We start from the raw sequence: 41,414 nt of genomic DNA on the forward strand, positions 1-41,414 counted from the left end.
CTTCTTTTCATATAAACAATTAAATTAGGGGAGTTATTCCCAACCTGGAAATAGCTCCCCAACATTCTAATTAAAGAAATAGATCCTTCTCTCACATTCCATCAACTCCTATTCCTGCTTGTGACATAGATATTAATTTACATTTTGCTATGACTAACGTTCCTTTTCGTATTGCATCTACTTCATTCGGCGGAATTATACCCCCGTAGGTACCGTAATCACCAGTAATAATATGAGGACGGTATATTTCCCTCATGAAATCACGCCAATAACTGATATCTTTAAATAGTACAGTGAATTCTACTTCACAACCTTTGCTACCTGCACTTTGAGAACGCGGGTATCCATGCATGACATTATGTAATTTTAAGCCATCTAGTGATTTTGGTAATTTTGTTTGTTCAATCTTTTCGATATTAGGTACATGCCCAAATGCATAGTAATGTACGTCGCGTATATATGCTATGTCAGAGGAACCATAACCGATTGTTGTAAATTCAATTGTTTGTGGCCCTGCACCTACAAAGATTTCTCTTGCTTCCCAGTCATAAGGTCCTCTTGCTCTAAATCTCTCAATACCATTTACCCGAACAATAAAGTACTTATCTGGTAACATGCCATCAGAACCAATAGGAACCTGTGACAAAAACGAAAAGTTATATGTCCCTGGCCATGAGAAATCAATGGTATATCGTATTGTGTCTTTTAACTCTGCAGCCTTTCCTAAGAGATGGTATGAACCACCTCTTCTATGCAATGTTTTTAATATACTCATACATTTCGCACCGCCATTCCCATTAGATCATCAGCAACTACGTTTTGTAGCAGCTTTCTCATTTTTACAAAGTCGTCTGCAGATTGTAGTTTTTCAACAGAGACTTTAAATGTAGCATTTTGAATTGATACGCCATTATCTGTTTTCTTCTCAACGTGAGTTTGTCCAGCAAATGGATGTGCAGTTTTACCGATTAGATCAGCAGAACGTGCGCCCATTTGTCCAATTTGATTAGATACATCGGTTACTAGTTTCATTGGTTTAGGTGGAACGACAGCTTTATTTAATAGTTCAGAAGCTTTGTCTACTGCAGGAATCATTTTTTCCATCCCTACACCAAGACCTTCTGTAATATAGCCCCCGTATTCCATCATTAACCGGGATGGGCTTCGGATCCCAAAGAACTTTAATACGGCTTTAGGTATTCCCGAAACAACTCCTTTAGCTTTTTTTATAAGCCAATCTGCCATACCGGACATACCTTCACCAATACCAGCAATAATATCTTTTCCCCAGCTAACTGCATCTTTTGCTACATTTTTTACTATAGAACCAACTTTACTGAATACATCTTTTACAGTATCTACAACCCCTGTAAATGCACCAGTGATTGCTTTCTTTATAGTTTTAAAGTTACTAACAATAAATTCTTTTATACCGCCCACAACATCAGTTATCGTGTTATATAATTTGTTGAAATTAGTAATTACAAACCCAACAAATTCACGAACTGCATTAATGATTGTAAACTTTATAAAATTCCAAGCCGATTGAATCACATTTTTAATTGTGTTCATAACGCTAGAAATTGTATCTTTAATAGATTCCCAAGAAGATTTCACAAAATCTTTTAAGAACTTTAATACTGTAGTAAAGGTTGATTTAATTGCGTCCCAGGCTTTCTTTACAATTTCCTTAATCGTATTAAAAACACTGGATATTGTATTTTTCATTTTTTCGAATTCGGTTTTTACGTACTGCTTTATTATTGCTAAAGCCATAGAGAAAATTCTTTTAACAGCATTCCATCCAGTAGTGAAAATTTTCTTCCAGGTATTAACTGCCTTTTGGGCACTATTTTTAATGAATTTCCATGTGCCATCTACAATTTTTTTCAATCCATCTAATGCAAATTTGAAGATGAATTTAATAGCATTCCAACCGAATTCGATTATATTTTTCAACAAGTTAAAATACCATTTAACTATTTTTACATAGCCATCCCAAGCTTTTGAAAATATTTTACCTATGAATGACATTGCAGAACTGAATACCTTTTTCGTACCTTCCCAGAATCCAGAGAAGAACTTACCTAAACCATTCCATGCCTTTTTCGCACCTTTTACAGTTGCGTTCCAAGCCTTAGAGCAGACATCACCAATCCATTTAACAGCTTTTTTGGTGTATTTAACTATGTCATCCCAGTTTTTATAAATAAGATATACTAATCCTACAATTGCTAGTATGGCAATCGTCCAAGGATTCATCAGTAAGGTCATCATGGATCTGCCCAACAGCGCTAGAGCTTTCCCAATTCCACCAAACATACCGATAAGTTTAGGGCCGACTTTAAGAATACCTGTAAATAATAATGGTACTTTAGTAAGTATTGGTACTAGGAACCTTAATGAACCAACAAATGCACCAACTCCACTTGTCATAAAGCCCATCATGGCCACTAATGGACCTAAGACAGCAACCATACCTAAAATTGCTACAACACCAATTTGAATTGGCTTAGGCATAGAACTAAATGCTTTTGCAGCAACTTCTACTGCTTTAATAATTGGAGGGAGTGCCACTTCTGCAATATCTAAAATAGCTTGTCCTAATGGTTCTAAAGATGCCATTGTAGTACGCATTAACTTTTGCCAACGAACACCAAAAGCTTCTTGCTGCGTCTTCTGCATTTTTCCCATTGTGCCCTCGACATCGCCTAACGCACCATTTGCATTATTAAGACCTAAGACAGCTTGAGCACCCATGTCTTCCCATTTTGTACCGAATACAGCAACACCAAGTTGGTTTGCTTTTACTTTATCGTCCATCTTACCTAAATCACCTAAGACGGCATTAAACACATCTGCAGAAGTTCCTTTACCTTTGTTGAAGTTATCCCAGACCTTTTGTGTTTGGGGTGACATTTCAGCAAAGGCATCAGATACACCTTTAGAACCATCCTGTACCCGAATACCGAACTCTTTTACAAGGTCGTTAATGTAATCGAGATTATAACTGCCATCACGAGTCCCGTTTGCCATAATGGTAAACATCTCGTTAGCAGAGAAACCGGCTTGTTTGTACAATGGCGCATATTCGGCCACATTATCAAACATTTCATTTGAATAGTTCAAACCTTCTTGTCCACCAGCAGCAAATAAATCGAATGCTTCCTTTGAAGAAATACCAAACTGATTCATTAACTGCCCTGCACCACGAGTTACCTCGTTAATATCAGAATCAAACGTTTTACCTAGTGTCATAGCGCTTTTTGTAGCTTCTTCTAATTCTTCGTGAGGAACGTCTTTCATATTCTGATACACTTTTATAAGAGACTGATCCACTTCTTCAATACTTTGGCCAAATCCATCTTTCCAAGTTTCTTTTGCGATTTTACCAAGGTTTTCAGCACCTTTTTCAGTAAGACCTAAAGAAGATTGGATGTTTCTTTGAGAAGTATCAAAATCAGAAGCTACTTTTACAGCTGCAGCACCAATACCAGCTAAAGGTAAGGAAACGCCCGTTGTCATGTTTGTACCAACATCTTTCATTTTGTTACCTACATGACTAATGGATTCCCCTGCCTTTTGGAATTTATCATGCATTCCATTTGCAGTCTTTTGTACTCGATCTTCAAACTGTTGTAAATCTTTATAAGCGCCTTCTGCTTTAATACCAATCGTTCCGAACAGTTGGAACATTTCAGCTAACATTTACGCACCCCCTTCTGGGGCCGATAACCATTTTATTCTTCATCGTCGTCTTCCTGGAATTGAGCCATAATCTGCTCAACATGCGCTTCACACTCTTCTTTCGTCCATACTTCACCCATTTCATAAGATGACTCTTTATTGTCCTGGGTGTCAGTTAGTCCAAAAGCTTGAAGATAATCATTAAAAGTAGTACCTTCTTCTAGTTGACGAGTTTGAAAGCCAATGAACGCCATCTTCTTCCACTCATTTAGTTCTTCTTGCTGCTCTTCTCGTGCAATTAAAGAAAATAGGTCCATTAAACGCGAATACGGTATAGATAAGACATATTCATCTGTCCATCCATACCGCTTTTGGATCTTGTCGAAAGCACGTAACATGTTTTGTTCGGCTTCTTCTAAATATTCATCTGAATTTTCATTTACGCTTGAATCGGAGCTACTGCTGGAATTACTGCTGATTGGCTCCATTTCTCGCTCTGAACTTTCACGAGTCCCTTGACCTGGTTGAAAAAAGTCATTAAGTCTTCACTTTCTAATAGGCCCTGTATAACAGCAACCATTGCTTCCGGAGGGAACTGTCTAAATTCTTCTGCTTTCACTTTTAATAAACTAGCAAAGAACTCTGTAAAATCATCTTCGCAAGCAGGGATCATCGTTAGAACACGGAAAGCAAATTCTAATCCTTTTTGTTGTTGCTTCTCTTTAAGTGCAGATAATTGCGCTTGTTTTTCTTCTTCTGGAAGAGATTCAGCAGCTTTAGTTAGTTCATCCATTTCTTGCTTATCCTTACCGAAACCAGCAAAGTTAGCCATTGCACTGCGTCCAACCTTTGAGATAATTTTTGCAAATCGCCAAACGTCCGTTACATTTAATCGGCGCATTGCTACCTTTTCGCCTAGGATTGTAATTTCTGTACCGGTATTCATCATTTTTTCTAAAATAGAAGCCATTTTGTTCTCTCCTTTTAGCATTTAGCTCGTTTTATGTAATAGAAAACCGACTACCATTTATGCGGTAGCCGGTGCTTTTTGTACTGTTGTTTTCTTTTTCTTTGGTAAATAAATTTCGTATGGTGGTGTAGTTGGTGCAGATTCACTGTAATGACCAATAAATTTACATTTCAAACCAACCGTTCCTTTACCGTCTTTAAGATCTACTTCAATAGAGGAAACTACCATTGCATTACGAATTACAAAAATAACTGGTAGCTCACTACCCGAAATCATGCCAATGAGTGCAATATCATGATAATTTGAATCTGGAATATCATTTGAAGGTTTCATAATATCGTATTCTTCTTCAGTTGTACTATCTACCGTCATACCAGGTAAAGCTAACTGCAGGTTTTCTTTTGTGAACTCTACTAATGTAAGTTCTACATGTGGTTCATCTTTTAATAACCACTTACCACGCACCATTTTACCTAGCACACCATCAATATCTGCATCATAATACTCACGATCAAAACCCACTTTAGTTCCGCCTGTAGTCGCTCCTACAAGTTCACCTAATTCTTTTACACTTTTAAATCCTTTGTACATGACACCAGGACCGATAACAAAATTATCTGTAGTCCCTTCACGGACACCATTAATTAATTTCCAGCTCATTTGTCCTACCCCCTAATACAAGTCCGTTCGCATGGTTCGGACAAGAAATTTTGCATTTATATGAATGATAGATGGGTCTTCATCCGGTACCGGCAGTTTCCCTGCACGATGTATAGAAAGTATCCCATCATCTTTTAAACCCACTTCTCTATCTAGTAACTTCTCAATACGTGTAGCAATTAACTTTGCCTTATCATAATCCCCATTATCACAATACACATCGAAATTTAGAATCATACGATCTATAATTTCAACATCATCCGGATTATCTGCTTCAATTCTCATCACTACATAAGGCATTTCCATATCATCTTGTGCAGTTTGGAATGAAAGAGCAGGCCCTTTGTCCTCGCCTTCACCATACTCTGATAGATTATCTTTTATTATTTCATCGTTCTCTACAAGCATTCTAATAGCTGCAATAGCGTTAGACATGTATTACCCTCCCATCATTCTTTTAAGTTCTCTACGTTCTTTTTCAAACGCTTTTAATAGGAATGGACGGGCTTCCATATGACTTGTACCAGTTTCAAGCCATATTGCTTTTTTCAAATCGCTCCCTACTGCACCCAATACCTCTGATTGTGACCGTTTAACATTGTATTTAATCGAATTTAACAAGTCACCGGTACGAACAGCAGGAGCTTCACCTGGTTTAGAAGCAGTATATTTACGACTCGTATGAGGTATTTTGTATTGCTTACCGCTACGGCTACCTGTGAGATTCTTCTTAACTTGATTTTGTAAATGAATAGATGCTGCTGTGACTTTTTCAACACACATAGCGTTAATATGCGTCTTTACTTGCTCCATATTACTTGAGTACTCAATTTCTACTGAATTCGCCATATAGAATCATACCTTTTCGCAATAAATTTCAATGTGATGATTCATAAATGCAGGATTACGCGGCTCTCCTTTTACTTCAAATGTATAATCAACACCCACATCTTCATTTTTGAAATGAATAAGATCATTTGGTTTAATTATGTAAGAAGCAGGTGCATATATCTTAAAGGTTGTATCAAAATTTTGTTTATCACGCTTAAATCTCTCATTATCAGTAGCAGAATTAGTAGTTACACGGCAAATCATCTTCTCGTAAACGTCCACTGGTACTTCCGCATAGTTACCAGCGGATTGTTTCTTTTTCATTTTTCGTTTTACTACTACCTCATGAATATATAAATCATCCATATCACCATCATCGAAGTACGTATTCATGTAGCCATCACCGGCTTAACTCTTGCTCTAAAGCTTTTTAAACCATTGAGTATCTTATTGTTTGTTGCTGGTTCATCCAGCGTTTCTGGGCTAATCTGGTAAGAATAATCGCCAATACTCTCCGATGTTTTCATACCTTTTCGTTGTAAGTTAGCACGAACTACTGCAGAAACAACCAAATCAATAATACATTTCTTTATAAGTACCTGCAGATCAGCATAATCTTGTATCTTATATTCGAATTCATACAATTGATTTTCGGATAAACCATAAACAATACGGCCATTTACAGTAATAGAATCGGTCATATCTTGTTTCGAACTAACATGAGTGACTTTTGCTATAGATTCAGCAGGAAAAGAAAGCCAAGCTAGTTTGCTTGTTTGAATGACTTCTTTCATTGGATTCTCCGGCTTAACTCTTAAATACTTTCTAACAATAACTGTATAGTAATCTATTAGTTCTTGAATTACTGTATCAGGCATCTTCTGCACATTTACGCGGTCTTTAATGTCCTGCAAGGTAATATCCATTATGTTTCTTTCTCCTTCTTATCGACTTCTTTTACAAGTTCAAAATGTCCAGTACTTACAAGGTAATCAGCTTTTTCATTTGCAACTGTTTCTTCTTGGCCATTCTTAAACTTTTGTCCATAAGCGGTGTAAGTGCCACCGTATCGCAGCGTAACTACTTTCATAATTAACACCCCTTTCACGAATGTAAACTATTGTATGAAAGTTTACATTCGTATTATTGGTTTTATTGGTTATATCTCGTTTTTTATTAAAAATAAGAAAATATTAAAAAAGTATACATTCAAAACCCTAACAACAAAGAGTTTGTCTCCATAAAAAATACGCCTGGATATTAGGCTCCAAACGTATCCGGAATATTTGTTAGAATTGCTACTGCATCCATTTCTTGAATTACAGCATCATCATCAAAGTGGATTACATAGAATCGTTTATCTTCCATTACTGCAGATTTACCTTCCGTTGTTTTACGAATGCGAGTTTCATATGTGTTAACAGCAATAAAGTTACGTGGATCCGCAAGAATAATAATGTCATCTGATAAAGAAGGAACCGTAACAATCCCATAACCCATTGGTTTATTTACTTGATCGCCAGCGCCTAATAACGCTGCGTCTCCCGCTCCGGTTGGACGGTTTGTTAAATATTCAATCCATTTTTCTCTACGATTTGGTGACATAATCCAACGTAGATTACTATTTTTATATTTATTTGGCATTACACCAGATAAAGCAAAGATCGAACCTTTACCAAATCCATTAGCTTTTGCTTCTTCCCCTGTACCAGTTACTAGTTTAGCGTGGTCAATAATATGCGATTCTTTTGATTTTAGAATCTTCTTCAACCAGCCATCGTTAATTGATAAAAACGGATCAGATGATTCAACATCACCATTCCAGTGTAAATCCTCTAGATCAATACCTGTTTGAGTTGACATAAGTGTCATTACAGTATCTTCAAAGCCTTCCCCTTCAATATTTTCACGCAGCGTTTCTTCTGTAATTTCCCAAGGTAGACGGAGTGCTTTTGTATTGTATGGAATAGTTGATGTAGTAACACCTGCACGGTAATCCTCATCTTTATTCTCTGTTTTCTTACGTAGAATGCGGCCGCCAATACCAACTTTATCAAGTACACCTTGTTTTGCTTTACGCATTTCTTTTCGATGTAATTGAGAGAATGGTGTTGCGTCGAATGCCATTCTAAAGAATTCTTTACTTTGCTCCGGATTTAATAAACCAGAAGAAACTGATCCTGTAGTAATTGTCTTTTCAATTTTAGATAGACGCTTTAATAATTGCTGATTGTTGTATGTTGTTCCCATATTAATATTTCCTCCTTATATTACAGGTTAACGCCTGTCCATATAGATTTTTTAATTGGTTGTTGCCCTGGAATGTATTCTTCGTCTGGATCTAAACTTTTACGAATAGAGGCAGCTTTTTCGATATTTTCAAGACGTTCAGCAAATGGCTCTAATGCTTTTTGGATAACTGCTGCAGTTTTCTCTTCCTCTGTTAGCTCTTCTGGTGTTGGTGTTTCTTCTCCATTCACTTGCTTTTCAATCTTATCTAACTTAGTAGTTAGTGGCTCTACCGCTTGTTTAACAATTTCTGCAATATCTTCTGCTTTCATTTCGTCTTCCTCCTGTGGTGAAGCAGCTTCTTTTATTTCACTAATTAAAGCTAATGCTTCATCTAATTTTTCATGATTCTTTTGGGATAATACTTTCCCAGCTTTTTTAATACTTTCTAATACAATGTTTTCTGCTTGTATACTATCTTCTGATTTTGCGATGGTATAACCGCCTTTAATAGAAGAAAGTATATCCTTCATATCATCAAGAGCAGCTGCCATACGGTCGATATCGGGATTACTTTCCCAAATCTCCCAATAGAACACATCTTCAAACAAATTAAATACAGCTCGTAAATCACGTTTTTGTTTTTCATCAATAAAGCGGTCTTTTACTTCGCCTTTTGTGATTTTGTGAGTTTCACCTTTTACGAAATCTAACATTTTTCGAATAATGCCTTTATCTTCATGAGTAAAATCATCAATCTTGGCAATTTCTACACGTTCACCAAATCCACCCATAGAAAAACCAGTGACTTCACCTTTTTTAATTTCTTCCCAAGTGTCTGCATCATCAACACGAACCGTCATAAGCCACGTTCCTGCTTGTACTTCCTGTTCGCCTACTGTCATATCACTTTTAGCAATCCAGTTTTCAACAACTGTCCCTTTACCAGCGATTTCATCATGCTGTTTGTCGATGTGCTGGTAATTTTCCATAAAGGTATAAGCGGCTTTTTCTATTTCTTCTGCAGTCATTGTATCCCCGTGTGAATCTTCTACATCCGGTTCATACACAACACCTGTAACAAGCTGCTTCTCTTCCTCTGTTTTAAGGATCGGAACTTGCTTTGATATATTTGGTTGTTTAGCAGATTCGCTTTTCATAATGGCGAATTGACGACCATTAGCGCCCTTTGTAACTAATGAAATATAGCTGATATTGGCGTTTTTTAGTTCGTATCCCATCGTTTTACCTCCTTCCCTATAAATATTGGGGCTCCACTGTCAAAACGCATAATAGCCAATTTAAAGCCGCATACGTTTTGACGATGAAACCCCAATCAAATAGGTATATTTTATTACTCTTCTGAAATCATAGTGCAGCGGCAATGTGGATGAGCTGGCGGACACATCTTTCCATTACTAAATAGATCATCAATATCTACCGTTTCCCCATGTAAACCACCACATTCTTTACAAACACGCTCATCATTTCCTGTAAGCCATGTTTTCTTATTTCTATTTGCGCCCTTATAAGCAATTAAATTGCCGTAATTCATTGCATATGTTGTTTCTGTTCGTGCAATCATCATTGCTCTGTAGTTACTTGCTTCTGACATCACATCTGCAATAGAAACACTTAATGCATCGACACCCATTCCTTCACTAAGATTCTTTAGCATTGTTTCTCTTAATCTATCTTTAGTGGTTTCATGTATTCCCTTTGCTAATTCAAAAGCGTAAGTAGCTACCCATTTTGCAGCAACGTCACCAATTGGATCTAATACCATCCAGGTTAAACCGTTAGAAGCTATAGTACTCTGTACAAACTCTGTTACATCATCCTGTAGTGTGTCCGTGACTTCGTCGACAAACATTTGTCGTTCCTCATCCCAATCAACACTATCCAGAAATTCATCAACTTCTGCTTCTGCAATTACAAGATCAATCTCTTCATCTGCTTTATTAATACGAATTACGGGAAGCAGGTTTAAGAGCCGTTTTCCCTGCTCGGAAAAAAATCCGCTACCTTCTTTTGCATAGCTTTTTCTATTTCTTCATGCTTTTCCCTAAATGCACTAATAGCGATTAAGTTATCTTGCTCATTATCTGCAGCTTTTGCAATTGGTTCAGACGGAGAAGATTCGGTTTTACCATCATAGAATTTATCCCCTTCTGGTACAGGTTCATAACCTACCACTTTACGGGACTCATTCAGTTTTAATATTCCACCCTCATAACTGTCTTTTGCATATTTCAAATCTGCTTCACGATCATCTGTATCAATTTCATTTAATTTAAAATACCAATCTAAACCGCCTAGTATTTCAGCAAATACACGGAACAATTGATTGTTTAATCGATGTTCCAATATTTCTTGTCCAGGTTCAATAATAGAACGCTTATACATCTCATTCATTTCTTTAGCAGTTGTTTGTCCTAATGAACCTGTCATAGCCCAACCGATACGATAAGGTGGTACACGATGGGCCACGCATATCTCCATTGCGCTATCCTGCTTATACAAACGGAAACTACCTTCTTTTACATCAGGGCTGACTTTTTCCAATCTAGCTTTTGCTCCTGGTGGAACAGGAACTACAGCCAACTTATGATGTTCGCCCTTAGTTTCTGCAGAGAAAAACGCTTTTAATTCATTTTCTGTTCCCTCATCTATCTCATCGATTCCCTCAATAAATAGCAGAGCATCCGGAATTGTCTTTCCTGTAAAGAAGTTAATATTGTAATCTCTTACTGCTTGAGATCCAACTATCGAGCCAATAGAACTAACATAATTAGGTATCCCATAATAAGAAGAACGAGAACCGAATTTACGAATAACAATTACTTCTCCGGCTTTTTCTGTTCCGCTTTCTGCAATATCTTCTGCATTTAATTCCCTACCATCATCAAGACGAAACTCATCAGGATAACCGAACTTTTTAAACCATCGTTCTTTGTTACTTACGATTTGAGCAAAGCGAACTTTATCTTTATGAGCACGAACTGTATGAGCTGGAATGTGGTATAGTTCTGACGGTTCCCCTTTGTTATTACGAACAACTTCAATAATGCCCCAGCCAACTGTTTCATAATCATCCCATACGGCCCTTATGATCTCGGAGCTTGTCATTTCCGGATTACAATTTCTCATAAATTCTTTTAACCTTTTATATTGCTCCTGGCTCGCGGCTTCTTTTACTTCTTCAAAAGGGGCAAAGTCAAAACCAACACCAGCAATATCATCGACTTTTGCGCTAATACAAGCAGAATGAATAGGATTACTTTCCTTTATATCCAGTAGCACTGCCATATCATAAGGAGGTTTAATTAATCCTTTATCACTATATGTTTGAGCGAATGGATCAACTGCCATTTGTTTGCTGTTGTCTTCCTTGTTGTTCGGATCATCAGCCGCTTTATTAATACCAAATACTTTTACATTCTTAATTGTTTTCTTATCACTCATATTGTTTGTATGTCCTCCTTTCTTCTATTAATAAAGAGCAAAAGAAATAGCCGAACAATAAATGTCCGACTACACTCTTTTAACCTTCCCACCCATAACTACTCTCGGTTTATAGAAGGCTAGAACTATAGCATCTGCTCTATCGGGTGATTGCAATCCGCGTTTCTTCATTTCTTCTTTTCGCTCTAATGCAATCTTACCTCTACTTGTTATTCTGTATTTACGGCTAGAAAATTGAGAAATCATTTTTTCATCATTTGGAATCTCCATTGTAGGTTCTTCACCCTGTATAAATGCTTTCATATTCTCTTCAAGTAAATCTCTTACAACGGCCCAGCCTTCTGTACCTGCATTATCATAATGCTCATCATCAAGCGGCTTCCCGTTATTCACAACCGGATATACTTTGAATGGTAATCGTTCAGATTTAATAACTTCTTTCAATCTGTCCGTAACACCACCACCAACACCACTATCATCGACTTTTATATCCACTCTTTTTAACTGCTTGTACTTTGCCATGTATTCCTTAGCTAATTTCAATACATGACCAGCAGTTTCCATAGTATCTTGTTTATAGTGGTTTAATAATTTAAAGACTTTATTTCCTATCCTTGGAGCAATTACAGTTTCATCATCACCAAATCGCGCAACGTCAACACCTAAGTCAAGTGTTTCACCAGTCGGCTCTACTTTACAAGATGCTGCTTGCTCTACAATTTCTAACGGGATAAATGCATCTGCTTCTGCTTTAGGAAATTCACCAAGTACACGTACACGCCAAACATCTGAACCCTCACCATATTTCTTTTTCAATACTTCTATATTGTCTTTACTGGTTCGAGGGCTATCTAAGCTAGAGACTTTATGTATTTTATATAAATCTCTGTCACGATTATGAGAATCATAAAATACACCGCTTGTTCTTGTTGGGTTTCCGCATAAAAACAATTTATTTTCTGCGCCAGATAAAGTACCAAGTATAGCTTCCATAATAGGATCTGCTATACCAGAAGCTTCATCACATACAAATAACATATAATCTTCGTGGAAACCCTGCATATTCTCCGGCTTCGTTGCTGTTCTAGCAGTAGCAAACCAGCGTTCTTCACTACCAATCATGTATACTCGTGTTTTAGTCCATTTAAGAAGATTCTTAACTGCACTTCCTTCTAACCATTTGGCTATTTCAGCCCAAAGTACAGTAAATAACTGTTCCTTTGTAGGAGCTGTACAAATAACTTTTGGATTCGGCCTACAGCAGAGGAACCAGATAACAACAACTGACTCAAGACCTGTTTTACCTACACCTTGGCCAGAACGCACTGAAACCTTTGGACTTTGTGCCAAATCCATAAGAACTTTTCTCTGCCATTCATCCGGATAAAAACCCAGCATATCCTCAGCAAACGCAACCGGATCATCCCAATAAACATCGATAATCTCCATAAATTCACTAAAAGCCGTATTACTCATTAGCTTCAGCTTCCTTTTGTTTTCGTCTGCGCTCTGCTATCTTCATAAGAGACTCTTTCCAGTCTTCTGTATTCTGATTAGTATCACCATCAACTTTAATTGCAGCGATCTCTTTCTTGAGTTTCTCAATTCGTAGTTTTTGTTCTTCTGTATTAGCTAATCTATCGTATTTTTCAATTAGATTTACTAGCGTTGACATTGCTTTCGATTGAGCATTTAAGAAACTAGCTTGCTTATCCCAAGCAAATTGAATTTCCCACTCTTCCTCATAACCGCTTTCCGTAAGTTTATTTTTCCGCAGTTCTTTGGTCATGTCTTCGTTGTCTTTAACAAACATAATACGTTGAGCATGAATGATTTGAGTGTACTGCAGCATAATACTATCCCAAATGATTGTTAAGGAATCGTTGTTAACTGCTTCTTTTAATTCTTCTTTTAAATCATATATTTCTTGCGGTAAGTACTTTCTATATAAACCATGAGTAGCAGCATTACCATTACGAAGTGGAGCAGCGCCACCAGAATTACCAACAGCATTTTTATTACCCTTTTTGGCTCCACCACGATTGTTTACAGCATTCTTATTACCCTTGGGTGCTCCTGGTTTCTTTTTGGAGTACTCCGTATCTTTCTTTGGAGTACTCCGTTCATTTTTATGGAGTACTCCATTTAATTTGTCTATCCATCCATCTTTGGATTTCCATCCGCCAACCGTTTTTTCACTTACAGTTTTTTCGGATGTAGACAACAATTCGGCAATTTTACGATTCGTAATATCACCATTATGTTCTTTAAATATTTCATACGCTTTGTTACGGTCTGGACTTCGTTGTCTGGCCATAATTACATAACACCTGCCCCCTTATCCAATTGTTTGTACTTCCTTCTCTAAACACTCAATGCATATATGAGCGTTATCCGTATTTGCTTCACGGAGATATGTTTTATCAAAATGAGTAATAGTTAATGGCATTTTTAATGTCCACATGCACGGCTCATTACAAACAGAGCATGTAGGAACGTTTATAGTTTCTTCCTCCATTTACACCACCTCACGCTAATTGCTTTACAAAATAAAAAAGCAGCGTAATCGCTACTTTAAATTTTTCGTATTTTTTTCTTCTTCATTTATGTATCTATATAAAGTTGCCCTTGAAACATTGAACATCTTACAGACATCAACTTTAGGTAACCCTTGTTCAACCATTTTTAGCATACCCTCTATCTGTTCCGGAGTATGAGCACGTTTGCGACCACCTTGTTTTCCTCGTTCTTTTGCAGCAGCTACACCACTAACAACGCGTTCATTAATAACCTCGCGTTCCATTTCAGCCATTGCACCAAATATATGAAATAAAAACCTTCCCATTGTTGTAGATGTATCAATACCATCTTTAATAGAAACAAAGTGAATTTCCTTATCATTAAATTCTTGCAATAAATTAACTAACTGGTGCATGGTTCTTCCTAAACGATCTAACTTGTAAACAACCAATGTATCACCTTTACGAAGTTTGCCAAGTAATAATTGAAGCTCTTTTCTGTCCTTTTTCGCTCCACTTTCTTTTTCTGTAACTATTTCTTCACAACCATAACGGTTTAATTCATCCAATTGCATATCTAAATTTTGTTTTTTAGTAGAAACCCTAGCATATCCGAATATCATGCACCATCATCCCTTGTTATTTGATATAAAAAGTGTATCAAATTCCTGTATCAAAATCAATTATTAATTGAGACATAGTTTTGAGACATTTGTTATACCATTTTTATAGGTTTTAAGGCCCATACATGAAGTGTCTCATAATGTTTTGTTTTTGAGACACTAGTTTTCGGACAAAATAAGTTGCAATCCACTCGTCATCCCTTTAATTAGTTCAGATTCCTTTTCGTTAGATTGGGCTAATAATTTACCGATTACCTTCTGATCTGAATATGCTAGTAAAAAAGTAGATATATAAGCTAGTGCATTTACGTATTCTGTAGCATCTTTACTTTCGTTATTTGCATGAGCAGTATAATGTACATTTGGCACTATCATCACCTCTTACAATATTTGGTTTGTGTTGAGTTTGTTTCGTTTTTACATGCACACTTGAACCACTCTTCAAACCGCTCTCTATTTATCACCCAGGTTCCGCCAATCTTTTTAGATTCAATAGCACCTGCTGCACATAGATTCTTTATATGACCAGGAGAAAGGCCGCTAATAAGATGAGCATCATTAACGCCAATAACATTATCTAGTAATGCATATGGTTTCAAATTAACATCTTCCCATTTAACACCATACATCCCTATACCAAATTCATTCATTGTTGCTTTATCTGCTATTCTCTCTAAACGATCCAATACAATAGCATTAATTAACTCCCATGTAACTGCACCAGATAAAACTCGTGTCTTTAATTCTGTTGTTAAATCATTTAATAATTCTAATTCCATATGTATCACCTCATATTAAATGCAACACGTTTGCGCTTATCTTTCCTTAACTAAAAATATGCGGGTAAGGATTTGCACCTTACATAATATAGGATAGGCGTGTACTGACGCCTCGTTTTACTTCCTGCTGATTCTATGGGGACTCATTCCATCTACCGTATCCCTTAGCATTAGGGGCAACACACGTCATCCGTGCCCGACTTAAGTTCGGGGAGAGTCTCTCGCTATCTCGATCAACCTATCCGTTACGCAGTCTCACCGGAACGGTTCTCCTATATCTTATTAATGTCTACCTATTCCATCACCGCATTATGTTTATTGTGTAATTTCTATACAACAACAAAAATAGCATCCAATACGGATACTACTCTTTTTTATTCCTCTCCTAGCCACCGCACTCTTACATTTTTAAAATATGACTACGCGCCTAACGTCAGTGACTAGGAGAGAAGCAAAAGTTCTCCCAGGAATTTTTAAATTTTATATCGGGACATTTTTCCGTACCCCTTTAAATTGACACCCTAAAGGTAGGCAGGTATCAACTTAAAGGAGAACAGAAGCTCTCCTCCGTTTAGACCATTTAAATTAATGAAGTTTTGAAGACTATTACATTTGCGTATTGAAATCAAGAACTACATACAAAGCGAGGTACGCAACTCCTTACTCGTATGTTTAGTAAAATCCTCTTGCAGATAAGGAAGAGCAACGCTATATGTTCACTCATCACCTAACTACAAGAGCTGGTTTCGGCCTCTCATATATAGGGGGCATTCTGACGACAAATTTCGACATTTTTTTCAAAGAGAATTTATTATGGGAATGTATTATTAAAAAAGGGTGGCTGTTACAAATGTGGAGAAATATAGAAAATCACTGAAAATGATTGCACTTTGAGTTAACATAGTATTAAGGTAACTTTCCTAAGTAAGTATTTAAGGGGTGAATAATTTGAGTTTCAAATATAAGAGACCGTTAATTTTTATAGTCCTACTGTATATTCTATTGCTAGCTTTTAACTATGCAAATCATAATCAATTTAATTGGTTTGAAAACCTTATAAAAACACTATTTATAGTAGTGTTTTTTGAAATCATGATGTGGTTATTTTCTTCAAAAAAAACAACCTCTAGAAAATAAGAGGTTGTTTTTTATCACTTACCAAGTTTTACCAGTCCAACCTTCTTCTTCATATAAACATTTACCATAATACCATGCAAGTTGACCAGCTAAACTAACTAAATTACCTTTGACGCCTAATTTTATCATTTTTCTAGCTGCTAATTCATATTCTTTGTTAGTAATATTAGCAATAATAGAACCTAAAAAACCTACTGATAGAACTTCTACATAATTTGCTATAAGTTTTCTTTCTATACATCTATCTACAGCTTCTGTTTCTTGTTTGAATGGATCTTCATAGCCAGGCGGTGTATTTACACGTTGGATTTCTTGTCTCAATTGTTCTAATTCTTCAGTTTTACCATATTTGTTTTCTATCATATCAATATCAATATCTACTATTCTTCCGTATTTATCTTTAACTGCAGCCTCTTCCATAACAAACTTCAATTGAGCAGCTACTTCTTGTACTAATTTTTCTTCTTCACTATTAATCTCTTGAGCTTTGGAGATTCCAGCGAAAGAAGTTGTAAACAAAGCGAGTACAAGAGCCATCGATACAATATTTCTTAATACAGTCTTCATTTTTAATCCCATCCCTTTTCCTTATTTATGCTTTTTTACCGGTATTTTCTAGCACAGCTCTATCTTAATACATAAAGCTATAAAAATATATACCCTTCAGAAAGCGGAAAAATAGTGAAATCCAACGATTATTACCTTTGAAACCGCGGTTTCAAGATATTTACAATTTAATAATTTGAATATTCTGCATTTTATTTTTCAATTTAATTACGGATACAAATATAATATTAGATGGTAGATTAAATGTCTTTAAGAGCACAATTTTTTTGGCCCCTATCTTATACAAAATAGACTTCCACTCATTCTCTCACCAATCTTTTTATCCGCTCGTTTTAAATATTCTTGAACAGTAGTTCTTTGCAATTTTAAAAAGTTGGAAATTTTATCCTGTGTAAATCCATACCCTCTAGACATTATATATATTTCCTTTTCTCTTTCTGTTAGAGTTGATAGTGCATCTTCTAGCTGTATACGATCCCATTCAGAAATAACACTCTCTTTCACTTCTGTATCCCATTCATACACGGGTATTACGGTACTACGTACATACCTTTGCATTAATAAAGGATCACATGGCTTCTCGCGCTCATATGCAGCCCTACGTTCAATCCCTCTTGTTTTACCTGGCTGTTTAGCAGTACGCATCCATTCCAGAGCATAATTTATATCACTAATCATTTCATTAATAATACTTATATCTTTTTCTGTTGCGCCCACCTTAGATTCTTCTAATGTCTTTCTTGTTTTGGTATACTGCTCCATTAAATCTTTCATACCAGGTTCCTCCTTTTATATAAAAAGAGGACGCTGAATTATATATAGGATGAATTGCTATCCTATGCATAATCAACGCCCTCTAAATGTGGACTATTACTTTCGTTATTTTTCATTTATTCTCTTATTACGGTATGTGAAATTTTCACCTTAGGTTCCTCTTTTTTAATTGTTCACTTATATAACTTGGATCTCGTATCTCAAGTTCTTTTGCTATCTGTACTTTTGTCATTCCACTTTCTAGCATTATTAATGTTTTCGCACATAATACATCCCATTCTGCTTTCGTTCTCCTTTTAGGTTTATCCCCTACATAAGTTCCCCCTAAGGCCGTACCTAATTTATTTATCTGTTTACCTATATCACAATTATGTAAACAATGGCTGGATTTATATTGGTGCTCACATCCATTACAATGTTGGTCCTGTAAATTTATTATCTTTATACGTATGGCTCTTTTATTAATATCTTTCGTTTGTCCCATTAGCTACAAACCGGCCAATCTAATTTATCTACATGTACCAGGTAATCTACGAGAGCACGATCAGTTCTTTCTACTACATACGCATGTTTTTCAAATTCTTCCCTTGGAATGGATTTACGGCCACCATCATATAGCATAGCTTCATAGTATTCTGCCACTAATGAAACTGGAACGAAATAGATAATATGATCTGTTCTAAATTCTATTAAAAAGAAACAAATGGATCCATGCGCTTGTGTGTCATTTAAATAATCAATTTGGTGTCTACTTATATTATCTAATGGGAATCTTTTTGTTTCTTTAGTAGACTTCGCTTCGAAGTAAACCGCTCTTCCTTTATATACGCCATCGTAATCCACAGTAGATTTACTTCCCCATGCACTTTTGGTTATTTCACCTTTTTTATTCGTTTTTATAACTTTCACCGGTGTTGGACGTTTATTGAAGATACCTACATTCGCTGATTTGTACATGCGACAAGTAATGTTTAATAATTGTTCAAATGCCATCCCTCTATTTCCGTAACCCATGCTGCTTCCTCTCTTTCTCTCAAATAAGGACTTTGTTTAGCTCGCTAATCCGACCACAACACATGGCGTATCGTCTGACCAAACTGTTTCATTCTCCTTATAAATTTCCTCTAACGTTCTATAAACAGGGAACCCAATGCATTCCCACTCAATTTTTTCAGTTGGCTCCATTTCCTCAACTACAACATCATGAATATCTCCGTACTTCATAACATGCAATAAATAATACCCGACCGCTTCAAATCGATTCTTTGCTCTAATGACTTTAATATGTTCACCGAATGCAAACATGACTTTGTAAAAGTTCATTTGCGCTACCTGTATTTTTTCAATACATTCTACAATTCCGTCATAATAACTCTCTTCAACCAGAAGAGTTTTACCGATACCATCAATGTCCGCTTTCTCCCAAAGTGATTTATCTCCTTTTATGTCTTGCAACTTCATTTCTCATTCTCCTGTACTAATAAAATATCGTTTTGGTTTACTTTTCTTCTCCGTGTAAAAATCTCATACAAGTATTAATTGTGTGATGAAATACAATTAGATACGGAACTTCTATCTTTTTTTTATTTTTCACTAATTTTAAATTCATTAATTGCCCCATTAGCCATTCAGCTTTTTGTTCTCCTTTTTGATGAATCCCAACATGGATATTTTCTTTAATTCCATTTCTTTCACCGAATTGATATGCCGCTTCCAAACCAGGATCTCCACTATATTCCACTAGTCCAGTCATATAAGCTAGTTGCTCACGTCTAGTTTTCATTTATTCTCTCTCTCTTCCAAATAAGAATTTTGTTACATTTTTTCTAATGCTTCATCAATCACTTGTTTAATTTTCTTTTTACTTACTCCATTGTTAACGTCGTATTCAAAATTAAATCCACATTTACAAGTACGTTTGACTATATTGTCATCAACTTCTAATGTACCTTGACCATTACCAACAAATTGATTACCACAATTCGGACAGTCGTTAATAAGTGGCGATATTCTCAAAAAATCCATTGCGTTCATTTTTTATCTTCCTCCTTCTACCAAATAACTATTTTGTTAAGATTGCTTACCGATTTCTTTATCTAACCGTTGTTCAAAGATTTTTCGTTCTTCTGGTGATAAAGTTTCAAAGAACCATTTATCTGAAGCTAATACAGTAGTTGTTGTTCCATCGTCTTTTCTTACAGTCCTTAATACCCAGAACCCTTTCGGACGTTTATTGGACTGTTGATCCCAAAGTGTTTTGTTAACTTCCATTAGACCAGGACTAATTTTCCCATTAAGTTCAACATGCACAAAGGATGCACTGAAAGCACAAACGTTATCGCCATCTCTTTCCAAAACTTTGATGTCCATATGTTGATATTTATATTTATTACTACTCATAAGTGTTTTCTCTTTAATCACTTCAATCGCTCCCTTGTTTTCTATTCGAATAACGCTTTTATTCAGTTTTCTAATGCTGCACAAAGTACTTTGTAGCGAGTTCTTCCTTCTCTTTTTACTTTCTTCGTACCTTTGTAATTCTCACATGGTGGAATCATATGCACTCCACCATAATAGCCACTCTTATAAATACATTGGCACTCATGCAATACAGGATTTTCTATTCCTTTAGGAACTGATAGATACTTATTACGCTCACGTTGTGTATCTTTCCGTTTAATTGGGCAATCCTCTACTAACACATGCACATCTTCTGTACCATCTGTTCCAAATGCACAGCAACTCGAAATAATCTCTTTTTTCATCAACAGTGATAAATCATAATTAGATTCAATAAACTTCATGCATAATTTTCTATTCGCATCGTTTCCTAAGCGATCGTAAATCAGTAACATTTCTTTTTTTGTGAAGTTTTTCCCTAATAACTGATTAAAGCTTTTCAGGATTTTTCTAGACTTATAATCACTCAAACTTTTACTAATTGGTCTTGATAACCATGCGAACATCTTGCATAGAAAATCCAAATGATTTTCTACGTCCTCTAATCTGAAAGAAAGGTTGCTTCTAGGATCAAATATTAATTCGTTACTACTATTTACAAAAGCCTTTGGGAAGCATCCCTGTGTCTTTTTCACTAAGCTTTGTACCTCTTCATTCATTTCTCGTTCCCCATTTCTTAATAAAATTCACATTTGATAATATTTTTGTTTAGCACCGTGCACTATAGCAGCACGATACAAAAAGTTCCTAACAATATATAAAGCTTCATGTTCATCTTTTGCATTTATATCTACATTTAGCGTCCCTTCCATTGGCGGTAGTTCATAAGTAACAACAAATGTATACATATCAATATCCGCTCGCTTGGCGTTCAAAGTTTTCCTTATTCTTCTCCTTGTAGGCCTGTACAACATCTTCAAATTTATAACCGTATAAATAGCAAAGACGGAAGAAAATACCGAACGCTTTATGTAAATGGGTTAATGCTACACTTAAATTTCTAAATTCACACCATGCACGTTTAGCTGATAATATATCCTGCATATACCATTCAAAAAGCCTGTTTACATTCAACACGTTTTTCTTCATGATGTATTGTTTCGAAAATCCAGATACGAGTTTTCTTTTTAATGTATGACGATCTAATTCAATTACGATGTTCATTAGAAAGTGGAATCCATCAACTAACTCTTCCAATAGACCATCCTTTGGCGTTCCAAATCCTGTGCTCCACATTTTAAAGGCCCTTGTTTCGTTCCAGGCTTCACCAATTTCGACTATTAACCCGCGGAACAGCATATCTAACTTATCGTTACCCTTATATCCGATTCGCTTATCTAGTTCTTTCTGCATTTCGAACAACTCTGTAATATCAAAAGTCTGCTGCGTTTCTTCTGGAGTAATTACATATAGGTTTGTTGTGTGTCTCATAATGCATAAGCTCCTTTACGATAGTCTTTAATAATTTCACCTTTTTCATTGAAGTAAACAATTTCCCAATGTGGATTAAATCTAAATTTATGAGGGTTATCATCTAATACAATAAACAAATCATTTTTACAATTCCCGACGATCATCCCTGGTTTTCCCTGCACTTCGACACGCATTCCGCGTTTTGCGAATGGGATTCTTCTAAAGTTACACATCTTCCGGAATGGCTCTTCTTTACCAAATAAGGTTGCTATATCAACTACACCTTTATATTCACAAGTGATAAATGGCTCAAACTGTTCGAACGGCATATTAATAAAACCTTGCTTTTTAATTTGTTTGTAAAAATGATATTTCGCCATCTTTTCATTTTCTTTTACTACAATGTGATTACAACGCCAGTGAGGGAAGACTGTTGAAATATGATATTTATATGTAGATTTCATCGTTCTTCCCCCGGTTGCAATAAGAATCGTGCGGATTCATTACAATTTGTACATGTAACTTGGATTTCTTTTTCATTCGCTTGAACCATAACACCTTGGATTCCATTCTCCTTTGTAGCAATAATAGGAAGCACTGCAGCATTCCCCATTTCTTGCTTCGCTCTATCTAGTTCCGCTGCTATATTCATGACACAATTACATAAGATTTCAAATTTCATGATTCCATTCTCCTTTAACCGTTTTATGATCGTTATAACGAGTAAGACCGCCAATTCTAGCTCGTCCAATTCCCACAACTGGCGGTCCTTTGTCCTATAACACTCTAAAGCTATTAACTTTCCAATCAATTTTTCTCTACGCAATATCTTGTTTCACCTTTTAAATTGCCAATATTCCAAAAACGTTAAATGCACTTTTTAGTGGTTCAGCCTGCAGCATCTTCTGCAAAGAATAGTACTTCTAGTTCTTGCGGTTCAATATCTAACCTTTTACCAGAGTTAATAATGAACACTGAAACTACGCCTGTATCCTGATTTTGGTGCAATACTGTAAAAGCATTCCGATCATCAGTAACAAAGTCACCAGAATGAAACTCATTTTCTTTTCTACCTTTCTTAGCAAAGACTCTGCGACGCTCTTCCCAATATTGTTCATCTTCTGTTGCTAGACGGCAGTGATCTGCGTATTGCCAACCTTTATCACCAGCAGTCATTACACTACGATTCCCCCAAATACCTAGAATCTTAATACGTCCTGATTTTTGCTCTACATCCATACACTTTACTTCCGCAAACATTTTGCAATCGTTATTTTCATACACTACCCAGTCACCTACCTCGAATGGCGTTTTGATAAACTGCGTTACTGGTACCATTACTGCTACAATTTTCATCTTTAACCCTCCAAATATTTAGTTACATATTGCGGTTTAAATCCGCTATCAAAATAAATTCGTAATGGCTGCGGTTCCTGCGATTCCCTCGCAGCTTTGCAAATCTCTTCTGCTTCGTCCCAAAAGAAACTTTTTTCTTGCGCCCGTCTATACCGCCATAACGCTGTTACATAGTCGATATACATATCGAAGTGATTATCCTGCTTTACAGAGCGTGGCAGTTCGTCTGCGCTCCATACATCACACGGAATAATCGCAAGCACATCTGCAAATCCTACGCGTCCTGGCAAGTGCTTCGCATGAGCATTTCTTATATCAAACGGTTGCGCCTGTTCCCTAAAATCTATAATTTTTTTGTTTGTGATTGCTGCATTTGAATTTGTGAGATCATCCAGCAAGAATGTCAGTTGTTCCGTCATCGTGAACACCTTCTTCTAACTGCAGTGTGTATACAAGCCCTCTATCTAGTAACGCACCAATAACTGCATTCATCCATAAATGAGTACCAATCTTTTTTTGTAAGTATTGTAGAATCGATACAATTTCACTTGTAGAAAGCGATACAAATTCACCTAGCTTTTCTTGATTGAATTTCCCTCCACGTTTTTCAATTACAAAAGCTAGTTCTTTTTCCTCCGCGTATCTCTCCGCTTTTATTAAATCAAAGTCCCTTACTCTATCCATACCGTACCCTTTAATAAGTAGCTTTAACATATCTTGAATCACATTAGTCTCAACCACTTTTAATTTAAGCTCCACTTCTCCACGACAAGACTTACAAAGCGTTTTCTCGCAGCCCTCAATGTACATATTTTTCACATCAGCAGTTGGGATTACTGCACTACAGATATCACACCATTCACTATTGTCGTACAACAAATCATTCATTACTTTCAGCTCCCTGCTTTATAGTTTTTAATCAATCTATTTATCTTTATATTTTTATAAATGCACATATTTTTGGCCGCTAGTGCATTTATCATGTTATAATTGCAAATGTAAATTTATTTTTAAATCCAAATCTATATCTACCTTTAACTTTTTTGAGTATCCATCAATATGATGGATCTTTTTTTATGCGTTTTTTCTTATTTTCTCTACTACTTTTGGATTACCGCCTAGCGATTCCAGGCGATCCGCTACTCCAAGAACATTTTTTTGTTCTTCATTTCTAATATATTTATCTTTTTTCTGTTTTTGCCTGTACAGTTCAATTAGTTCTTTTTCAACTGCAGCTGCTTCTTCTTTTTGTTTATTGCTTAATTCCTTTAACTCCAATGCAGTTATTACCTCACGATTATTCATCGCTCTATTACTCTGTTGTTCTAACATTTTTTGATTCTTCATATATTCACGTAGCTGACTCTCTAAAGCCCCAGCTCTTTGTATATGCTCCGGAAGTACCCTATCGGCTAATCCCATCTAATTCACCTCAATTCCAGCCACACCGCTAAAGATGCAGCTGAAAGTTATATAAATTGCTATTAAGCAATGATAAATACTTTTTTGTTTTCAATCTCGTCTGCTAGTTTCTCAACCAGGTACTTTTTGATGTTTTCAATTGCTTCTAATTTCCAAGCACCACCATCCGCTTCAAACAATGCACATTTTGGACCACTCTGCATTCTGAATACAAATGGACTTTCTGGCTGTTCAACTTCAACGAAAGTACGGTACGGCTGTAACGTCACTGGATTTGGCACTGCTGCATTCACTCTTGAAGCACCCGTTTGCACAACTGCAGTTTGCGAAACACCATCATCTTTATATGTATTAATGTTTTCGTCTCTTATATTACCCACTACTTTCAACATTGCTTCGCAATCATCGTTCCTAACAAATGCAGACTGCAAGCTGATATTAAAGTTTTCTGGATCGTGAAATCTCTCAAAAGAAAATTGTGGTGTAAGAGCTTTAGCTTCCATAAAGATACTACGGTTATAATCATTATTAACTTTCGTGAAGCATGAAACATTTTTAGGATTCTCAACATGAATCATTAAAGGGTGGTCACCATCAAACTCTGATTTGATGTAATCTACTAAACCAGAAAGGCTGTTAACTGTAATCCCTACCGCTGTTGGTTCCTTTACTGCATATAACGGTTGAGTAGAGTATGGACGATCATTAACCTTTTCAATTCTTACTCCTGCTGATTCTAATAAGTACTCCATTGCTTGTTTAATCATTTTTATATTTCCCCTTTACGATTTATTAGTTTGTTTTTGTTTTACGAAAATCTACTACTCCATTTTCGGTAGAAAGTTCCTCCGTTTTAACTTTTTCGCCTACATCGTTAGCAATATCACCCTCCATGTCCATGTAGTACTGCCCCTTTATACCAGAAGCCAGTTCTTGACCAACAACTTGTCCGTCATGATCACGGCCCATAAGGATTTTTGATCCCACTTCTATAGTTGGTGCTAACTTAGATTTTGCTTGCACCTGGCAGTCCCAAACTTCACGTTTTTTATCGCCAGTAATCGAAAGAGTTAATGTAATTGTTCGTGGTTTCTTTGGATCCGTATTAGGATCTGCCATATTTTCTAAAACTCTTTCGAATTCCGCATCAAACCTTTCTGCGACTGCACCATCTGCGAAACTATTTAAATCTATTGCCATTTGTAAAACCTCCCTATTGTATCTAAGTTTTTATACTAAACGTGGACGCCAAACTTTGATGTAATCTATAACTTCATCAAAGTCCTTCTGACGTACATTGTGATAACTACTTACAGCGAACGAAGCATAAATATCTTTCCAAAGTGCAGAAAATACTTTTCGTTTGGTATCATGAATATTCTTATTTACTATTCCATCATCCCAAACCTTATAGACTCTACGGTTAACCGCATTCCTAATAGCTAATTGCTGACTATAATCAACAGTCATTCGTTCAATTAAATCCACTTTAATTTGCTGCACTTCCGTTTTGATTTGAGATAAGTCTTCTTCATGAGTAAGCGCTAATTTCATAGTTGCAATGAACTGCTCACGAGATGAAGGAAAACTCACTTGATTTTGTTGAATATATTCTTCCATACGATTAAACTCATGGATGAACATTTCTTTATACTCTGCGGCTTTTTCTCCTGTATATCCCATTACGAGAAACATAAGGCCATCCCGCTTAAGTAAATATTTCTTATTAAGTTTTCCACTTGTATCTCTATATTCACTCAAGCCAAAATTGGCTTGAGTGAATTCTTTACTGCATTGCAACGCTTCTATAGATCTAATAACCTTTCCATGCTCCTTTTTAAATACTTGAGCAACAGTTATGCTATCTGTTACAATTTCATCTTTTTCCATAAATACTAAGTGACTAACCGGTTGTTGAATTATTTGTAACTGACTCATAACCCTTATGAGACCTCCTTCCTTTCTAGCAACCTATGTAATTCCTTGTTAGCTTGAAGATTTTTTTCATTCCACTCGGTACAACTATTTAAGTCCCCGGTTGTTATCGCTTCTGCTAACTTATTCATACTCTCATTCATCTCAACAAGAATTTTAAATGCTGCTATTTTCGCTTCACCTGTAACATAATGCACACCTTGTCCTCCTCCAGCACTCTGGTTAAGCTGTACTTAACTAGAGTGCTAAAAAAAATAAACATCTTTTGTTAAGTTCTACTTATCATGAAAAAGTGATCGATTGGGACACTAAAAATTTCAGCAAAACAAATTAATGTTTCCCTGCTCGGAGCACACTTACCACTTTCTATTAAAGAAATCGCGGAACGTGTACAACCAACTTGCTTTCCTAAAACTTCTTGTGACATTTCCCTCTCCAATCTTAACCTTTTTAACTCTGTAGGATTGAATTTCATTGCGTCACCTCACTTACATGAGTGATTGTAACACAAAGTTAAGTACAGGTAAACAAATTAGTTTTAGTTTTTAAAATTCTAATTTTTCCGTCTATTTTTAATATAAATGTTGACTACTACTTAACAATTGTTTAATATAATAAGTGAGGGATATCAATTAACAGTTACGTAACTGTTAATTGTTCTAATAATTATATTTTGAAAATGAAAGGGCGAATGTTCGTGAATGGTAATAGGGTTAAAACGCTGAGAATGGAGAAAAAGCTAACTCAACAAGAGCTTGCTGATAAAATAGGTGTTAGTAAATCTGCATTATCTCAAATCGAAAACAATAAAACTACACCGTCTCGCGAAACAGTTTCTGCTCTATCTCGTATACTTGAAGTTACAACGGATTATCTATTAGGGCTATCTGAATATAGAGAGCTTGATAAAGAAGAAGCCTCTGAAGTTAGAAAGGAAATGGATGAACTTACAAATAAATTAGAAAAACTAAGTGAAGAAAGACAAAAATTTCTTATAGATATGATGAAAGCTATTGTTGAAAAAGGTAGCCTTTAAAATTTGCGTGGAGATTGATAGTGTTAAGGACTATCAATCTCTTTTTTTAATTCGGTTATAGCCGTTACCACATTTTGATCTTCTGTTGTTCTTTCCAAAATTAAGATTTGTTCAAGTAACTGTTCTATTTCCACGACTACAACCTCCAAATTTTTTATCAGTTTGATAATTATACCATAAAAACCAAACGCACGTTCCCGTTTTTTTGCGATATTCATGTTTTATTTTTATATTTAAACATACTTATTAATAAATATTAGTTGGAAATATATACTTAAAGTTGTAATATATAGATATAAAACTTTTCGGAGATGAGATTATGGGTTTTAAGTTTCGTAAAAGTATCAAAGTTGCGCCTGGCGTAAAAATAAACGTTACTCACAAGGGCGTTGGAATAAGTGCAGGTGTTAAAGGAGCCCGTATAAGTACTGGTCCATCTGGATCAAGAATTACTACTTCTTTACCTGGCACCGGAATCTCATATGAACAACGCATAGGTAAAAAGAAAGGTTCAAAACAAAGAACGAACACTACTAATCAAAACACCGTACCTACGTCTTCACCATCAAATAAACAATTACAAACTAGGGTTAAATCATCCCCTCCTAAAAGAGAAGTCAAAACTTTCAAGGTTACTCCTATCCTTTTAAAAGATAGTAAAACAAACTCTTTAGGTAGAAAATTAATGAAACCACTTTCTATTATTACAGGAATATGTGCAGCGCTATTTTTACTAATGCTACTTATTGTTCCAGCTTTGATATTAGCTTTTATCTCTTGTTTGTGCTACATAAATATTAAAACCCCAAACGTAGCAATATGTCCTAATTGTAACTGCGCTAATGTATTAATATCTAGAGAAAAGAAGATTACTTGTCGTAAATGTAAGAGCACTCTTCTTATGTAAAAATAAAAAAGTTATGGACAAAGTAATTAAGTAAGTTAAAGAATCCGCTTTCATTTTTCAGAAAATATGATAGAATTGTCTTTGGATGGTATTCCGTATACATATTATTAAAATTAAAGTGGTTATCAAGTCGAAGAAAAGACACTCATTTGAGTGTCTTTTCTTTTTTCTGATTATTTGTTATGATATGACTAGAGTATGACTTCTAACTGAATTGCATAAAATAAAAGAAGAGATGCGCTAACATCTCTTCCAGTAACTGCTACCGCAAGGTGGTCGGTTGCTAATATTTATTTACGTTTAGAACCGCCCTTTCGCTTGCAGGCATTTGGGGCGGTTCTTTTATTTCGTTTACTGTTAATCTTCTTCGCCAGCTCATTCGCATAAGCTGTTGCAAATACTGTAAGGAATACCTTAGCAGCGTCATACAATAAATTAAATAAAGAATCCATTCAGTCACCTCCCTTCTCTCTAAGATCAGAGAAAGGATAGCAACCTCCCGCCCTCACAATATACAGTTATATACAGTCTATCACACAATTCTATTAGGCGAAATATCATTGGAATATTCTCGAAATACTTCGATTTAAAAATAAATAGTATTCTCCCTGTGGATAACCATACTTATCCACAAAAAAAGTCCGACATTTATTGTCGGGCTTCGCTTTTTCTCTTCTTTTTTCCACAAACATCTGCTATGATTGATAGAGTAGATACATAAATTGCAAATGTAAATTTTTCATATAAATTTAAAAAAAATAAAAAAACCCCGACGGAATTTTCAAAGGTTCGTAGAGTTTGGCCGCTCCTATCAACCGATGAAAATTAAAACACGAGGTTTGTTTTCACATATTTAATAGCTATCCTTATGATAGCATATACTTTAAAAAATGTGAACAACAATCCTCTAATTTCCTATACCCATTTTTGGGCGGGGTGGAAAATGGAGGATTTTTTATTATGTCCAAAGTGACTAATAACACCGAAGATATGTTAATGAATGAAGTAACTACAGGAGAACCGCTTGAAAAGGGTGGGTACTTCGTTGCCTATAATTATGTAATGCGTAATGCTATGAAGGTCTTTGACTTAACTGCAGGAGAGTACGCATGTCTCACTATGTTATTTAGCTATGCTGGTGCAGATAAAGATAAATGTTTCCCTAGCCAAGCTACGTTAGCAGAATGCCTAAATGTAAAAGATAGAGCCGTTCGAAAGTATTTAGATGGATTAGAGAAAAAAGGTTGTTTGGTAATCTACAATACTTACAATAACTATAATCAAAAGACAAAGAACGTGTATGATCTATCGCCTTGCTTACATAAAATCCGTGAAATATTCTGCGTTAATGAAGAAAAAACAGATATTTCGGAGGGAAAAAGAATGGTTCGGAAATCCCGGAATGATGGACAGGTCCAAATGGACCTATCCAATTCTATGGACAGGTCCGAACGCACCGGTGGGACAGGTCCAAATGAACCTACTACAAATAACAATATACAAATAACAAATAAAAAAGATGATGATGATATACCGAACGCTCCGCTTTCGGATGAAGTCATTCATCAAAATTCAAATATCATCTTAGAAGAAAAACAAGACTTACATATTCCTAAACTATCAAGTGATGATATTTTATGGATTGCTGATATGGTCAGTGACATTTATAAAGGTAAAATACAAAAACGTTCATTTGATTCTGTACTTAAAAAATGTATTAACAATTATCAAAAGGGTACTGTACCAAACTTTGAAAATTATTTGATTACAGCAATTGAAAATAAAATACAAGATTTAGAGATACGTAGAGATCGAGAAAAAAGTTTATTAGATATATTACCTAAGACTAAACATAAGAAAAAAACTGTTAGAACGGAACTTGCGCCAGATTGGTTAAAAGAAGATTCTTCTATGTCTACTGAAGATAATGGACAAGCTGAAAAGAATTTGGAAGAGGAACGTAAACGTTTAGAAGAAGTATTAAAAAAATACAAACGTGATTAATACAAAACATCAAAGGGGGTATAGCATGACTAGAGAACAAGAATGGTTTCGTCAATTTATAAAAACAGATGAATTTTCAGAAGCTTTGGGAATGATTTGGAGATTTGGCCATATACACATGGGAGATAATAGATTTGAATTATCTCATAAATCTAGTCATGTTGTATCCAGGTTTTCTGAATTGATTTTTGGAACGTCTGAGCCACGATCTTATTTTAGAAAAGATAAAGGTTTTTTTGAATGGGAATGTCACTTAGACAGTTCTCATCCATTTATACTTGAAGCTCAAAAGATGGGATGGACTCCAAGGTTACAGCAAGAAAGAGTATTTCCAACAGGAGAATTTAATGAGTCTGTTTTTGTAAAAACGTATATATTAATGCGTCATGATGTAGGAATTATGAGAGAAAAAACTAAACATGGCGTTCTAATACGTCCACGATTAAGGCTACATGGTTCTGTAGATGTATTACAAAATGTATGTAGAGTATTACATCAAGATTTAAATATTAAACCTAAAAAATTACAAACTGATTTAAAGGTACAAAGAGCAAAAACTATTTACTATCAATCTAAGAAAGATATCCCTGCAATTTTACAATATGCCGGGGCTAGTGATGCTTTAGCAAAGTATCATGATTTTGAATTAGGGTATGAAAATACAGGTGAGGAAGTAAAATGTCAGTAGCTGAAGTAACCGAAGAACTAGAAGTAGTTGATGGTCAGGAAGAAACTATTCAAGAACTAGCAACCAAAATCTATCACCAAAAGACCAGAGAATACGTTGAAGAAGTACTAAATACATTTGAAAATGGTAATTACAGTTCTTCTATATTTTGAAATGCATTGATGAAGACGCAGAAATAGTGGAAGTTTTCGATGGATATAGATTATGGTTCGCTTTGTAGGATAAACACAGTGAAATTCAACTGGGTTCATCCTGCAAAGCGCAATCTTAATGGGATTGATTTTGGTTTTTGCCATGAAGCCGGGTATCTCGATGAATCTTTCCACCATATTCCTCGCCAAAAAGCTCTCTGCCACGAGATCCATGATCGAACAAATCAAGAGTTGCTCTTGCAATATAAATGTTTGCATCGTAGCGGGCTTCAATTGCTGGAAAACCTTTACCTTTACGATCCCAATCTGCACAGTATAGGTTCTCGAAGTGTAGTCTAGTACATTTCCCAGCTACACGGATACAATTGTTTCCAAACGTCTGCAATCTGATGTTAGAGCATTGAACTGTTACTTTTTCGGCATCAACATGGATTCCAGTGGCAGAACAAAATTTAACCTCTTTATCTTCTTCAGCATCTTCATATTCCAAACAATCTTCCCGTGTTTCGCCTTTAAACTTATGCTCCCCAGCTCTCCCTTGAGCTGTGAAATTAACGATTTGCCCGGAAGTACTATCGTGTTTACCATCTTTTGGAGCCTCACCGTCTATGAACAAAGCAGTATGGCATCCATCAATGTCCGCGTTTGCAATATGAAACTTATTTGTATGATCGTTATTATTATTATTAACTGTAAAGTGTATTCCATTGTGGTAGCCTAACATGAAGATGTTAGAAAGGAATGGGTTGTCATTACTCTTAGAGATAATGCCTTGTGCAGCACCGAACATATAATCAGCTACGTATTTACCATTTTCCTCATCTGCTCCTGACCAAAATGTCCAAAAGTGGACGTCGTTGATTCTAATCACATCCTTGGCATTATCGATTTGAATTCCTGTCGCAAGCGGCTGCCCCCAAATCCCATCAAGTGTTATTCGACCAGTGGTACTTTCTTTGCCGTCACTAGGATCATCTCGATGAAGAAGAATTCCATGTGTTGGATTGAGCAAGCAAATATTCTGTATTTTCACGTCATCGGCCTCAATGGAAATAGCGAATTTGTAGTCATCGGGTCTCCACTCAGGTTTTGGAACTGGTTGCTCATGGAAGATACCAATATCACGAATCACCACGCCGCCAGCTTTTATAGAAAACGGTATGATTTCGGTATTATCAACTTTTATCCATGTTCCTGCGTTAGTGTTACCACCCCCACCCCAACCAATACCACTAAGGGTGACAAATTCTTCGATTACTATGCCAGAACCAATCCGGTATTTTCCCGGTGGAAACCATACTACGGCACCATAATTTTTTTTCTTTATCTTAGCCATTTCAATTGCAGCTTGTATAGCATTTGAATCGTCTGCGACTCCGTCCCCAGTTGCCCCGAAATCAGTAACATCATAGATACCTTGCATTATTTTTAACTCCTTTTCATTGTATAATGCTACCATTACCATGCTTTTGTAACTTTATTCGTAAGAGAACCTTTTTTAAGGGAGGAGATGAACTAAAGGAGAACAAAAGCTCAATAAATACAAAACGAGGCTGCCAACGTTCAGTAGCCTCGCACTGGTTCGTCTATATATGTAAGAAACACGTGCTTAAAAGGAAGCGCCCATTCCCTATTTAACGGGGATTTGTTTTTCGGAAAATTCCTTAATTCACCTTTTCGAGGGGATGGGCAAAAACACCCAATATATAATTCCCATTCAATTAAAAATTTCACGCACCGTATACTAAATGAAATAATAGTTCTTAGAGAATACTGTAACATTTCGACGAAGACAAGGGTTTCCCCTCCACCATAACGAATGTTATAACACGAGGTGATGATGCTATGACAGATAAAACAGTCAGCTCTCAAGCCGTGTATATTAGCAAAGACATAGCGACGATGCTCAAAATCCAGGAGTCTACTTTGAGAAAATATTGTATCATGCTCAAGGAACAAGGTTATCACTTCTGCAAGAATGAGCATGGGCACCGTGGATTTATGAATAACGATGTTATAACAATAAGGAAGTTAATTGAAATCAAATCACACACTGACATGACGTTAAAACAGGCTTGTAACGCAATAATGACATGGGTTAAAGAAAAAGATATGTCACAGGTTGATGCGGATGTTATAACGGAAAATGAACAACATGACGAACAATCTACCAGGGTTTTAAAATTTCACGTATCTTATCTATAGTGTAATTGAGTTTTTTAATCTGTAGGGGATTTTTATTAACGTGAATTTTTTCTTAATTTAAAGACTATCTTGGTAAAGTAAGAGACTATTTATGTTCACAGATACATCTATTCCAACAATTGATGAGAGGAGCGTAATTATGTCTAGATCCATTCGTATTGTACGGCGTGGTCTTCAAGGACGTGTTCGTGGAAATTTTAATTGGCCTGGGGTGATTACAGCTAAATCAGTGGTGCATATGAGTGCTGGTGAAGTTAGGTTTGGCACAACGCAGGTGGTACAAACAGATCCTAAACAGGACTTCCATTATCATCTCGGTGAGGCCAGAGTATGGATTTCAAATATATCACCCCATAAAAACGAATTTGCAAGTGAAATTGGCGGAGTAGAGTTTTTTGTAAATGTCGAATCTTCTTCCCCAGTTGATGTTGCAATTACCATTACTGTTGAGGATAGCCTTCCAATCGAAATACAAGGCTATTAAAATTCATCATCACCATTAATGTATATAAAACAAGGATTCTCGTAACACCATCACGAATGCTATAACACGAGGTGATGGTGTTATGACAGATAAAACAGGCAGCTCTCAAGCCGTATATATTAGCAAAGACGTAGCGACGATGTTAAAGATCCAGGAGTCTACTTTGAGAAAATACTGTATCATGCTCGAGGAACAAGGATATCACTTTCATAAGAATGAGCATGGGCATCGTGGATTTATGGATAACGATGTTATAACTCTAAGGAAGTTAATCGAGATTAAATCACACCCTGATATGACGTTAAAACAGGCTTGTAACGCAATAATGACCTGGGTTAAAGAGAAAGATATGTCAGATGTTGATACGGATGTTATAACGGAAACTGAGCAACATGACGAGCGATATAACGAGTTGAAAGAGATGATTCAGCAGCAGAATGAAATGTTAAAGCAAATGGCAAAGAAAATGGATGAGCAACAACGTTATATTGATGAGAGATTAGAAAGACGAGATCAGCAGCTTATGAGTGCTATACGTGAGATGCAGGAAGAGAAACGAGTGTTATTAGAAACTGCTGCGACAAATAAGAAACCTTGGTGGAGATTTTGGTAGAATTATATATATTATAAACGGAGGAGATTTAAATGGTTTGTGTTATGTTATTAGAGAATGGTCTAAGAGAAAATTTGCAACATCCATATGAATTATATGTTCAAACTTATACTGAAAGAATATCTCCGGTTTTCGACAACATAGACCAGGAAGCTGAAGAGATTGCTAAAAACGCTTATAACAATATGATGAAGAACGTGGGGGCGGGGTATGAAGACTATGATCCCGGTGACTTTGCAGATGATGCATGGCAATTTGGTCTAGATTATTATGAAAATGTTTCGTTAATGAGATACAACACAAAGTTAATGTGGATTTCTACAATGTATCAATTTTGGGAACAACAAGTTAGAAGATTTTTATATAAAGAAATGACTAGCAGCGGCTATAAAGCTTTGAAGAAAAATCAGCAAGAAATAGAATATAAAGATTTTTGTGTAAATATTGGTAAAATAAAGGAGTTCTTTCTTGGATTTAATGTTGATCTTGAAACCTTATCCTGTTGGGAAAAAGTACACGAGCTAAGACTACTAGCAAATGCAATAAAGCATGGTCCAGGCGGATCCGCCGAAGATTTATTGGAAATCAGACCAGATATTTTTGATTCCTCACATGTATCAACTAATCTATTAGATTTGTATCAAACAACTTTAAACGATGTGGTTATTAATATAAGTGATCAAGATTTCAAAACGTATGCAAATGCTTTGATTGATTTTTGGGGAGAGTTACCAGATAGAATGGTATCTTACTAAAGAATATAAAAAGTTAAAAAGTTTGTTTACGGTAGTAATCTAATTATACTTTATGGAGATCCTTTTGAAGGATCTCTTTTTATTAACAATTATATAACCGTTATATAATTGTTAATAAAACATTGAAAAATATCTCCGTTTGGTATAAAATTTAGTTAACATTATATAAGCATTACATAACAAATATATAAGTATTAATAATTGAGGGAGTCGATAAAATGACTAAAGTATTTGCAATTGATCATGGGAATGGCGCTGTAAAAATGCGTACAGATGTGTTTAAAAAGACACTTCCAGCAATCTATTCATTCTCTTCTAATGTAGGAGAAGCACTGTCTGGTGGGAAGATGAAGCTTAAAACATATAAAGTTGAAGGAACAGAATATGTTTGGGGCGATGACATAATTAAAGTTAACAATACTTTAAACACATACGCTCAACAAAATCGTTATAAAACTAATCAGTATAAAACACTATCAAAAATTGCATTAGCTGAAATGGCTGCTAAAACAAATGTAAAAAGTTACGATGAAATCTTAGTTGTAACAGGTGTTCCAAGCCAAGAAATCGGAACAAAAGCCGTTGATGAAATTAAAGAAGTTTATCAAGGAACTCATGAGCTTGAGGTAAATGGTAAAAAAGTAACGATTAATGTTGTAGATGTTATTGTTCTTGCTCAACCGGTAGGAACAGTTATGAGCCGTTATTTAGATGAAGATGGATTTGTTGCAGATGATTCTTATGAAGATATGACTGTAGGTATTATCGATATCGGAACTGGTACAACAGATTTAGATGTAATCTCTATGCTGCGTCGTGAAAAAGAATCTACTTCTGTTCCAAAAGGAATGCACGATGTCTATGAACCAATTGTAGCTAAAATTAAAAAGGAAACAAGCGCAACTATTAATGATTATAAATTAGAAAAAGTATTTGAAGAGGCTGCTTACCAGGCTTCTAAGCGTATGGATCCAATTGATTTCAATGATGAAAAAACTGCATCGATTAAAGAAGTTTATGATTTCATCGTAAACGGAGTAAATAATGCATGGAAAACATTTGACCGTTTTGATGAAGTGCTAGTTTCTGGTGGTGGTGCGAATACATTCCACGAGTTATTGGAAGAATGGATTGGTAAAGTAACAAAATTAGAAGAAAGCCAAACTGCAAACGTGGAGGGCTTCTACAGATACGGTAAATTTGAGGTAGGCGAAGAAGATGGCGAATAAGACATACCTTCTGTCTTATGATGATGTATTAGATAAAGACATTAAAGATTGGTTAGAATCTTTACCACGTAATAGAAAAGCTGAAATGGTTCGTACTGCTATTAGACATTACATGCATACAAGTGGTTCTATCATTATTCCTCCTATGAAAGAAGAAAAAGTAGAGCCTAAAAAAGTTGAAAGAAAACGCCCAAAGTTAGGTAGGGGCGGTAATTTCGAAAAAGAGTAAATACAATTGAATATAAAAAGAGAACGCTCTTCACAGCTTGCCGGCACGAAAGAGCGTTCTCTCCACTTTGAAAATCTGAAAGGATGATTTAACAATGTCAAATACCCTATTCAAATTAACTACTAGTGAGCCTATTCTACCACAAACACGTAGCAAAAAGGAACTGTTCGTAACAATCCGCTCATTCTTTGCGAAAAAGTACCAGGGATTAAATGAGTGGTTTGGTATTGAAGAATGTAAATCAGACCGTATTTGGTACTATGGAACATTATCTCTTATGTTTTTTCTTCCTGCTGCTACTTATGTTATTTCTAAATTAATATGGTCTTAAGCAAAAGTATCATATAATCACTTCGGGTATATTGCGCCATCTTCATCATGAGGATGGTGCTTTTTTATTCACAGTTCGAAGCATTATTAAATTGAATAGTTTCCGAATCATAAAGTACTTACTCTTCTGAAATCACTGTTTGAACCATAAACAATTATAAATCAAATTCATAGTTTGAAGAGTTATCAACTTGAATAGTATCCGGATCTATGGATACAGCCAATGGGTCATCGACACTTAAAACTAATGATGTATTAAATGAATATGAGTTTCCGAATCGTAAGCCATCTCCTCTTCTGAAATCACCGTCTGAACCATATTGATGTTCGACATCTACTGAACCATAAACATCTATAAATAATTCATTATAAGTAATTTCTGAAATAGTAACATTATCTAGTGTTATAGATTCAATTAAATAATGCGTTGCTATTTCATCAATTTCTTGTATCGTATCGTTTGTTAAGGCATCAGAGACCTGATTATATAGTTCTGTTTCTAAGCTATGAACAATTAATCTTCGAAATTCAGTTATAGTTTTAAGAAAGTTGTTGAATGCCACCAGGGTATTTTTAGCCATTTCGTAGCCTGCCTCATCGCCTCTAGAAAACACCGTCTCGTTTATATGTGTATATTTATTAAGATTACCAATTACTTGATTGAGTTTTTTCGTGACTTCATCAAAATTAATTCCTAATTCTTCTTCAATAAACTGGTTAGAAAGTCCACCTTTAATAGCATACGTCATACGTTGGACTCTGGTAATTTTAGAGCTCCCTTCAGTTTCTGGTTCCTCGTACCATTCGCAATTTTCTACCTCGAAATCGGGTGCTAACGTTTTGAAGACTTCCCTTGTCAGCTCTCTAATATTAGTTGCAAAGCTAGTAAATTTAGTTTTAACATTGGGTAATTCAAGTATTGTCATAGCATCTTGAAAGATGTGTTTATGAAATTCTTTTTCTAATTGATTTAAAATAGAAACTGCTAAATCATCATAATTTTGCATTTGTATCCTCAATCTCCCTCTTTATATTTATTTATAGTAAGTATAAAAGTAAACACTATAAATTTGAAGAATTAAGCTAATAATCCACTTAATGTAAAATTATTTTTTTACACTTCCGAAAGAACATACGTTCGTTTATAATGAAGTTAAAAAAACAAAAGTGAGGTATTACATCATGGAATATAACGGCTTTCCTGCAGTACGTGGAAGAGGTATGGTGAAATGGAGCCCTTTTGCTTCAATGCCGGAGCAATACGAGGAAATACGTAGAATGTTTGAGGAACAATATAAAGGACCTAAACCTTTTTTAACACAAGATACTATGGAACGAATAGAAAGAGCGTTAATGCAATCTCTTCACGAGGAAGAAGAAATATTTATTTCATACTATCGTGATGGATATATCCATGATGAATACATTACTGTTATAGATATTGATAAACAAAACAAAACGGTACATTACACGGATGCTTTCGGCTTAAATACACGCTTAAAATTTGAAGAATTCGTTGATATAAAATAAAAAAGTAACCCTTTTAGATCTAGGGTTACTTTCTCATTTGTTCTTTGCTTTTTAGAATATCTTCTTTGAAATACAATCGGTCTCGTGACATCTCTTTAATTGGTTTCACTTTTTCCTTCTGGACCATCACATTTAAGTTTTGGCGTGAACAACCTAAAATGTCTAATGCTTCCGAAGTATTTACGATTTCATCTTGAATAAAACGAATTAAGTCGTCTTTGGTTTCGAATTTATACATTCTTTTTCTCCTGCTTTTCCTTGATATAGGTAGTTACTAAATTAAACACCATCATTACAAATGCAAGTATACACAGTACGATATAGATATAATCTAATGTTTGTAAATTAGTGTAATCAATGTGATACAAAATGTACCCTAGAATAACAATAATTGGTATGTTACTGAAAATGACTTTTTTCATAATATATAGTGTCATGTGATATAATCTTAGGTACAAGAGAGGTTTCCCTCTCTTGCGGTGTCTTACTCAGAGTCGTTTTCTTGGCGGGAGCGACTCTTTTCTTTTTCTTCCTTGATTTTGTAGTAAATATCAATTGTGTTTTTAACACCGGAAGAAAGTTGAGAGTAAATTGTTATGAACGCTGTTATCGTTCCTAAGACTATCATCCAATCCACTTTGTTCACCTCCTTTTCTTTATACTCTTATTATACCATTTTATTTGACGTGAGTCAAATAAAAGTGGTTAATATTTCATGTTTTTAATGAAAAACTAAATACATGGAATATATTTCGATAGAAATGCATATACTGAAAGTGCCAGTTTCGTTTGTTTCGAAAGTTTCGTTTGTTTCGCGTTTGTGATATAATGAAAGGGGGGAGTGATATGAACATGGCTCAAGTAATCGCAGACTTGTTAGAGGGAATTAAATTAGACGGTAATAATCAAGAACAATTAGCCTCTAGAAACGCACAGTTATATGTGAAGATGGTAAAATTAGCTACAGAGCTAACAAAAATGCAATCTAATTTGTATAAGGAACTCAACGAAACAGAAAAGGCAGAAGTTAAGGTGGTGATGTCAAAAACAGAAGTTAATAATTATCCAGAATTTTTAACGACGCAAGATGTAGCTAAGCTTTTACGAATATCTACTCAAATGGTTAGACGATATTGTGCAGATGGTAAAATTGATGCTACACAAAGGATGGAAGGAACTGGAGCATGGTTAATTAAAACTGAACAGTTCTTAGGTAATCCTGATTTACCAAAAGTTCTAAATGGAAGAAAGAACAACCGTGAAAAATCAATCGGTTTTGCTAAAACAATGTTAGAACTTTTAAATAAATAGAGAAAATATCGAAGGGGGACCTTTTTTTGATGGACACAGATTCGTTACACCCGTTTACACCAGTATTACTAGACACAAATGTATTTAGATATGAAGCAAACCCGGGTTCACCTTCAAATTGTAAAGAAGTTGCCAATCGTTTTTGGGAGAAGACATTGGAGAGGCTTGAGAAGGATGAAATTGGTCTTTATACAGCAAATGAAGTGGTAAGAGAATTGGATGTGCAATCACATTCTGCACATCCAAAAGAAGTAAAAATTCTTAATGAAATTCTCTTACCACAAATTGATGTATTAGATTATTTATATGACGCTGAAGCCGAACATTTAGTAAGACAAGCTTCTGCTTTGTTGAGTCATAATTATGAAATTGTCATGCCAAGTGGCAAACCGATGAGAAAATATCCGGGCGTTGGGGATGCCCGTATTTTATTAACTGCGTATGAAAATGATTGTGAAATTGTCACCGCAAATGTTAATGACTTCATGTTGTATCCGTTTTTATATCCTCAAACAGCGAAAGTTTTATATGATCTCATGCAAGAACGATATGTTGAGATTGACCCACAGCTGTACGAACGTATTCAAAAAGATGCAAGATTTATTGACTTTAAGTCCAAGATTGAAAAATACAAGGTTGCAAGTTAGCAATCTTAGATTTTTCAATCTTATAAGTGGACTATGTACTTGTTACATAAGTAAGTACACAAAAAAAGACATGCCTAATTAGGCATGTCTTTTTTACTCATTTTATATACACATAGGCTTCATTTGCAGTTATATAGTATGTTACGTCTTTACTGTTGTGTACTTTGTATTGTGGTGAACCATTAACGGATACTTTAGCATCAATCGTAAATCCAAGCCCTTCATCTACCGTTCCTGCTACATCTTTATCAGACCAAGAAGCAGAGTCATAGAAACGAAGGTCGTCCACTTTAGAAACAACACGTTTTCCTGCTACAGAACTTGAAGTAGTAGTTTGTTCCCCTTGATATTTAATATAAGATGGGTTGTTATAAATCCATTGGTTACCGCCAAGATTTAACCAATCACCTTGTTTTCCCCATACTTGATATGCTTCTCCTTTATTTAATTGACGGATAACACCATAA

Annotated in this window: 64 protein-coding genes and 1 pseudogene; 15 read left to right on the forward strand and 50 right to left on the reverse strand. The window is 35.5% G+C overall.

The window, feature by feature from the left end:
• Positions 1 to 91: 91 nt before the first annotated feature.
• The 42 genes from ACTFRM_RS30300 to ACTFRM_RS30505 form a co-directional block, all read right to left on the reverse strand.
• The gene (locus ACTFRM_RS30300) at positions 92 to 775 is read right to left on the reverse strand and encodes a hypothetical protein (RefSeq protein WP_000025604.1); all 684 of its coding nucleotides are present in this window, start codon (positions 773 to 775) and stop codon (positions 92 to 94) included.
• Positions 772 to 3,708: a phage tail tape measure protein gene (locus ACTFRM_RS30305; protein WP_440043833.1), complete on the reverse strand. Its 2,937-nt coding sequence runs from the start codon at positions 3,706 to 3,708 to the stop codon at positions 772 to 774. Before ACTFRM_RS30305 ends, ACTFRM_RS30300 begins: the two co-directional genes overlap by 4 nt.
• A 32-nt stretch (positions 3,709 to 3,740) precedes the next feature.
• The gene (locus tag ACTFRM_RS30310) at positions 3,741 to 4,175 is read right to left on the reverse strand and encodes a hypothetical protein (protein ID WP_002204937.1); all 435 of its coding nucleotides are present in this window, start codon (positions 4,173 to 4,175) and stop codon (positions 3,741 to 3,743) included.
• Positions 4,127 to 4,657 carry a hypothetical protein gene (locus ACTFRM_RS30315; RefSeq protein ID WP_440043834.1) on the reverse strand — a complete coding sequence of 177 codons (531 nt, stop codon included), beginning with the start codon at positions 4,655 to 4,657 and terminating at the stop codon, positions 4,127 to 4,129. The genes ACTFRM_RS30310 and ACTFRM_RS30315 overlap by 49 nt, the downstream gene beginning before the upstream one ends.
• A 57-nt stretch (positions 4,658 to 4,714) precedes the next feature.
• A complete protein-coding gene (locus ACTFRM_RS30320; RefSeq protein ID WP_000118570.1) occupies positions 4,715 to 5,317 on the reverse strand; it encodes a hypothetical protein in 603 nt (200 codons plus the stop codon).
• 12 nt (positions 5,318 to 5,329) lie between these two features.
• On the reverse strand, positions 5,330 to 5,752 hold the full coding sequence (locus ACTFRM_RS30325) for a hypothetical protein (protein ID WP_000063400.1): 423 nt from the start codon (positions 5,750 to 5,752) through the stop codon (positions 5,330 to 5,332).
• 3 nt (positions 5,753 to 5,755) lie between these two features.
• Positions 5,756 to 6,166, reverse strand: a complete 411-nt coding sequence (locus tag ACTFRM_RS30330) for an HK97-gp10 family putative phage morphogenesis protein (protein WP_000024034.1) — start codon at positions 6,164 to 6,166, stop codon at positions 5,756 to 5,758.
• Positions 6,167 to 6,172: 6 nt separating this feature from the next.
• Positions 6,173 to 6,541: a hypothetical protein gene (locus tag ACTFRM_RS30335; protein WP_078186924.1), complete on the reverse strand. Its 369-nt coding sequence runs from the start codon at positions 6,539 to 6,541 to the stop codon at positions 6,173 to 6,175.
• On the reverse strand, positions 6,538 to 7,074 hold the full coding sequence (locus tag ACTFRM_RS30340) for a hypothetical protein (RefSeq protein WP_440043835.1): 537 nt from the start codon (positions 7,072 to 7,074) through the stop codon (positions 6,538 to 6,540). Before ACTFRM_RS30340 ends, ACTFRM_RS30335 begins: the two co-directional genes overlap by 4 nt.
• Positions 7,074 to 7,238 carry a YqbF domain-containing protein gene (locus ACTFRM_RS30345; protein WP_000869888.1) on the reverse strand — a complete coding sequence of 55 codons (165 nt, stop codon included), beginning with the start codon at positions 7,236 to 7,238 and terminating at the stop codon, positions 7,074 to 7,076. Before ACTFRM_RS30345 ends, ACTFRM_RS30340 begins: the two co-directional genes overlap by 1 nt.
• Positions 7,239 to 7,408: 170 nt before the next feature.
• Positions 7,409 to 8,398, reverse strand: a complete 990-nt coding sequence (locus ACTFRM_RS30350; RefSeq protein ID WP_000537552.1) for a hypothetical protein — start codon at positions 8,396 to 8,398, stop codon at positions 7,409 to 7,411.
• Between the two features lie 20 nt (positions 8,399 to 8,418).
• Positions 8,419 to 9,618: an XkdF-like putative serine protease domain-containing protein gene (locus ACTFRM_RS30355; RefSeq protein ID WP_000540220.1), complete on the reverse strand. Its 1,200-nt coding sequence runs from the start codon at positions 9,616 to 9,618 to the stop codon at positions 8,419 to 8,421.
• Between the two features lie 113 nt (positions 9,619 to 9,731).
• Positions 9,732 to 10,250, reverse strand: coding sequence for a phage head morphogenesis protein (locus tag ACTFRM_RS30360; protein WP_000496054.1), 519 nt, complete (start codon positions 10,248 to 10,250; stop codon positions 9,732 to 9,734).
• 113 nt (positions 10,251 to 10,363) lie between these two features.
• Positions 10,364 to 11,842 carry a phage portal protein gene (locus ACTFRM_RS30365; protein ID WP_001280905.1) on the reverse strand — a complete coding sequence of 493 codons (1,479 nt, stop codon included), beginning with the start codon at positions 11,840 to 11,842 and terminating at the stop codon, positions 10,364 to 10,366.
• 69 nt (positions 11,843 to 11,911) lie between these two features.
• The gene (locus ACTFRM_RS30370) at positions 11,912 to 13,318 is read right to left on the reverse strand and encodes a DEAD/DEAH box helicase family protein (RefSeq protein WP_440043836.1); all 1,407 of its coding nucleotides are present in this window, start codon (positions 13,316 to 13,318) and stop codon (positions 11,912 to 11,914) included.
• Positions 13,311 to 14,159, reverse strand: coding sequence for a phage terminase small subunit (gene terS / locus ACTFRM_RS30375; RefSeq protein WP_161508375.1), 849 nt, complete (start codon positions 14,157 to 14,159; stop codon positions 13,311 to 13,313). Before terS ends, ACTFRM_RS30370 begins: the two co-directional genes overlap by 8 nt.
• 21 nt (positions 14,160 to 14,180) lie before the next feature.
• Positions 14,181 to 14,360, reverse strand: a complete 180-nt coding sequence (locus ACTFRM_RS30380; RefSeq protein WP_000390790.1) for a hypothetical protein — start codon at positions 14,358 to 14,360, stop codon at positions 14,181 to 14,183.
• A gap of 51 nt (positions 14,361 to 14,411) precedes the next feature.
• Complete coding sequence (locus tag ACTFRM_RS30385) at positions 14,412 to 14,984, reverse strand: recombinase family protein (protein WP_000576168.1); 573 nt, start codon at positions 14,982 to 14,984, stop codon at positions 14,412 to 14,414.
• A gap of 159 nt (positions 14,985 to 15,143) precedes the next feature.
• The gene (locus ACTFRM_RS30390) at positions 15,144 to 15,359 is read right to left on the reverse strand and encodes a hypothetical protein (RefSeq protein ID WP_033703550.1); all 216 of its coding nucleotides are present in this window, start codon (positions 15,357 to 15,359) and stop codon (positions 15,144 to 15,146) included.
• Positions 15,359 to 15,763, reverse strand: a complete 405-nt coding sequence (locus ACTFRM_RS30395; RefSeq protein ID WP_440043837.1) for a helix-turn-helix domain-containing protein — start codon at positions 15,761 to 15,763, stop codon at positions 15,359 to 15,361. Before ACTFRM_RS30395 ends, ACTFRM_RS30390 begins: the two co-directional genes overlap by 1 nt.
• 1,155 nt (positions 15,764 to 16,918) lie before the next feature.
• On the reverse strand, positions 16,919 to 17,479 hold the full coding sequence (locus tag ACTFRM_RS30400) for a hypothetical protein (protein ID WP_088338736.1): 561 nt from the start codon (positions 17,477 to 17,479) through the stop codon (positions 16,919 to 16,921).
• A gap of 261 nt (positions 17,480 to 17,740) precedes the next feature.
• Positions 17,741 to 18,241 (reverse strand): sigma factor-like helix-turn-helix DNA-binding protein, encoded by a 501-nt coding sequence (locus ACTFRM_RS30405; protein WP_088338735.1) that lies wholly within the window; start codon positions 18,239 to 18,241, stop codon positions 17,741 to 17,743.
• Between the two features lie 145 nt (positions 18,242 to 18,386).
• Positions 18,387 to 18,725, reverse strand: a complete 339-nt coding sequence (locus ACTFRM_RS30410; RefSeq protein ID WP_440021386.1) for a zinc-finger domain-containing protein — start codon at positions 18,723 to 18,725, stop codon at positions 18,387 to 18,389.
• On the reverse strand, positions 18,725 to 19,255 hold the full coding sequence (locus tag ACTFRM_RS30415; protein WP_000540407.1) for a Holliday junction resolvase RecU: 531 nt from the start codon (positions 19,253 to 19,255) through the stop codon (positions 18,725 to 18,727). Before ACTFRM_RS30415 ends, ACTFRM_RS30410 begins: the two co-directional genes overlap by 1 nt.
• 36 nt (positions 19,256 to 19,291) lie before the next feature.
• Positions 19,292 to 19,702, reverse strand: a complete 411-nt coding sequence (locus ACTFRM_RS30420; protein WP_000775716.1) for a hypothetical protein — start codon at positions 19,700 to 19,702, stop codon at positions 19,292 to 19,294.
• Positions 19,703 to 19,739: 37 nt separating this feature from the next.
• Positions 19,740 to 20,024: a hypothetical protein gene (locus tag ACTFRM_RS30425; protein WP_000857767.1), complete on the reverse strand. Its 285-nt coding sequence runs from the start codon at positions 20,022 to 20,024 to the stop codon at positions 19,740 to 19,742.
• Positions 20,025 to 20,056: 32 nt separating this feature from the next.
• Positions 20,057 to 20,275, reverse strand: coding sequence for a DUF3797 domain-containing protein (locus ACTFRM_RS30430; RefSeq protein WP_000993189.1), 219 nt, complete (start codon positions 20,273 to 20,275; stop codon positions 20,057 to 20,059).
• A gap of 36 nt (positions 20,276 to 20,311) precedes the next feature.
• Positions 20,312 to 20,725 carry a hypothetical protein gene (locus ACTFRM_RS30435; protein WP_440043838.1) on the reverse strand — a complete coding sequence of 138 codons (414 nt, stop codon included), beginning with the start codon at positions 20,723 to 20,725 and terminating at the stop codon, positions 20,312 to 20,314.
• Complete coding sequence (locus tag ACTFRM_RS30440) at positions 20,704 to 21,360, reverse strand: hypothetical protein (protein ID WP_440043839.1); 657 nt, start codon at positions 21,358 to 21,360, stop codon at positions 20,704 to 20,706. Before ACTFRM_RS30440 ends, ACTFRM_RS30435 begins: the two co-directional genes overlap by 22 nt.
• Positions 21,361 to 21,387: 27 nt before the next feature.
• On the reverse strand, positions 21,388 to 21,576 hold the full coding sequence (locus tag ACTFRM_RS30445; protein ID WP_002204940.1) for a hypothetical protein: 189 nt from the start codon (positions 21,574 to 21,576) through the stop codon (positions 21,388 to 21,390).
• A complete protein-coding gene (locus tag ACTFRM_RS30450; protein WP_001216606.1) occupies positions 21,551 to 22,132 on the reverse strand; it encodes a dUTP diphosphatase in 582 nt (193 codons plus the stop codon). The genes ACTFRM_RS30445 and ACTFRM_RS30450 overlap by 26 nt, the downstream gene beginning before the upstream one ends.
• Positions 22,129 to 22,578 carry a hypothetical protein gene (locus ACTFRM_RS30455; RefSeq protein ID WP_440043840.1) on the reverse strand — a complete coding sequence of 150 codons (450 nt, stop codon included), beginning with the start codon at positions 22,576 to 22,578 and terminating at the stop codon, positions 22,129 to 22,131. Before ACTFRM_RS30455 ends, ACTFRM_RS30450 begins: the two co-directional genes overlap by 4 nt.
• On the reverse strand, positions 22,575 to 22,796 hold the full coding sequence (locus tag ACTFRM_RS30460; RefSeq protein WP_440043841.1) for a hypothetical protein: 222 nt from the start codon (positions 22,794 to 22,796) through the stop codon (positions 22,575 to 22,577). The genes ACTFRM_RS30455 and ACTFRM_RS30460 overlap by 4 nt, the downstream gene beginning before the upstream one ends.
• 206 nt (positions 22,797 to 23,002) lie before the next feature.
• Positions 23,003 to 23,470, reverse strand: a complete 468-nt coding sequence (locus ACTFRM_RS30465; RefSeq protein ID WP_440043842.1) for a hypothetical protein — start codon at positions 23,468 to 23,470, stop codon at positions 23,003 to 23,005.
• Positions 23,471 to 23,472: 2 nt separating this feature from the next.
• Positions 23,473 to 23,889, reverse strand: a complete 417-nt coding sequence (locus tag ACTFRM_RS30470) for a cell division protein SepF (RefSeq protein ID WP_440043843.1) — start codon at positions 23,887 to 23,889, stop codon at positions 23,473 to 23,475.
• Positions 23,858 to 24,358 (reverse strand): hypothetical protein, encoded by a 501-nt coding sequence (locus tag ACTFRM_RS30475; protein WP_440043844.1) that lies wholly within the window; start codon positions 24,356 to 24,358, stop codon positions 23,858 to 23,860. Before ACTFRM_RS30475 ends, ACTFRM_RS30470 begins: the two co-directional genes overlap by 32 nt.
• Positions 24,359 to 24,544: 186 nt before the next feature.
• Entirely contained in the window at positions 24,545 to 24,892 is a 348-nt protein-coding gene (locus ACTFRM_RS30480) for a hypothetical protein (RefSeq protein ID WP_440043846.1), read from the reverse strand.
• Positions 24,893 to 24,954: 62 nt separating this feature from the next.
• Positions 24,955 to 25,659 carry a hypothetical protein gene (locus ACTFRM_RS30485; protein WP_440043847.1) on the reverse strand — a complete coding sequence of 235 codons (705 nt, stop codon included), beginning with the start codon at positions 25,657 to 25,659 and terminating at the stop codon, positions 24,955 to 24,957.
• Between the two features lie 25 nt (positions 25,660 to 25,684).
• Entirely contained in the window at positions 25,685 to 26,092 is a 408-nt protein-coding gene (locus ACTFRM_RS30490; RefSeq protein WP_000963355.1) for a hypothetical protein, read from the reverse strand.
• Positions 26,093 to 26,122: 30 nt separating this feature from the next.
• Positions 26,123 to 26,830, reverse strand: coding sequence for a Rha family transcriptional regulator (locus ACTFRM_RS30495; RefSeq protein ID WP_440043848.1), 708 nt, complete (start codon positions 26,828 to 26,830; stop codon positions 26,123 to 26,125).
• A gap of 5 nt (positions 26,831 to 26,835) precedes the next feature.
• A complete protein-coding gene (locus ACTFRM_RS30500) occupies positions 26,836 to 27,024 on the reverse strand; it encodes a hypothetical protein (protein WP_440043849.1) in 189 nt (62 codons plus the stop codon).
• 71 nt (positions 27,025 to 27,095) lie between these two features.
• Positions 27,096 to 27,302, reverse strand: a complete 207-nt coding sequence (locus tag ACTFRM_RS30505) for a helix-turn-helix transcriptional regulator (RefSeq protein WP_440043850.1) — start codon at positions 27,300 to 27,302, stop codon at positions 27,096 to 27,098.
• 216 nt (positions 27,303 to 27,518) lie between these two features.
• On the opposite strand from ACTFRM_RS30505, the gene ACTFRM_RS30510 reads away from it, so the two are divergent.
• Complete coding sequence (locus ACTFRM_RS30510; protein ID WP_098538531.1) at positions 27,519 to 27,863, forward strand: helix-turn-helix domain-containing protein; 345 nt, start codon at positions 27,519 to 27,521, stop codon at positions 27,861 to 27,863.
• 23 nt (positions 27,864 to 27,886) lie between these two features.
• On the opposite strand, the gene ACTFRM_RS30515 is transcribed toward ACTFRM_RS30510, so the two are convergent.
• Positions 27,887 to 28,081, reverse strand: a complete 195-nt coding sequence (locus ACTFRM_RS30515; protein ID WP_440043852.1) for a hypothetical protein — start codon at positions 28,079 to 28,081, stop codon at positions 27,887 to 27,889.
• 101 nt (positions 28,082 to 28,182) lie between these two features.
• Here ACTFRM_RS30515 and ACTFRM_RS30520 point away from each other — a divergent pair, with 101 nt between their 5' ends.
• Positions 28,183 to 28,770, forward strand: coding sequence for a DUF4236 domain-containing protein (locus ACTFRM_RS30520; RefSeq protein ID WP_440043854.1), 588 nt, complete (start codon positions 28,183 to 28,185; stop codon positions 28,768 to 28,770).
• Positions 28,771 to 29,060: 290 nt separating this feature from the next.
• Here ACTFRM_RS30520 and ACTFRM_RS30525 read toward each other — a convergent pair whose 3' ends face one another.
• Complete coding sequence (locus tag ACTFRM_RS30525) at positions 29,061 to 29,222, reverse strand: hypothetical protein (RefSeq protein ID WP_000377654.1); 162 nt, start codon at positions 29,220 to 29,222, stop codon at positions 29,061 to 29,063.
• Positions 29,223 to 29,730: 508 nt separating this feature from the next.
• Between ACTFRM_RS30525 and ACTFRM_RS30530 the strand changes: the two genes are divergently transcribed.
• The 3 genes from ACTFRM_RS30530 to ACTFRM_RS30540 are packed head-to-tail and all read left to right on the forward strand — an operon-like array spanning position 29,731 to position 31,614.
• Positions 29,731 to 30,774, forward strand: coding sequence for a helix-turn-helix domain-containing protein (locus ACTFRM_RS30530; protein WP_440043856.1), 1,044 nt, complete (start codon positions 29,731 to 29,733; stop codon positions 30,772 to 30,774).
• A 25-nt stretch (positions 30,775 to 30,799) separates the two neighbouring features.
• A complete protein-coding gene (locus ACTFRM_RS30535; protein WP_440043857.1) occupies positions 30,800 to 31,462 on the forward strand; it encodes a hypothetical protein in 663 nt (220 codons plus the stop codon).
• Entirely contained in the window at positions 31,453 to 31,614 is a 162-nt protein-coding gene (locus ACTFRM_RS30540) for a hypothetical protein (RefSeq protein ID WP_440043858.1), read from the forward strand. The genes ACTFRM_RS30535 and ACTFRM_RS30540 overlap by 10 nt, the downstream gene beginning before the upstream one ends.
• 115 nt (positions 31,615 to 31,729) lie before the next feature.
• Here ACTFRM_RS30540 and ACTFRM_RS30545 read toward each other — a convergent pair whose 3' ends face one another.
• The gene (locus ACTFRM_RS30545) at positions 31,730 to 33,079 is read right to left on the reverse strand and encodes a glycosyl hydrolase family 28-related protein (protein ID WP_440043860.1); all 1,350 of its coding nucleotides are present in this window, start codon (positions 33,077 to 33,079) and stop codon (positions 31,730 to 31,732) included.
• 380 nt (positions 33,080 to 33,459) lie between these two features.
• Here ACTFRM_RS30545 and ACTFRM_RS30550 point away from each other — a divergent pair, with 380 nt between their 5' ends.
• The 7 genes from ACTFRM_RS30550 (at position 33,460) to ACTFRM_RS30580 (ending at position 37,460) form a co-directional block, all read left to right on the forward strand.
• Entirely contained in the window at positions 33,460 to 33,819 is a 360-nt protein-coding gene (locus ACTFRM_RS30550; protein ID WP_440043862.1) for a hypothetical protein, read from the forward strand.
• A gap of 139 nt (positions 33,820 to 33,958) precedes the next feature.
• Positions 33,959 to 34,303 carry a hypothetical protein gene (locus ACTFRM_RS30555; protein ID WP_440043863.1) on the forward strand — a complete coding sequence of 115 codons (345 nt, stop codon included), beginning with the start codon at positions 33,959 to 33,961 and terminating at the stop codon, positions 34,301 to 34,303.
• Positions 34,304 to 34,385: 82 nt separating this feature from the next.
• The gene (locus ACTFRM_RS30560; RefSeq protein ID WP_440043864.1) at positions 34,386 to 34,916 is read left to right on the forward strand and encodes a DUF3967 domain-containing protein; all 531 of its coding nucleotides are present in this window, start codon (positions 34,386 to 34,388) and stop codon (positions 34,914 to 34,916) included.
• Between the two features lie 44 nt (positions 34,917 to 34,960).
• The gene (locus ACTFRM_RS30565) at positions 34,961 to 35,671 is read left to right on the forward strand and encodes a hypothetical protein (protein ID WP_440043865.1); all 711 of its coding nucleotides are present in this window, start codon (positions 34,961 to 34,963) and stop codon (positions 35,669 to 35,671) included.
• Positions 35,672 to 35,889: 218 nt separating this feature from the next.
• Positions 35,890 to 36,900 carry an Alp7A family actin-like protein gene (locus tag ACTFRM_RS30570; protein WP_440043866.1) on the forward strand — a complete coding sequence of 337 codons (1,011 nt, stop codon included), beginning with the start codon at positions 35,890 to 35,892 and terminating at the stop codon, positions 36,898 to 36,900.
• Positions 36,890 to 37,129, forward strand: a complete 240-nt coding sequence (locus tag ACTFRM_RS30575; RefSeq protein ID WP_061184947.1) for a hypothetical protein — start codon at positions 36,890 to 36,892, stop codon at positions 37,127 to 37,129. Before ACTFRM_RS30570 ends, ACTFRM_RS30575 begins: the two co-directional genes overlap by 11 nt.
• Positions 37,130 to 37,223: 94 nt before the next feature.
• On the forward strand, positions 37,224 to 37,460 hold the full coding sequence (locus tag ACTFRM_RS30580) for a hypothetical protein (protein ID WP_242260724.1): 237 nt from the start codon (positions 37,224 to 37,226) through the stop codon (positions 37,458 to 37,460).
• Between the two features lie 154 nt (positions 37,461 to 37,614).
• Here the strand turns inward: ACTFRM_RS30580 and ACTFRM_RS30585 are convergent, their stop codons facing one another.
• Positions 37,615 to 38,466, reverse strand: coding sequence for a hypothetical protein (locus tag ACTFRM_RS30585; RefSeq protein ID WP_440043867.1), 852 nt, complete (start codon positions 38,464 to 38,466; stop codon positions 37,615 to 37,617).
• 175 nt (positions 38,467 to 38,641) lie between these two features.
• Between ACTFRM_RS30585 and ACTFRM_RS30590 the strand changes: the two genes are divergently transcribed.
• Entirely contained in the window at positions 38,642 to 38,989 is a 348-nt protein-coding gene (locus ACTFRM_RS30590) for a YolD-like family protein (protein WP_440043868.1), read from the forward strand.
• A gap of 25 nt (positions 38,990 to 39,014) precedes the next feature.
• Here the strand turns inward: ACTFRM_RS30590 and ACTFRM_RS30595 are convergent, their stop codons facing one another.
• Genes ACTFRM_RS30595 through ACTFRM_RS30605 form a run of 3 tightly spaced genes read right to left on the reverse strand, consistent with a single transcriptional unit; the run spans position 39,015 to position 39,626 of the window.
• Positions 39,015 to 39,227, reverse strand: a complete 213-nt coding sequence (locus tag ACTFRM_RS30595; RefSeq protein WP_000276342.1) for a hypothetical protein — start codon at positions 39,225 to 39,227, stop codon at positions 39,015 to 39,017.
• A complete protein-coding gene (locus tag ACTFRM_RS30600; protein WP_440043869.1) occupies positions 39,220 to 39,426 on the reverse strand; it encodes a hypothetical protein in 207 nt (68 codons plus the stop codon). Before ACTFRM_RS30600 ends, ACTFRM_RS30595 begins: the two co-directional genes overlap by 8 nt.
• A gap of 47 nt (positions 39,427 to 39,473) precedes the next feature.
• The gene (locus tag ACTFRM_RS30605; protein ID WP_163115725.1) at positions 39,474 to 39,626 is read right to left on the reverse strand and encodes a hypothetical protein; all 153 of its coding nucleotides are present in this window, start codon (positions 39,624 to 39,626) and stop codon (positions 39,474 to 39,476) included.
• A 209-nt stretch (positions 39,627 to 39,835) separates the two neighbouring features.
• Here ACTFRM_RS30605 and ACTFRM_RS30610 point away from each other — a divergent pair, with 209 nt between their 5' ends.
• Positions 39,836 to 40,300 carry a helix-turn-helix domain-containing protein gene (locus tag ACTFRM_RS30610; protein ID WP_440043871.1) on the forward strand — a complete coding sequence of 155 codons (465 nt, stop codon included), beginning with the start codon at positions 39,836 to 39,838 and terminating at the stop codon, positions 40,298 to 40,300.
• A gap of 29 nt (positions 40,301 to 40,329) precedes the next feature.
• On the forward strand, positions 40,330 to 40,947 hold the full coding sequence (locus ACTFRM_RS30615; protein WP_440043872.1) for a DUF4411 domain-containing protein: 618 nt from the start codon (positions 40,330 to 40,332) through the stop codon (positions 40,945 to 40,947).
• Between the two features lie 97 nt (positions 40,948 to 41,044).
• Here ACTFRM_RS30615 and ACTFRM_RS30620 read toward each other — a convergent pair.
• Positions 41,045 to 41,414 (reverse strand): annotated as a pseudogene (locus tag ACTFRM_RS30620) (N-acetylmuramoyl-L-alanine amidase); the annotation flags it as partial.

It is taken from the genome of Bacillus cereus group sp. MYBK227-1 (genome assembly GCF_051916325.1).
GTDB lineage: Bacteria > Bacillota > Bacilli > Bacillales > Bacillaceae_G > Bacillus_A > Bacillus_A cereus.

Bases quoted from the DNA above. Each gene is read 5' to 3' on its own strand.
- ACTFRM_RS30300 (WP_000025604.1), bottom strand. From the start codon at position 775: ATGAGTATATTAAAAACATTGCATAGAAGAGGTGGTTCATACCATCTC.
- ACTFRM_RS30305 (WP_440043833.1), bottom strand. From the start codon at position 3,708: ATGTTAGCTGAAATGTTCCAACTGTTCGGAACGATTGGTATTAAAGCA.
- ACTFRM_RS30310 (WP_002204937.1), bottom strand. From the start codon at position 4,175: ATGGAGCCAATCAGCAGTAATTCCAGCAGTAGCTCCGATTCAAGCGTA.
- ACTFRM_RS30315 (WP_440043834.1), bottom strand. From the start codon at position 4,657: ATGGCTTCTATTTTAGAAAAAATGATGAATACCGGTACAGAAATTACA.
- ACTFRM_RS30320 (WP_000118570.1), bottom strand. From the start codon at position 5,317: ATGAGCTGGAAATTAATTAATGGTGTCCGTGAAGGGACTACAGATAAT.
- ACTFRM_RS30325 (WP_000063400.1), bottom strand. From the start codon at position 5,752: ATGTCTAACGCTATTGCAGCTATTAGAATGCTTGTAGAGAACGATGAA.
- ACTFRM_RS30330 (WP_000024034.1), bottom strand. From the start codon at position 6,166: ATGGCGAATTCAGTAGAAATTGAGTACTCAAGTAATATGGAGCAAGTA.
- ACTFRM_RS30335 (WP_078186924.1), bottom strand. From the start codon at position 6,541: ATGAATACGTACTTCGATGATGGTGATATGGATGATTTATATATTCAT.
- ACTFRM_RS30340 (WP_440043835.1), bottom strand. From the start codon at position 7,074: ATGGATATTACCTTGCAGGACATTAAAGACCGCGTAAATGTGCAGAAG.
- ACTFRM_RS30345 (WP_000869888.1), bottom strand. From the start codon at position 7,238: ATGAAAGTAGTTACGCTGCGATACGGTGGCACTTACACCGCTTATGGA.
- ACTFRM_RS30350 (WP_000537552.1), bottom strand. From the start codon at position 8,398: ATGGGAACAACATACAACAATCAGCAATTATTAAAGCGTCTATCTAAA.
- ACTFRM_RS30355 (WP_000540220.1), bottom strand. From the start codon at position 9,618: ATGGGATACGAACTAAAAAACGCCAATATCAGCTATATTTCATTAGTT.
- ACTFRM_RS30360 (WP_000496054.1), bottom strand. From the start codon at position 10,250: ATGTTTGTCGACGAAGTCACGGACACACTACAGGATGATGTAACAGAG.
- ACTFRM_RS30365 (WP_001280905.1), bottom strand. From the start codon at position 11,842: ATGAGTGATAAGAAAACAATTAAGAATGTAAAAGTATTTGGTATTAAT.
- ACTFRM_RS30370 (WP_440043836.1), bottom strand. From the start codon at position 13,318: ATGAGTAATACGGCTTTTAGTGAATTTATGGAGATTATCGATGTTTAT.
- terS (WP_161508375.1), bottom strand. From the start codon at position 14,159: ATGGCCAGACAACGAAGTCCAGACCGTAACAAAGCGTATGAAATATTT.
- ACTFRM_RS30380 (WP_000390790.1), bottom strand. From the start codon at position 14,360: ATGGAGGAAGAAACTATAAACGTTCCTACATGCTCTGTTTGTAATGAG.
- ACTFRM_RS30385 (WP_000576168.1), bottom strand. From the start codon at position 14,984: ATGATATTCGGATATGCTAGGGTTTCTACTAAAAAACAAAATTTAGAT.
- ACTFRM_RS30390 (WP_033703550.1), bottom strand. From the start codon at position 15,359: ATGATAGTGCCAAATGTACATTATACTGCTCATGCAAATAACGAAAGT.
- ACTFRM_RS30395 (WP_440043837.1), bottom strand. From the start codon at position 15,763: ATGGAATTAGAATTATTAAATGATTTAACAACAGAATTAAAGACACGA.
- ACTFRM_RS30400 (WP_088338736.1), bottom strand. From the start codon at position 17,479: ATGGGATTAAAAATGAAGACTGTATTAAGAAATATTGTATCGATGGCT.
- ACTFRM_RS30405 (WP_088338735.1), bottom strand. From the start codon at position 18,241: ATGAAAGATTTAATGGAGCAGTATACCAAAACAAGAAAGACATTAGAA.
- ACTFRM_RS30410 (WP_440021386.1), bottom strand. From the start codon at position 18,725: ATGGGACAAACGAAAGATATTAATAAAAGAGCCATACGTATAAAGATA.
- ACTFRM_RS30415 (WP_000540407.1), bottom strand. From the start codon at position 19,255: ATGGGTTACGGAAATAGAGGGATGGCATTTGAACAATTATTAAACATT.
- ACTFRM_RS30420 (WP_000775716.1), bottom strand. From the start codon at position 19,702: ATGAAGTTGCAAGACATAAAAGGAGATAAATCACTTTGGGAGAAAGCG.
- ACTFRM_RS30425 (WP_000857767.1), bottom strand. From the start codon at position 20,024: ATGAAAACTAGACGTGAGCAACTAGCTTATATGACTGGACTAGTGGAA.
- ACTFRM_RS30430 (WP_000993189.1), bottom strand. From the start codon at position 20,275: ATGAACGCAATGGATTTTTTGAGAATATCGCCACTTATTAACGACTGT.
- ACTFRM_RS30440 (WP_440043839.1), bottom strand. From the start codon at position 21,360: ATGAATGAAGAGGTACAAAGCTTAGTGAAAAAGACACAGGGATGCTTC.
- ACTFRM_RS30450 (WP_001216606.1), bottom strand. From the start codon at position 22,132: ATGAGACACACAACAAACCTATATGTAATTACTCCAGAAGAAACGCAG.
- ACTFRM_RS30455 (WP_440043840.1), bottom strand. From the start codon at position 22,578: ATGAAATCTACATATAAATATCATATTTCAACAGTCTTCCCTCACTGG.
- ACTFRM_RS30460 (WP_440043841.1), bottom strand. From the start codon at position 22,796: ATGAAATTTGAAATCTTATGTAATTGTGTCATGAATATAGCAGCGGAA.
- ACTFRM_RS30465 (WP_440043842.1), bottom strand. From the start codon at position 23,470: ATGAAAATTGTAGCAGTAATGGTACCAGTAACGCAGTTTATCAAAACG.
- ACTFRM_RS30470 (WP_440043843.1), bottom strand. From the start codon at position 23,889: ATGACGGAACAACTGACATTCTTGCTGGATGATCTCACAAATTCAAAT.
- ACTFRM_RS30475 (WP_440043844.1), bottom strand. From the start codon at position 24,358: ATGAATGATTTGTTGTACGACAATAGTGAATGGTGTGATATCTGTAGT.
- ACTFRM_RS30480 (WP_440043846.1), bottom strand. From the start codon at position 24,892: ATGGGATTAGCCGATAGGGTACTTCCGGAGCATATACAAAGAGCTGGG.
- ACTFRM_RS30485 (WP_440043847.1), bottom strand. From the start codon at position 25,659: ATGATTAAACAAGCAATGGAGTACTTATTAGAATCAGCAGGAGTAAGA.
- ACTFRM_RS30490 (WP_000963355.1), bottom strand. From the start codon at position 26,092: ATGGCAATAGATTTAAATAGTTTCGCAGATGGTGCAGTCGCAGAAAGG.
- ACTFRM_RS30495 (WP_440043848.1), bottom strand. From the start codon at position 26,830: ATGAGTCAGTTACAAATAATTCAACAACCGGTTAGTCACTTAGTATTT.
- ACTFRM_RS30505 (WP_440043850.1), bottom strand. From the start codon at position 27,302: ATGAAATTCAATCCTACAGAGTTAAAAAGGTTAAGATTGGAGAGGGAA.
- ACTFRM_RS30510 (WP_098538531.1), top strand. From the start codon at position 27,519: ATGTTCGTGAATGGTAATAGGGTTAAAACGCTGAGAATGGAGAAAAAG.
- ACTFRM_RS30515 (WP_440043852.1), bottom strand. From the start codon at position 28,081: ATGAATATCGCAAAAAAACGGGAACGTGCGTTTGGTTTTTATGGTATA.
- ACTFRM_RS30520 (WP_440043854.1), top strand. From the start codon at position 28,183: ATGGGTTTTAAGTTTCGTAAAAGTATCAAAGTTGCGCCTGGCGTAAAA.
- ACTFRM_RS30525 (WP_000377654.1), bottom strand. From the start codon at position 29,222: ATGGATTCTTTATTTAATTTATTGTATGACGCTGCTAAGGTATTCCTT.
- ACTFRM_RS30530 (WP_440043856.1), top strand. From the start codon at position 29,731: ATGTCCAAAGTGACTAATAACACCGAAGATATGTTAATGAATGAAGTA.
- ACTFRM_RS30535 (WP_440043857.1), top strand. From the start codon at position 30,800: ATGACTAGAGAACAAGAATGGTTTCGTCAATTTATAAAAACAGATGAA.
- ACTFRM_RS30540 (WP_440043858.1), top strand. From the start codon at position 31,453: ATGTCAGTAGCTGAAGTAACCGAAGAACTAGAAGTAGTTGATGGTCAG.
- ACTFRM_RS30545 (WP_440043860.1), bottom strand. From the start codon at position 33,079: ATGGTAATGGTAGCATTATACAATGAAAAGGAGTTAAAAATAATGCAA.
- ACTFRM_RS30550 (WP_440043862.1), top strand. From the start codon at position 33,460: ATGACAGATAAAACAGTCAGCTCTCAAGCCGTGTATATTAGCAAAGAC.
- ACTFRM_RS30555 (WP_440043863.1), top strand. From the start codon at position 33,959: ATGTCTAGATCCATTCGTATTGTACGGCGTGGTCTTCAAGGACGTGTT.
- ACTFRM_RS30560 (WP_440043864.1), top strand. From the start codon at position 34,386: ATGACAGATAAAACAGGCAGCTCTCAAGCCGTATATATTAGCAAAGAC.
- ACTFRM_RS30565 (WP_440043865.1), top strand. From the start codon at position 34,961: ATGTTATTAGAGAATGGTCTAAGAGAAAATTTGCAACATCCATATGAA.
- ACTFRM_RS30570 (WP_440043866.1), top strand. From the start codon at position 35,890: ATGACTAAAGTATTTGCAATTGATCATGGGAATGGCGCTGTAAAAATG.
- ACTFRM_RS30575 (WP_061184947.1), top strand. From the start codon at position 36,890: ATGGCGAATAAGACATACCTTCTGTCTTATGATGATGTATTAGATAAA.
- ACTFRM_RS30580 (WP_242260724.1), top strand. From the start codon at position 37,224: ATGTCAAATACCCTATTCAAATTAACTACTAGTGAGCCTATTCTACCA.
- ACTFRM_RS30585 (WP_440043867.1), bottom strand. From the start codon at position 38,466: ATGCAAAATTATGATGATTTAGCAGTTTCTATTTTAAATCAATTAGAA.
- ACTFRM_RS30590 (WP_440043868.1), top strand. From the start codon at position 38,642: ATGGAATATAACGGCTTTCCTGCAGTACGTGGAAGAGGTATGGTGAAA.
- ACTFRM_RS30595 (WP_000276342.1), bottom strand. From the start codon at position 39,227: ATGTATAAATTCGAAACCAAAGACGACTTAATTCGTTTTATTCAAGAT.
- ACTFRM_RS30600 (WP_440043869.1), bottom strand. From the start codon at position 39,426: ATGACACTATATATTATGAAAAAAGTCATTTTCAGTAACATACCAATT.
- ACTFRM_RS30610 (WP_440043871.1), top strand. From the start codon at position 39,836: ATGAACATGGCTCAAGTAATCGCAGACTTGTTAGAGGGAATTAAATTA.
- ACTFRM_RS30615 (WP_440043872.1), top strand. From the start codon at position 40,330: ATGGACACAGATTCGTTACACCCGTTTACACCAGTATTACTAGACACA.